Origin of the sequence: Ferrimonas sediminicola, from assembly GCF_005116715.1 — a bacterium.
In the GTDB taxonomy this organism is placed as follows: Bacteria; Pseudomonadota; Gammaproteobacteria; order Enterobacterales; family Shewanellaceae; genus Ferrimonas; species Ferrimonas sediminicola.
The window spans coordinates 1-56,900 of record NZ_SWCI01000015.1; the positions used below are offsets into that span (position 1 = coordinate 1).

Sequence of the window (56,900 nt, forward strand, 5' to 3'; positions counted from 1 at the left end):
TCCCCCAGCACGGTCACTCCGGCGTACGCCGGAGCCCAGTGGCTTTTGGGTTGCCTCAGACAACCGTCACCTTGGCTCACTCTAAAGACACTGGCCCCTGGCGTTCGCCAGGGAGACGAGGGGCGCGTAAGCTAGCGAAGTGCTCTGATGCAAAGCCAGCGAGAGGAAGACTCTGGATCCCGGCCTTCGCCGGGAAGACGAGGGTGCGATGAAGCAAGCCTAGTGCTTTGTAACAAAAGCTCACATTTGGCTGCAGATTCACACGGAAAGACTTCAGGGCGCTGCTGCTTCCCCCAGCACGGTCACTCCGGCGTACGCCGGAGCCCAGCGGCTTTTGGGTTGCCTCAGACAACCGTCACCTTGGCTCACTCTAAAGACACTGGCCCCTGGCGTTCGCCAGGGAGACGAGAGTGCGATGAGGAAAGCCTAGTGCTTTGCAGCAAAAGCTCACATTTGGCTGCAGATTCACACGGAAAGACTTCAGGGCGCTGCTGCTTCCCCCAGCACGGTCACTCCGGCGTACGCCGGAGCCCAGCGGCTTTTGGGTTGCCTCAGACAACCGTCACCTTGACTCACTCTAAAGACACTGGCCCCTGGCGTTCGCCAGGGAGACGAGCGTGCGATGAGGAAAGCCTAGTGCTTTGCAGCAAAAGCTCACATTTGGCTGCAGATTCGCATTGAAAGACTTCAGGGCGCTGCTCCCTCCCCCAGCACGGTCACTCCGGCGTACGCCGGAGCCCAGTGGCTTAATGGTAAATCGGCACAAAAAAGCGGAGCCAGGGCTCCGCTTTCGGGTTCGATATGTTCGCCGTTAGGACTTGGGGGCCTTGTGCAGGGTCACCAGCAGCTGGGCCTCCGCCATGGGGATCTCGCACTCCTTGACGATCTCCTCGACGCCGGCGCCCAGCTCCACCATCTTCATGGCGCGGCTGTAGAGACGGGCATCGGGGTCATTATGGGACATCTCGTCCTGTCGGGCCTGGGTGTGTGCCAGCTGTTCCTCCAGGCCCTTGACCTTACGGCCAACGCCCAAAGCGCCGCTGCGCAGCTCATTGAGTTCCCGGCGCAGTCCCTCTCTCTGCCGCTCCGCTTCCTTGAGAAGCAACGACAGGGCGTCCTGCTTGCGTTCAACCCCTTTGATCCTGCGATGACACGTCCAGGCGTACAGCAGGGCAACCAGAGAAACGGCAGCCGCTGCTGCAGCGAGGATCAACTCGATCACAGGCCTGCGATCTCCTGCCACTCTTCGTCGGTCAGCAGCTTGTTGAGATCCACCAGGATCAGCAGCTCATCATCTCGGTGGCTCACACCCTGGATGAACTTGGCGCTCTCCTCGGTGCCGACGTTCGGCGCAGTGTCGATCTCGGAGGACTTGAGGTACACCACCTCGGCCACGCTGTCCACCAGGATGCCGACCACCTGGCTCTCGGTCTCGATGATCACGATGCGGGTGGTATCGGTCACCTCGGCCTGGGGCAGGGCGAAGCGGGCGCGGGTGTCGATCACGGTAACGACGTTGCCACGCAGGTTGATGATCCCCAGAACGTAGTGAGGCGCACCGGGAACGGGGGCGATGTCGCTAAAACGCAGCACCTCACGCACCTGCATCACGTTCACACCATAGGTTTCGTTATCCAGGCGGAAGGTGACCCATTGCAGCACCTTGTCTTCACTTTCGGTGGGCTCTCCCACCGCTGCGCGTAATTCACTCATCCTATCAGGACTCCTTTACGGTAATATCCAAACCAGCATCCAGCATGCAGATCAGCTCAGGAACATCAAGCACCACACACTTCTTATCCCGCACGATACCGGCAAGCCATGGACGCTTGGGCGAGGACTGCCAATTCACTTCGGACTTGTGCAGCGGCTCCGCATCCAGCAGCGACTCGCAGGCCAGCGACCAGGGGCTGTCGCCCAGACGCACCACGAACCTGAAGTCACACTCTTCGGTATCAGTCTGTGGCCGATCAGCCAGGAACCATCGCCCGCTGTCCACCACATTCAGCTTGCCATCCTGGGCATCCAGCTGCACCCCCAGCACCCAGTTGGGGCTGCCGGGAAGATGACTCAGTTTGCCCAGCCTTTTGATTCCGCCCAGTGTAAGCAATGGGACCGCAATCACCAAACCGGCCACCTGGAAATAGAGGCACTGAAACTCCTCCTCCAGCTCCTGGCGCCAGCTCTGCGCCGGGGCCGGGGCACTCTCGGCGACCAGCTCCGATTCTATCTCGGGTTCGGCCACCGGGATCGGTTGTTCTGCTTCAATCGTCTCTTCAACCCGGGTTGAGGCGATCTCGGCGTTGGTGCTGTCGGGCTCTGGCTGAGCCGCCTGCTCCAGCAACCGGCTGACATTGGCCTTCTGCACCTCGTCCAGCGCCTCCCGGGGAGGCGTGAGCATCACCTCGAAGTACTCCATCAACGCCTGTTCAGCGACCTTAGACATGGGCTCCCCCCTGTGGATCCAGCAGGGCATCCAGCAACTGATCGTAGGCCTGCACGCCGCGGGCGCCGGCGTCGAAGTGGGACGGTGGCAGGTGCGCCTGACTGGCGTCCCGAAAACGGGTGTCCACCGGGATCACCGAATGCCACAGCTCCCTGGGATACTTCTGGGTCAGGGCAGTCAACGCCTGCAGTGACGCCCGGGTCCGTTTGTCAAACATGGTAGGCACTATGGTAAAGGGATAGCGGATCCCCTTGGAGCGGCCCACCATATCCAGTGTCCGCACCATTCTATCCAGTCCCTTCAGGGCCAGGAACTCCGTTTGTACCGGAACCACGATGCGATCACAGGCCGCCAGGGCGTTGATCATCAACACCCCAAGCACCGGCGGGCAATCGATCAGCACCGCATCGTACCTGTGGGCGACCATGGCCAGCACCCGTTTGAGGATCAGGCCCATGCCGTCCTGGGTGCCCAGGGTGCGGTCCAACGTCGCCAGGGCGGTGCTGGCCGGCAGCAGATCCAACTGCGGGGTCCCGGTCGGCACGATCACCGACTCCACCTGGGCCAGGTCCAGCCGGTCGTGGCCGCGAAACAGGTCGAACAGGGAGCCGGGCAGTTCGTCCGGGTCCACCCCCAGGTAATAACCGAGGGAGGCCTGGGGATCGGTGTCCACCGCCAGCACCCGGTAGCCGCGCTTCACCAGAAGCCCGGCCAGGGTCACGACTGTGGTGGTTTTACCGACACCACCCTTTTGATTGGAAACGGTCCAGACCTGCAAAGGGGCTCCCCACTGTTACCGGGCGCTGGGCGTCCGGGTGATCTTCACCCCACCATGGGGCTGGGCGAAGGTGGTCACCCCTTCGCCGTTGTTCTCCAGCACCACCGACTTGCCGCTGTCGCGGGCCTCCTGGTAGCGGCGCCGGATCTCCCGCCGCTGCTCCTCCAGCTCACGCCACTGGCGCAGTTCCTCGGCCAGGCTCTCCAGCTGCTGTTGCTGCTGGTCACTCCTGGCCTGCTCATTCACCAGCTGCTGCTGCAGTTCGGCGGCACGGTGGTGCTTGTCTACCGCCCACACCAGGCTGACCAGAGTCACGCTGGCGAGCAGCGCCAGCAGGTACCCCTTGAGTCTGCAGCCGGGGCTGCAGCTCATCGCCTTCCGACCTCTTTGAGGATGCAGTCGGCCATCTTATCCAGAGGAATGGAGTACAGGGAGATCTGCTCGGCGGCCACCGCCTGGGGCATGCCGTAGACCACGCAGCTGGCCTCATCCTGGGCCCAGATATGGGCACCTTCACGCTTGAGCATCCGCGACCCTTCCCGGCCGTCGGCGCCCATGCCGGTGAGGATCACCCCCAGCACATCACCGCGGAATATCCGCGCCGCCGAGCCGAAGGTCACGTCCACCGAGGGTTTATAGTTGAGCTGCTCCCCACCCTCGCGGATGGTGAGCTTGGCGGCCCGGTTGCTGCCATCGATCAGCATCTGCTTGCCCCCCGGGGCCAGGTAGGCACAACCGGGTTTGAGGATCTCGCCACCCTGTGCTTCCTTGACATTGATCTTGCACAGGCTGTCCAACCGCTGGGCGAAGGCCGGGGTAAAGGCGGCGGGCATGTGCTGCACCAGCACGATGGGCAGCGGGAAGTCCGCCGGAAGCTGGGTGAGAATCTTCTGCAGCGCCACCGGCCCGCCGGTGGAGGTGCCGATGGCCAACAGCTTATAGCCCTTGCCCGATGGCCGGCTCGGCAGGCGCGGCGCCCCCACCTCGCTGACGGCCGGCTTGGCGACCGGACGGGCGGAAGCGAACTGAGTGCTGGGCTGGGTGATGGTGCGGCCGGCGCCGGCCGTGCTGCGAGGCACCGGGCTCGGGGTTGGCCTTGGGGTGGCCAGGCAGCGGCGGGAGGCGATCGCCTTCACCCGCTGCTGCAACAGGGCGATGGCGTTGGCCCGGTCGTTGGCAATGTCTTCAAACCGCTTGGGCAGGAAGTCGGCTGCACCGGCCTCCAACGCCTCCAGGGTGGAGCGGGCGCCCTCATAGGTCAACGAGGAGAACATCAGCACCGGCACCGGGTTGGTGCGCATGATCTCGCGCACCGCCTCGATGCCGTTCATCTGCGGCATCTCAATGTCCATGGTCACTACCTGCGGGCGCAGGCGGCGCACCTGATCCACCGCTTCCCTGCCGTTGGAGGCGGTACCGACCACCTCCAGCATGGGATCGGCGTTGATGATCTCTGACACGCGGCGACGAAAGAAACTGGAATCGTCCACCACCAATACTTTAATCGACATACCTATCCTTCAATCTTTCCTTCGACTACTGACGCTTGGCGTACTGTTTCAGCAGTCCAGGTACATCGAGAATCAGGGCACAGCCACCGTCGGAGGTGATGGTGGCGCCAGCCATGCCAGGCGTGCCGTGCAGCAGGGAGCCCAGGGGTTTGATCACCACCTCCTCCTGGCCAATCAGGCCGTCCACCACGAAGCCCACCTGGATGGTGCCGATGTGGACTATCACCACATGGCCCTCGTCTTCACGCTCGGCCCTGCCCGGACCGCGGCACAGCCACTTGTCCAGATAGAACAGGGGAATCGCCTTGTCCCGCACGGTCACCGACAGCTGGCCATCCACCACATTGGTCTTGCTCAGATCCAGGTGGAAGATCTCGTTGATGCAGGAGAGCGGCAGGGCAAAGATCTGCTTGCCGACTTCCACCATCAGGGTGGGCATGATCGCCAGGGTCAGCGGCACCTTGATCTCGAGGATGGTGCCCTTGCCCTTGTTGGAATCGATGTGCACCGACCCGTTCAGCTGGGTAATGCGGGTCTTCACTACGTCCATCCCCACGCCGCGGCCGGAGATGTCGGAAATTTCGGTCTTGGTGGAGAAGCCCGGGGCGAAGATCAGGTTGTAGGCCTCCTGATCACTCATGCGGGCGGCGCCGTCCTCATCGAGGATGCCGCGGTTGATGGCGATCCCCTTGAGCTTCTCCGCGTCCATGCCGGCACCGTCGTCGCGGATGCACAGCAGGATGTGGTCCCCCTCCTGGGAGGCGGACAGACGGATGTTACCCTGACGCGGCTTGCCGGCGGCTACCCGGTCGTCGGGCATCTCGATGCCGTGATCCACGGCGTTGCGCACCAGGTGCACCAAGGGATCGGAGAGGGCCTCGACCAGGTTCTTATCCAGGTCGGTCTCCTCCCCCTCCATGGTCAGGGAGATCTCCTTGTTGAGGCTGCGGGCCAGATCCCGCACCACCCGGGGGAAGCGGCCGAACACCTTCTTGATCGGCTGCATCCGGGTCTTCATCACCGACCCCTGCAGGTCGGCGGTGACCAAATCCAGGTTGGCCAGGGCCTTGCTCATCTCCTCGTCTTCACGCTCCACCCCCAGGTTCACCAGGCGGTTACGCACCAGCACCAGTTCACCGACCATGTTCATGATCTCATCCAGGCGGGCAGTATCGACCCGGACCGTGGTCTCACCGCTGGAGGCGGCGGCCTTGGTCTTGGCAGCGGGTTTGACTTCCGCCTTGGGCGCAGGAGCGGCCGGCTTGACGGCAGGCGCGGCCGCAACGGCGGCCGGCTCCGCCGTGGTCGGCGCATTGCCCTTGCCGTGAAGCTGGTCGAGCAGGGCTTCGAACTCGTCGTCGGTGATCTCGTCGGACTCGGGCGGCTGGGGCGCGGCCGCCTCGGCCTTGCCCGGGGCCCCACCCTTGCCGTGGAGCTGGTCCAGCAGCGTCTCGAACTCATCGTCGCTGATCTGGTCACCATCAGCCGAGGGGGACTGCGCCTCGGCTTTTTGGACCACCTCGCCGTTGAACTGGCCCTTGCCGTGCAGTTCATCCAGCAGCTTTTCAAACTCGTCGTCGGTGATCTCGTCGGCAACGGGGGCCGCCTCGGTAGCGGCCTGCGGCAGAGGCGCGGCTTCGCCGTCCAGGCCGGACATGATGTGGTCAAACTCGGACTGGGTCATGCTGTCGATGCCGCCACCGCTGAGGGCGACGGGCTCGGCGTCGACTGCGGGCTCCGCAATGGGCTCGGGCTCGGCGGGAGACTCAAACGACGATGGGGTGTTGGGATCGGTGATGGCGTGCAGGGTGGCCAGCAACCCAGGGTCCGCCGGCTCCAGCTCCTCGCCGTTCTGCACACAGCCAAACATCTCGTTGACGGTATCCAGGGCCTGGAGGATCACATCCATCAGATCCGAAGACATAGTCAGCTGGCCATTGCGCAGCATGTCGAACAGGTTTTCGGCACCGTGACAGGCGTCAACCAGGTGGGTCAGGCTGAGAAAGCCTGCGCCCCCCTTCACGGTGTGGAACCCCCGGAAGATGGCATTGAGCAGGTCGCTGTCGGTGGGGTTGTTTTCCAGCTCCACCAGTTGCTCCTGCAACTGCTCCAGAATTTCGCCTGCTTCGACTAAAAAGTCCTGCAGAATCTCGTCATCTATGTCAAAACCCATCGCCTAACTCCTAGAACCCGAGGCTGGAAAGCAGATCGTCGACCTCATCCTGGCCGTTGACCACTTCTGCTTTATTTTCCGAGCTCACAACCGGACCTTCCGCCGCCGCCGTGTCCACGGCCTGACGGTTGACGTCCGCTTTTTCACCAAATACGGTCAACATGGACACCAGGTTCTCCTCCACCTCGCGCACCAGGTCGATTACCCGGCGGATCACCTGACCGGTGAGGTCCTGAAAGTCCTGGGCCATCATCACCTGGTTGAGGTGATTCTTGATGGACTCGGCGTCGGCGGCAGAGGTGGTCATCATGGCGTTCATCTCGTGACACAGAGTCTTGAACTCGCCGAGCTCAATCTGCTTCTGCATCAGCTTCTCCCAACCCGGTTGCAGACTCTGAATGCGGCCCTGCAGGTCGGAGATCTTGGGCATGCTCTCGTCCAGAGCATCCATGGTACGATTGGCGGCTTGCTCCGTCATCTCAATAACGTAGTTAAGCCGCTCTTTTGCATCTGGAATTTCGTGCTTGGCCAGATCGGAGATTCGATCATCCAAGTGAAAGTCCTGCAGCGCACTGTGCAGCTGCCGAGTCAACTTACCCACTTCGTCAAACAGCTGCTGATTCAGCGGTGCAGAGACCATCTGAATCAGTTGATTTGCTTGTTCTACCTGCCCCTGCTCCAGCATTGTCACCAGTTCACGGGCATCATCCAACGAGATCAATGCGTCCTGTTGCATAACTGCTCCCAGTGACTATCAGTTGAGGCGTTCAAAGATCTTTTCGAGTTTCTCTTTGAGGGTGGCGGCGGTAAAGGGTTTCACCACATAACCGTTGACGCCGGCTTCGGCGGCCATCACGATCTGCTCGCGCTTGGCTTCGGCGGTCACCATCAGCACAGGCAGATGCTTGAGGTTGGCGTCTGCACGGATGGCGCGCAGCAGATCGATTCCCTGCATGCCGGGCATGTTCCAGTCGGTTACGACGAAATCGAAGTCGCCCTCTTTCAGCATCGGCAGAGCCGTGTTGCCGTCGTCCGCTTCGAAGGTGTTATTAAACCCCAAGTCACGCAGCAAGTTTTTGATGATCCGACGCATTGTTGAAAAGTCATCAACGATCAGAATCTTCATGTTAGTGTTCAAAACATCCTCCAACCGGGGTTTTCCCATAGAGCTACTGTTGCAGCGAGCATTATTAAACTAAAAGTTATTGTTGCCAACTTGATAAGCGACTTTTCAGTCGCATCATTGCCTGACTATTGATCTGGCTCACTCGTGATTCACTGACACCGATCACCTGACCGATCTCTTTCAGGTTGAGCTCCTCGTCATAGTAGAGCGACAACACCAGGGCCTCTCTTTCCGGAAGGCTCTTGATGGCGGCCGACAGGGCCTGTTGAAACCGCTCCTGGGCCACCTGCTCGAAGTTGCGCTTCGGGGCATCCTCATCAACAAAGCTATCGACCGATACGCCGAGATCTTCAATGCCAACCATCCGGCCCATGCTGGCTTCATTGAGCATCTGATGGTACTCGTCGATTGGAATATCCAGATAATCAGCAACTTCATTGTCACGGGGATCTCGGCCCAGGCGCTTTTCCAGCTCCTTGATGGCGTCGGTGACCTGACGGTAGTTCCGATGCACCGAGCGCGGCACCCAGTCTCCGCGGCGGATCTCATCGAGCATGGCGCCGCGAATGCGGATGCCGGCAAAGGTCTCGAAACTGGCCCCCTTGGTGGCGTCGAAGTTTCGCGAGGCCTCCAGCAGGCCGACCATCCCCGACTGGAGCAGGTCATCCAACTGGACACTGGCAGGCAAGCGGGCCATCAGGTGGTGGGCGATGCGCTTGACCAGGGGGGCGTAGCGCTCCACCAGGGAGGCCCGGTTGTCGAACTGGGTGTAGGCCGCCGCCTTATTCACCAACCGCTTCTCCATACATGTTGCGGCGGACCAGGCGCTCTACGAAGAACTCCAGGTGCCCGCCGGGGTTATCCGGTGTCGGCCAGCTCATCACCTTGTTGGACAGCCCCTGGTAGGCGATGGCCGCCGGGGAGCGAGGGAAGGTTTCCACCACCACCCGCTGCTTGCGCACCGACTTGCGGACGTTCTCGTCGAAGGGGATGGTGGCCACCAGCTCCAGCGCCACATCGAGGAAGCGGTCCGTCACCTTGGAGAGCTTGGCGAACAGCTCCATCCCTTCCCGGAGGCTACGCACCATGTTGGCCACGATGCGGAAGCGGAACACACCATGCTCCCGCGAGAGAATCTTGATCAGGGCGTAGGCGTCGGTAATGGAGGTGGGCTCGTCGCACACCACCACCACCACCTCCTGGGCCGCCCTGGCGTAGCTGAGGACCATCTCGGAGATGCCGGCGGCGGTATCGACGATCAGCACGTCGAACTCGTCCTCCAGCTCACTGAAGGCCCGAATCAAGCCGGCATGCTGGGCCGGGGTCAGCTCCACCATCGCCTGGGTACCGGATGCCGCGGGAACGATGAACACCCCCTGGGGCCCCTCCACCAGCACCTCGGACAGTTTGCACTCCCCGGAGAGTACGTGAGACAGGTTGTATTTCACCCGCAGCCCCAGCAACACGTCCACATTGGCCAGTCCCAGGTCCGCATCCAGCACCAGCACCTTCTGCCCCTTCTGGGCCAGGGAGGTTGCCAGGTTAATGGAGACATTGGTTTTGCCGACACCGCCTTTGCCACCGGTTACCGCGATGACCTTTACCATCTTTTGCTTTTGCTGTGCCATCTTTCTAAGTCCGCTTGCCTGATCCTGCAAAAACCATCTATTCATAACTGCCCGCCACACTCTGTCGTTGTACGGACTCATCCCACGCCTGCGTCTCCTCCAGCACCACGGCACGACGCGCCAGGTACTCGGGTTCGGCTGTCCTCAGATCCTCGGGAACACGCTGTCCGTCGGTCAGGTAACTGATAGGCAAATCATTTTGAATCAACACGCTGAGCGCCTCGCCGATGCTGTGAGCCTCGTCGAGCTTGGTGAAAATGCATCCGGCCAGGGCAATTCTGCGGAACTGCTCGACCGTCTCCTTCAGCACCCGGAACTGGGCGGTGGAGGAGAGCACCAGGTAGGGGCGGATCGGCAGGCGGGTGGCGGCAACCAGGTTATCCAGCTGCTCGACCAGGCGCATGTCTCTCTGTCCCATGCCTGCGGTGTCGATCAGAATCAAACGACGACTGCGCAGCTGGTACAACACGTTTTCCAGCTCTTTCACGTTACTGGCGCTGCGCACCGGACACCCCATGATCTTGCCATAGGTGGCCAGCTGCTCCTTGGCGCCAATACGGTAGTTATCGGTCGTGATCAGCGCAACTTGATCCACACCGTAGCGAGCGGCAAACCGGGCGGCCAGTTTGGCGACAGTAGTGGTTTTGCCGACGCCGGTTGGACCGACCAGAGCGATAACGCCGCCCCGGCTCAGGGAATCTTCAGAAGTTTGAGTCAGTTCCGCAGCAATTAGCCGGGGCAGTTGGCCCAGCGCCTCATGCAGGGAGAGGTGTTCCGGCACCAGGGAGGCGAAGTGATCGGCGACGCTGCGGTGAAAACCGTTCTCGCGAAGTTTTTCCGCCAGCATGGCGCGCACCGGCTCGCGGCGGGCCAGGTCCTGATCCATCAGACCGGCGACCTGGTGCTCCAGCAGCTGGCGGATGGAGGCCATCTCTTCCCGCACCGCCTTGAGCTCCTGGGCACCCTGGCTGGGGCGGGCGGCGGCGGGGCGGGCCCGGCCACCGGAGGGCTGGGGCTTCTGCGGCGGCTCCTTGCGGCCGAAGGCCTCTTTGGCCCACTCGGGCAGCGCCTCGCTGCGGCCGCCAAGCTGGCGGGGCGGCTCCTCCTCGAAGCTGCGCTGCTTCAGCCTTTGCTGCTGACGCTCCAGCAGGCCGCGGAGACTGTCCCCCGAACCCGGATCGGCCGGTGCCGGGCTACGCACTTCGCTGCGCAGGGGCTGGGCCGCCGGTCGGCTGGGGCGCTGACCCAGGGTCACCCGGTCTTCGGCCAGGTCGTCAGTCGGCTTGGGGGCGCTGATACCGGGTGTCGGAATACTGGCGCCACCCTGGTCATCGAAATCGACCGCCGCCACGATTTCGACACCACCGTTGACCTTCTTGTTGGACATGATGACCGCGTCGGTGCCGAGTGTCTCCTTCACCTCCGCTAGGGCAGTACGCATATCCTTGGCAAAAAAACGCTTAATTTTCACTTTGGTTTACTCCCCACTCCAACCGCTTACTGGCCCACGGAATGGACGATTCGAATCTGTTTGTCATCCGGTATCTCCTGATAGGACAGCACCCTCAGGGACGGGATGGTGTGTTTGACGAAACGGCTCAGGGTGGTGCGCAGCACGCCTGAGGTCAGCAGGACGGCGGGTTCACCCACCATCTCCTGCTTCTGGGCCATCTCCGACAGGGAGCGCTGAAGACGCTCTGCCAAACCCGGCTCCAGCCCGGTGTTGTCACCGTTGCTGGACTGCAGGGACTGATGCAATATCTGTTCCAGCTCAGGCGACAAAGTAATGACGGGGATCTCCGGTTCGGCGCCGTTTATCTCCTGGACGATCAACCGCTTCAGTGCGATACGCACCGCCGCGGTCAGCACGTCCGGATCCTGGCTCTTGGGCCCATACTCCACCAGGGTTTGGACCAGGGTGCGGATGTCGCGCACCGGCACCCCTTCGTTGAGCATGTTCTGCAGCACCTTGACGATGACCCCCAGCGAGAGGGTCTCCGGCACCAGGCCCTCGACCAGCTTAGGCGACTCCTTGGCCAGGATATCCAGCAGCTGCTGCACCTCCTCGTAACCCAGCAGCTGCGAGGCGTTGTTGGTGAGCAGTTGACTGAGGTGAGTGGCCACCACGGTGGCCGCGTCCACCACGGTGTACCCCAGGGTCTGGGCGTGATCGCGCCGGTCCGGAGCGATCCACACCGCCTCCAGGCCGAAGGCGGGGTCGGTGGTAGTCTGCCCCTCGAGCTGACCAAACACCTGGCCGGGATTGATCGCCAGTTCGCAGTCGTGGCGGATCTCCGCCTCGCCCACCACTACCCCCATCAGGCTGATGCGGTAGGCGTTGGGCGCCAGGTCCAGGTTGTCACGGATGTGCACTGGCGGCACCAGGAAGCCCAGCTCCTGGGAGAGTTTCTTGCGCACCCCCTTGATGCGGGCCAACAACTCGCCTCTTTGGGCCTTGTCCACCAGGGGGATAAGGCGATAGCCCACCTCCAGGCCAACGGTGTCCACCTGGTTGACGTCCTCCCAGGAGAGCTCCTTGCTGTCGGACTCGATGCGCTCGGCGACGGCGGTCTCCTCCGCCGCCTTGACCGCCTCGGCGGCCTCCCGCTGGCGCCGTCTGTAGGTCCACCAGGTGAGGCCGGCACCGGTCAGGCCAAAGCCGAGGAAGGCCAGCTTGGGCATCCCCGGTACCAGGCCCATCACCACCAGCACCCCGGAGGTGACCATCATCACCTTGGGGTCGTCGAACATCTGGGTCATCACCGTTTCGCCCATCTTCTGGGCCTCATTCTGACGGGTGATGATGATGGCGGCGGCGATGGAGAGCAGCAGACCGGGGATCTGCGCCACCAGGCCGTCACCGATGGTGAGCATGGTGTAGATCTCCACCGCTTCACCGAAGGCCAGCTGGTGCTGGGCCATACCGATGACAAAGCCGCCGAGGATGTTGATAAACAAGATCAGGATGCCGGCAATGGCATCCCCTTTGACGAATTTGGAAGCACCGTCCATCGCCCCGTAGAAGTCCGCCTCCTTGGCCACCTCCTCGCGGCGCAGCTTGGCCTGCTCCTGGTTGATGAGGCCGGCATTAAGATCGGCATCGATGGCCATCTGCTTACCGGGCATGGCGTCCAGGGTAAAGCGGGCGGTCACTTCGGAGATCCGCCCAGCCCCCTTGGTCACCACCACGAAATTGATGATCACCAGGATGGTGAAGACCACCAGGCCCACCGCGTAGTTACCGCCGATCACCACCGAGCCGAACGCCTCGATCACCTTACCGGCGGCGTCACCGCCGTTGTGGCCCTCCAGCAGCACCAAGCGGGTGGAGGCCACGTTCAGGGCCAGCCGCAACAGGGTGGCGATCAGCAGGACAGTGGGAAAGGCGGCAAAATCCAGCGGCCGCAGGGTGTAGATGGAGACCAGCAGCACCACCAGGGCCAGGGCGATATTAAAGGAGAACAGCATATCCAGCAGCAACGCCGGCATGGGCAGGGTGACCATCGCCAGAGTGGCCAACACCATCACCGGGGTGCCCACCCCTTTCAGGTAGATGCCATATTTTTGGAATAGGTTGTTTGCGCTGGCCTGTAGATTCATCATCCGTCTTATTATTGACGCCTTGGGGGGCATGCTACCCAATAAGCAAGGAGTATACCAGCCGCCATAATCAGAACCGCCGCATGGGTAATTTTAACGAAGAAAAAAAGCGCTATTTCAACCTCTCATCACATGAATTGTTTGCTTTTTTAGCCTGACTCAGCGACGGGATGACGGCCTGAGGTGTCGAAAAATGGTGGCTTTAAGGGGATTGTCCCGGATGGCTGCAGAAATCCCCGCTCGCCCCCCTTTGGTTGGTCAGTGGTGACTCCGCTGCCTCCCGCTCACCCTCGTCTCCCTGGCGCACGCCAGGGTCCAGTGGCTTTATCCCTCGGCGATCACCCGCAACGCGTCGGCATAGGTGACAGCGGTGCGAGCCAAGACACTGGGCTCCGGCATTCGCCGGAGTGACTGTGCGAACGGCAACGGCTGCAGAATGAACCGACTCCTTGCCAACACTCAGACATCGGCGGGGCAACCTGGCGGCTCAGCCCCACCCTCGTCTCCCTGGCGCACGCCAGGGTCCAGTGGCTTTACACACCGGCGGACGTCCGCGGCTGGTTGGCCGAGTCTCAGGCCGGATGATCCAAGACACTGGGCTCCGGCATTCACCGGAGTGACTGTGCGAACGGCAACGGCTGCAGAATGAAACGACTCCTTGCCAACACTCAGACAACGGCGGGGCAACCTGGCGGCTCAGCCTCACCCTCGTCTCCCTGGCGCACGCCAGGGGCCAGTGGCTTTACACACCGGCGGACGTCCGCGGCTGGTTGACCGAGGCTGAGGCTTGAGGAGAAAAAGACGCTAGGCTCCGGCATTCGCCGGAGTGACTGTGCGAACGGCAACGGCTGCAGAATGAACCGACTCCTTGCCAACACTCAGACAACGGCGGGGCAACCTGGCGGCTCAGCCCCACCCTCGTCTCCCTGGCGCACCCCAGGGTCCAGTGGCTTTATCCCTCGGCGATCACCCGCAACGCGTCGGCATAGGTGACAGCGGTGCGAGCCAAGACACTGGGCTCCGGCATTCGCCGGAGTGACTGTGCGAACGGCAACGACTGCAGAATGAACCGACTCCTTGCCAACACTCAGACAACGGCGGGCAACCTGACGGCTCAGCCCCACCCTCGTCTCCCTGGCGCACGCCAGGGTCCAGTGGCTTTACACACCGGCGGACGTCCGCGGCTGGTTGGCCGAGTCTCAGGCCGGATGATCCAAGACACTGGGCTCCAGCATTCACCGGAGTGACTGTGCGAACGGCAACGGCTGCAGAATGAACCGACTCCTTGCCAACACTCAGACAACGGCGGGGCAACCTGGCGGCTCAGCCCCATCCTCGTCTCCCTGGCGCACGCCCGGGGCCAGTGGCTTTACACACCGGCGGACGTCCGCAACGCGTCGGCATAGGTGACAGCGGTGCGAGCCAAGACGCTGGGCTCCGGCATTCGCCGGAGTGACTGTGCGAACGGCAACGGCTGCAGAATGAACCGACTCCTTGCCAACACTCAGACAACGGCGGGCAACCTGGCGGCTCAGCCCCACCCTCGTCTCCCTGGCGCACGCCAGGGGCCAGTGGCTTTATCCCTCCGCGGACGTCCGCGGCTGGTTGACCGAGGCTGAGGCTTGAGGAGAAAAAGACGCTGGGCTCCGGCGTTCGCCGGAGTGACTGTGCGAACGGCAACGGCTGCAGAATGAACCGACTCCTTGCCAACACTCAGACAACGGCGGGCAACCTGGCGGCTCAGCCCCACCCTCGTCTCCCTGGCGCACGCCAGGGTCCAGTGGCTTTATCCCTCGGCGATCACCCGCAACGCGTCGGCATAGGTGACAGCGGTGCGAGCCAAGACACTGGGCTCCGGCATTCGCCGGAGTGACTGTGCGAACGGCAACGGCTGCAGAATGAACCGACTCCTTGCCAACACTCAGACATCGGCGGGGCAACCTGGCGGCTCAGCCCCACCCTCGTCTCCCTGGCGCACGCCAGGGTCCAGTGGCTTTGCACACCGGCGGACGTCCGCGGCTGGTTGGCCGAGTCTCAGGCCGGATGATCCAAGACACTGGGCTCCGGCGTTCGCCGGAGTGACTGTGCAAACCGGGGCCACAACAGGTTGAGCCGAATTGTGGGGCCGCTACTCCCGGGTCAGAGGGTTGCCGTCGCTGTCCACCTGGAGGTCGTCAGGGATCGGCATCCGGTCGGGCAGCGGGATGGGCCGGCGGCCCCTGCCCTTCTGGAACTGCTTGAGCTGATAGACATAGGCCAGCACCTGGGCCACGGCGGTAAACAGGCCATCGGGGATCTGTTTCTTCAACTTGGTGGAGTAGTAGATGGCCCGGGCCAGCTGGGGGGAGCTGATCACCGGCACCTCGTACTCCCGGGCAATCTCCCTGATCTTCATCGCCACCTCATCGGTGCCCTTGGCCACCAGCAGGGGCGCCCGGGCCTGCTCCTTGTCGTACTTCAATGCCACCGAGTAGTGGGTGGGGTTGACCACCACCACGTCGGCATTGGGGATCTCACTCATCATCCGCCGCTGAGCCATCTCCCGCTGCAGCGAGCGGATCCGCCCCTTCACCTCGGGACGGCCTTCGCTGTCCTTGTGCTCATCCTTGATCTCCTGCTTGGTCATCTTCAGCTGCTTGTTGTGGTTCCACACCTGGTAGGGGGCATCGATGATCACAATCAACAGCAGCGAACAGCAGAGCAGGGTAAACAGCTTGTTGAGCAGGGACACCGAGCCGGCGATGGCGCCGAAGGGGGTGCCGGTGGAGATCGCCATGATGTCGTCGAAATAGAGGCTCAGCAGCATCCAGGCCACCAGGGCCACCACCGAGAACTTGGCGATCGCCTTGATCAGCTCCACCACCGCCTGCAGGCCGAACATCCGCTTAAAGCCATTCAGCGGGTTGAATTTGTTCATCTTGGGTGCCGCCGCCTGCCAGCTGAAGCTCATACCACCGAGCAGGATGTTGCCGACAAAGGCGGCGACCGCCAGGAACACCACAAACCCCAGCACCGGCAGGCCCACCTCGCCGAGGATACGGCCAAACACCATGGACATCTCACCGACATCGAACACCTGCTTGCGGCTGAGGCTGAACAGGGAGGTGGCCACCGAGGCCAGGCTGTTGGCCAGGGACTGGCCGAAGATCATCATGGCGATGGCGGCGCCCACCAGCACGAACGCCGTACCCAGCTCCTTGGAGCGGGGCACCTGGCCCTTGTCGCGGGCCTGCTGCAATCGTTTCGCCGTGGGTTCTTCGGTCTTTTCCTGATCGCTGCTGTTTTCCGCCATCAGCGCGCCTCACACTGAAGCTTGAGCAGGGAGCAGAGGGTCTGCTGGCCGTTGCCCCAGGCCGCCTCGAAGTGGGGCATGAACCCCGACAGCGACAGCCACAGGATCAGCAGGCCGGACAGCATGGTGATGGGAAAGCCGATGGCGAAGATGTTCAGCTGCGGGGCGGCCCGGGTCATCACCCCGAAGGAAAAGTTGATCAGCAGCAGGGCGGTAGCGGCCGACAGGGCCAGGGTCAGCGCCCCGGCAAACATCAGGCTGCCCCAGTTGGCCAACTCCATAAAGCTGGCGGGCAGCAGCCCCTGCCCCACCGGCAGGGTGGAGAAGCTGGCGACCATCATGCGGATCATCAGCAGGTGACCGTCCACCAGGAAGAAGATCAAGGTGGAGAGCAGCAGGAACAGCTGGCCCACCAGCGGGACCTGCTGGCCGTTGCTAGGGTCCACCATGGAGGCAAACCCCAGGGAGGTCTGCATGCCGATGATCTGTCCCGCCAGGATGAAGGTGTTGAGCACCAGCAGGGAGACGAACCCAGCCGCCACCCCGATCAGTACCTCCTGGGCGGTCACCAGTACCGCCTGGGCGGACACCAGCTCAATGGCCGGGGGCGGGGGCAGTACCGGTGCCACCGCGGCGGTGATCGCCACCGACAGCGCCATGCGCACCCGTGTCGGGGTGGAGGAGCCGCCGATGGTGACCATCACCATCAGCATGGCGCTGATGCGGATCAGCGGCCACAGCAGCGCCCTGAGCCAATCGAAGATCACCTCCAGCGGCAGCTCCATCAGCCGATCACCGAGGGTATCCTGTCCACCAGTTCGAAGGTGAACTCCATCAGGGTGCGCACCAGCCAGTGGCCCAGGAAGGCCAGGGTCAACAGGGTTACCAGCAGGCGAGGCAGGAAGGAGAGGGTCTGTTCGTTGATTGAGGTGGCCGCCTGGAATACCGCCACCACCAGGCCGATCAGCAGGCCGGGGACGATGATGGCGGAGACCATCATCAGGATCACATAGAGGGCGTGACGAAACAGGTCGACGAAGGCTTCCGGGGTCATGTGCCCACTCCGAAACTGGTGGCCAGAGTCCCCATCACCAGGCTCCAGCCGTCCACCAGCACGAACAGCATGATCTTAAACGGCAGGGAGACGATCATCGGCGACAGCATCATCATCCCCATGGCCATCAGCACCGAGGCCACCACCAGATCGATCACCAGGAAGGGCAGGAACAGCATGAAGCCTATCTGGAAGGCGGTCTTGAGCTCGGAGGTGACGAACGCCGGGATCAGCACCCGCAGCGGGGTCTCCTCAGGGGAGGCCAAGCCGGTGACCCCGCTGATCTCGATGAAGGTGTTGAGATCGGAGATTCGGGTCTGGGAGAGCATAAACGCCTTGACCGGCACGCTGGCACGCTCCAACGCCACCACCGCCGTCACCTGCTCCTCCATGTAGGGCACCACCGCGTCCTCATATACCCGGTCCATCACCGGGGTCATCACGAACAGGGAGAGAAACAGCGCCATTCCCAGCAGCACCTGGTTCGAGGGGGTCTGTTGCAACCCCAGTGCCTGGCGCAGGATCGCCAGCACCACGATGATGCGGGTGAAGCTGGACATCAGCACCACCATGGCGGGCAGGAAAGTGAGAATGGTCATCAGTCCGAGGATCTGCAGCGACACACTGTAGTCCTGGCTGCCGTCCGGGTTGGTGGTCATGGTCACCGCCGGAATGCCGGTGTTGGCCAGGGCCAGAGCCGGCATCAGCAGGGGCAGCAGCAGCGCCACCCAGGTCAGCGGCCGCCTCATGACTTGGGCTCCCGGCCCACCTTGGCCAGCACCTTGGCAAACTCGCCGCCCTGGGGACCCTCGATGGGCGACTCCAGCTTGTCCAGCAGCTGAATGCCGCCGCCGCTGACGCCGATCAGGTACTGCTGCTCGCCCACCTGGATCACCGCCACCCGCTCCTTGGTCCCGAGGGGCAGGCTGGCGATAAGACGAATCTTGCCCACCAGCTTGGTGGGCAAATTCATTTTTCGAGCCGCCAGCGCAAGCACCAGGATCAGGGCCACCACCCCGACCAGGGTGGCGATGGTGGTGGCCAACTGTTCTCCCGAGGAGATCGGCTCGGCGGCCAGGGGCAGGCTCAGCCACAGCAGGGGCAATAGGGTGTATCGCATCTTATTTGAGTTTCTTGATTCGTTCGGTCTGGCTGATCACGTCGGTCAGGCGGATGCCGAACTTTTCGTTGACCACCACCACCTCGCCGTGGGCGATCAGGGTGCCGTTCACCATCACATCCAGGGGCTCGCCGGCCACCCGGTCCAGCTCCACCACCGAGCCCTGGTTCAGCTGCAGCAGGTTGCGGATGCTGATGCTGCTGCGCCCCACCTCCATGGAGATGGTGACCGGGATATCCAGGATGGAGTCCAGTTTCTTGCGCTCATCCTCGCTGATGCCGCTGCCAGGCTTGGGCTCGTTGAAGTCTTCAAGCTCAACCTGCTGTACCGCATCCTCCTGCTCCGCCAGGGCCGAAGCCCACTCGTCCGCCAGGTCATCCTGGTTAAACAGATCGTCGTCGTTACTCATCGCTTGAGCTCTCTTTCAGTTTTTCCAACATGGTGTGGGCCAGGTCATCGGCCGCCACTTTATTCTGTACCAGCTGCAGTTCGGACTTGAAGCTCTCCGGCCGCGGAATGCGCTCGGTGATCTGGATCGCCTTATGATCGCCGGAGCGTCCCAGGCGGCCACGGAAGGTGGGCAGCTCCTCCACCTTAACCAGCATCTTCTCCGGCATCTCCACCGGGATGATGTCTCCGGCCTTCAGCTCCATCACATCGTTGAGGGTCATCTCGGTCTCCAGCAGGGTCCCGGAGAACTCCACCGGCACATCCAGAATCTCCTCCTGCAGCGCCTTGGCCCAACGCTGGTCGGTATCCTGCTTGTCCGACTGAACACCAGCATCCAGCAGCTCCCGGATGGGTTCAATCATCGAGTAGGGCAGGGTAATGTGGAAGTCACCGCCGCCGCCATCGAGCTCGATGTGGAAGGAGGAGACCACCACCACCTCGGTGGGGCTGACGATGTTGGCCATGGCCGGATTCACCTCGGAGTCCAGATACTCGAACTCCACATCCATCACCGGGGACCAGGCCTCTTTGTAATCTTCGAACACCGTCTTCAGCAGCAGCTGGATGATGCGGCGCTCGGTCGGGGTAAATTCACGACCCTCGATCTTGGCCTGGAAGCGGCCATCGCCACCGAAGAAGTTGTCCACCAGGATGAACACCAGGCGCGCCTCCATGGTGATCAGGCCGGTGCCCTTCAGGGGACGGAACCGCACCATGTTCAGGCTGGTGGGGACAAACAGGGTGTGCACGTACTCGCCGAACTTGATCATCTGTACGCCGTTGATGGAGATCTCGGCGGAACGGCGCATCAGGTTGAACAGGCTGATCCGAAGGTGGCGGGCAAAACGCTCGTTCACCAGCTCCAGCGTGGGCATGCGCCCGCGAACGATGCGGTCCTGGGAGGAGAAGTCATAGGTTTTGGCGTCTGAAGAAACGCCCTCTTCTACCTCATCATCGACCTCATCGACACCGTGCAACAGGGCATCAATTTCGTCTTGGCTAAGCAGATCGCTCATTCGACTCTCTTATTGCATTACAAAGCCGGTAAACAGAACCCGTTCGACCACCGGCTTGCCGGTGATCCCCTGCAGGGTGGTCTGTACGTTAATCAGTGCCTGGGTGCGCAACTCCTCCTTGCCCTCGCGGGTGGACAGCTGCTTGGCATCGGCGGCACTGAAGGTGGAGAGCAGTGAATCCTCGATCAGCGGGATGTGCTTTTTCGCTATCTCCTGATCGCCAAAGCCGCGCACCTGCACCTGCACCTTGATCTGCACCAGGTAACTGCGCTTCTCTCCGGGCAGGTTGAACAGGAAGGGCCTGGGCATCCCCACGTAGAGGGCGTCGCCCGGGGTCAGCGGGGTGGAGATCTCCACCTGCTCTGCCCCCTGCCGGTCATCACCACTGCTGAGCAAGATCACCACGCCGGCCACTATTGCCGCCAACAGGACGCCCGCCCCGGCAATGATGGCCACCATCAACCATTTGGGACGCTTGGCGGGCTCTTTCACTTCCAGTTGTAGGGACTCTTCTTCTGCCATCTTGTCAGTCCGTCTTCTCTAAAACTCGCTCAGGGTAACATACCGTGAATTACGCATAATAATCGATACCGCCCTCGGCGTTGCGGCCGGTCATTTGCTGGACAGTGACCAGGGCCTCATCGCTGGCCTCGACCATGGCGTCGCCGGCAACGCCGCCATCACCACCGGGCTCCCCGCCCTGGGTATCCGCCTGGCCGTGGTCGCCCTGGCTGACCTGGGTGTCCGCCAGGGTGATCCCCTGCTGAGCCAGCATCTCCCGCAGCCTGGGAAGTGCCTGCTCCACCATCTCCCGGGTCTGGGGCTGCTGGGCATGCAGCTGAACCTGGGCCTGATCGCCGTTCATCTGGATCTTCACCTGCAGGGCGCCCAGCTCTGGCGGGTCCAGGCGAATCTCCGCCTGGTTGGTGCGGCTGTTGATCATCATCATCATCCGCTCTCTCAACTCCGGCGCCATCCGCTCGGCCGCCACCGGCTGGCGCAGGGCGGCCTGGGTGTCAGCCTGGGCATGGGCCCGAGCGTCCGCCGTCCGCACCTGGTGCAGCCGGCTGGCGCTATCCAGCTCGAGGCCTTCACCATGTTCCGTAACGGTCGGCTGCCCCCCGCCCTCCTGGGGCTGGGGCTGCAGACCAGGTTCTGCGGCCGGCATACCGGATCTCAGTCCGGGCTCCGCCTTAACCGCTCGGGACTGCAGCGCGGCGACCTCCCTGGCAAGCTCGGGATCCAGCTTTTCGCCTCCCCCGGTCCGGGCGGTCACGCTCCCCCTGGCCTCGGCAGCCGTCTCGGGCTCCACGCCCGCGGCGGCTGACGCTGGTACCTGGGGCTTGGCTTTGCCCTCCTCCAGCTTGTTCTGCACCTGGCGACTGCCCTGCAGCTGAGCCAGCAGCTCAGTGCCGCTCTCCGCCTTGGGCCCACCATGGATAGGTTCCTTAGCCTGGGGCCGAGCCGTCTCCGCCCCCTGGCCATTGGCGACTTTGGCGGCGTCACCCGTTGCCGTCTCAGAACTTGCGAGCGGTTCCACTGCCGCGCCCCTGGCCCGGTTCGTCACTGTCGAACCGGCCTCGGTCACTCCGGCCTGATCGCTGGGGGCATCGGCGCCGTCACCCTCTAGCCGGGCAAACGGCGACCCCGCAGCGCCCTGCCCCTGGCCCCCTTCGGTTTTCGCCGCTCCGCCGTCGGTCGAGGACGTCTCATTGAGGGAGGAGGAGTTCAACCCGGGGGCCGCAGACGCCCCCTTGTGCTGGCTCGGCCCCGCCTCCGGTGGACCCCGTCGGCCGGTGGCCTCACTGGCTACCTTTAGGCCTGGTGCAGCGCTGTTGGGATGGCCGCTGTCACCTGAGGGGTGCGGAACCACTGGCGGCCTTCCCTCCGGTCCCCGGGATCCGGTGGCGGCCTCTTCATTCGGTTTGCGACTCTCCTGTGCGGCCATAACCGGCTGCTGTTGGGGGGCAGATCTGCCGTCGGTGACCCCGTCGCCGGCCTTGCCGGGGGCAGATTGTTGCCGCTCTCCCGTTGCCACCTGTTGAAGCGCGCCCTGGGCCACTTCAGCCTCCCCCTCCTGCTTGGCGAGCAACGCCTGAGGCAGTGCGTCTTCGGCGTCGATCGGTTCGAATTCAGGGGACAGCCCGCCATCGGCCTCTTCCGGCTTCAGCTGGTCACTGGTCGCCTCCTGGGCGCCGCCCCCTTCCTCCCCCTCGCTGGAGGGCAGGGGTTGAGGAGCCTCACCACCTTCAGGTGTGGCCGGGGCCTGGCTTGCCCCCTTGGCCTGCGCCTGAGAACTGGACGCTGTGGCGCTGGCCAGGGCCGCTTCGAAACCCTCGGCCGCGTCCCCGTCGGCGGGGGGCGCGGTACCGATCACCGAGCGTATCGGCGTTACCTGCAATCGTGCTTCCATAGGTCTCTACAACTCCCGGCTAACGAAGCTCAAGTCTGGTTTCCACGCCGACTCCGTCCGGCAACGAATGGGGAGCGCCAACCGATGACCTCCCCGGACAGCAGAATCTTGAGCAATCTTCGTGCCACAACTTTAGGGCTGACGCCTTAGGAACTGCTGCAGGGCAAACTCATCCAGTTCCGCCTGCTCCCGCTTCTCCGCCCTGGCCCGCCGTCTGCCCATCTCCTTGTCGATCAGCAGGGAGAGGGCCTTCTGTTTCTGCTGGACCTGCTGCCACCGCTGCTGGAACTGGGTCACCGCCTGGTCGGCGGCCTGGATCTGCTGATGCTGCTGGTCGATGGCGCCATCGAGGCGGGCGACGAAGTGGTAGTACTGCTGATAGTGGTTGGCCGCCAGCTTGTCGCCGGTTTTCTCCGCCGCCTGGCGCACGTAATCCATGCGGAAGGATTCCAGACTCTTAAGCTGCTCCCTGAGCGCATCGGCCTGCGAGCGGGCGCTGCGAAGCTGCAGTTGGGCGGCCTCCAGCTCCTTGTCCGCCAGTTCCAGTACCTTGACCAGTTGCCGGGGATCGGCCATGGCTCAGCCCTACAGCTTGCAGTTGGCGGCCAGTCGCGCCAACTGCTCCAGGCTGTCGGTATAGGAGGCGGAGCGTTTCATCTCCTGGCGCAGGAAGGCGTTGAATGCCGGCTGCATGGCGATCGCCTTGTCCACCATGGGATCGGAGCCCTTGGAGTAGGCACCGATGGCGATCAGATCCTGATTCTGCCGATAGGCGGACCACAGCTGCTTGACCATCTGAGCGGCGGTCTGGTGGAGCTGCTCGGTCACCATCGGCATCACCCGGCTGATGGAGGCTTCGATGTCGATGGCGGGGTAGTGGCCGCTCTCCGCCAACTGGCGGGAGAGGACGATGTGGCCGTCGAGGATCGCCCGCGACGCGTCGGCGATGGGGTCCTGCTGATCGTCCCCCTCGGTCAGCACCGTATAGAAGGCGGTGATGCTGCCCTGACCCGGGCCACCATTGCCGGCCCGCTCCACCAACTTGGGCAGTTTGGCGAACACCGACGGCGGATACCCTTTGGTGGCCGGCGGCTCACCGATGGCCAGGGCGATCTCGCGCTGGGCCTGGGCATACCGGGTCAGGGAGTCCATCAGCAGCAGGGTGTTCTTGCCGCAGTCGCGGAAATACTCGGCGATGCGGGTGGCGGTTTCACAGGCGCGCAGCCGCATCATCGGACTGTTATCCGCCGGGGCGGCCACCACCACCGAGCGTGCCCGGCCCTCGGGACCAAGGATCTCCTCGATGAACTCCTTGACCTCACGACCACGCTCGCCCACCAGGCCCACCACGATGACGTCGGCGTTGGTGCCGCGGGTCATCATCCCCAGCAGCACCGATTTACCCACCCCGGAACCGGCGAACAGTCCCATCCGCTGCCCCTGCCCCACGGTCAGCAGGGCGTTGATGGTACGCACCCCGGTATCGATCGGCTGACTGATGGCACGGCGGGCCATGGGGTTGAGCAACGGGGCGCTGTGGGCGGCGCGGTGCCGGGTCTTTAGGGGGCCGAGGCCATCGATGGGTTCGCCGTTGCCGTCGATCACCCGGCCCAGCAGGGCATCGCCGACGGCCAGTCCCCGCCGTCCGCCGATGGGAGTGACCCGGGCGCCCGGCAGCACGCCGGCCATCTCCTCGATGGGCATCAGGTAGAGCAGCTGATCATCGAATCCCACCACTTCGGCCAGGATCTCTCCGGAGAGGGTATCGATGGCGCACAGGGAGCCCACCGGCGCCCGGCAGCCCACTGCCTCCAGAGTCAGGCCCACCACCCGCAGCAGCTGGCCGGACGCCACCGGCTTGCTGCCGGCGACATTATGGTGCCAGGCCTTCAGGCGCTGGGTCAGCCGTTGGCTACGCTGCTCCATGACCAGGAGCCTCCTGGGCGGCAGCGGCGTTCGGGGCATCGGTGTCGGCGGTGGCGGTTTGCGACGTCATCCCGTCACTCTCCCCCTGGCCGGCCTCCTGATCGGGGGCACTGTGGAACCGGGGATAGTCGGGTTCATCCACCGCGGGGCGCGGCTGGTTGATGAACTGACTGAAGATGGTGTCGATGCGCTCCGCCAGGGGCATGGCCACCTCGGAGCGCTGGGTCAGCACCTTCAGGCTTCCCCGGCTCAGGCTGGGCTCCAGTTCCAGATGCCAGTTGCGGCGGGCCAGTTCGTCATCGCCATAGCTGTCCCGGACCAGTTGCATGTCCTCGCCGCTCAGTTGGATGGTGACCCTCTGCTCACGGCTGGGCAGGGCGTCGATGGCCTGGCGCAGGGCCAGCAGCAACGGCTCGGACTGGGTTTTCACCTCGCAGCCAATCACCGCCCGGGCCAGGTGCTGACTCAGCTCCACCAGTTCCTGCTCCACTTGGTTATCGATCGCCTGCAGCGGCTCAACCAGCTGATTTAGAAGGCTGTCCAGTTGGGCCAGCTGGGCCTGGATGCGGGCCCGGCCCTCCTCCAGCCCCTGCTCCAGTCCCTGTTCATAACCCTGGCTGTGGCCCTCCTCCAGCCCCTTGAGGCGGCCCTCCTCCAGCCCCTTGCGGGTCCCTTCGGTCAGCCCCTCATCGAACCCCTCCTGGCGGGCATCTTCGCGGATCGACTCGATCTCCGCCAGGGTCGGCGGGGCCGGAGTCTCCTCCTCCTGCGCTGGCGGCTCCGGCTCACCACTGCTGATATTCAGTGCCAGGGGCGAGGGCTGGGAGAGGCCCTCCCCGACATCGGGCAGTTGCCACTGTTGCGCCTCGTCGCCATCCAGTTGGCTGGCGAGGCGTCGATTGAACTGGGCTCGGGTCTCCTGGCTCATGGATTAGAGGAACTCTTCGCCACCGGCGCCACCCAGCATGATCTCGCCGGCATCGGCCAGGCGTCTGGCCACCGCCAGCACCTCCTTCTGAGCCGCCTCCACTTCGGAGACTCGAACCGGTCCCATCGCTTCCAGGTCGTCGCGAACCAGTTCCGCCTGGCGCTTGGACATGTTGCCGAGGATCTTCTCCTTGAGCTGATCGTCGGCCCCCTTGAGGGCGCGGATCAGCACCTCCTGCTGCAGGTCGCGCAGGACCACCTGCATCGCCCGGTCGTCCATGTCCGCCAGGTTCTCGAACACGAACATCAGGTCCTGAATCTGCTGCCCCAGCTCCTCGTCGGAGTCGCGGATCGATTCCATCAGCTGGCCTTCGATGCCGGTATCCAGGTAGTTCATAATGTTGGCGGCCGCCTTCAGGCCACCCATCTTGGCGGCCTGGGCCCCGGCCTGGCCGGCAAACTGCTTCTCCATGATGTCGTTCAGTTCCTGCAGGGCCGCCGGTTGCACCTCCTCCAGGTTGGCGATACGCAGCATCAGGTCCAGCCGCACCCGTTCGGTGAACTGACTCATGATCTGGGCGGCCTGATCCGGCTCCAGGTAGGAGAGGACGATGGTCTGGATCTGCGGGTGCTCGTTCTGGATGATGTTGGCCACCTGGCGCGCATCCATCCACTTGAGGGAGTCGAGGCCGGTGGCCCCGTGGCCCATGACAATCTGATCGATCAGGTTGCCCGCCTTGTCCTCGCCCAGGGCCTGAGTCAGGGCCTTGCGGACAAACTCCTGGCTGTTGAGGCCGATGGAGGAGAACTTCTTGATCTGCTCCAGGAACAACCGGTGTACCGCGGTCACCTTGTCCTGGCTGAAGTTGTTGATCCCCGCCATCACCATGCCCACCTTCTGTACATGCTTGGGCTCCAGGTTCTTCAGGATCTGGGCGGCGTCGGACTCCGACAGGCTGAGCAGCAGGATGGCGGTTCGCTCGATCCCGGTCAGGTTGTTGACATCAAAGTCACCGCCGGCGGCCACCTGGCCCCCTGTGGTCTGTGGCAGATCAGGCATCTTCTTCCAACCAATGTTTAACTACCTGGGTCGACAGCTCCGGCTCATTGGCCACCAGGGCACGGATGGCCCGCAGCATGTCATCGTCTTTGTGGAGATCCGGCAACAGGATGGACCCATCCTCGGCGTAGCTGTAGTCCCCTTCGGTCTGGGCCAGTACCCCCAGGGTGTCGGTGGCGTACTGATCCTCGATCTCCGCCAACTCATCGCCAGGCTCCAGGGCCTTGGTCTTATCCCCTTCAGGGTTGAGCAGGCGGTTGATCAGCGGACGCACCACCACCAGCAGCATCACCAGGATGATGAGGAGACCACCGGCCAGTTTCATGCTGCGCCAGAACCAGGGCTGTTCCCACATCGGCAACTCCGGCTCCTCCAGGGAGACGCCCTCGGCGAAGGGGATGGAGATCACCTCCACCAGGTCACCACGCTGATTGTTGAAACCGATGCTGCCCTCGAGCAGGCGCTTCAGGCTGGCCAGCTCCTGGGCGGATCGCGGCTGGGGCCTGGCGGGTTCGCCTTCGGCACCGGGCATCATGGCGTAATCCACCGCCAGCGAGACGGTCACCCGGCTGACCACCCCGACCTGCTGACGCACATGGCTGATGGTGGAGTCCAGTTCATAGTTTCGGGTCGCCTCGGAGCGGTTGCGGCGGTTGCCCTGAATCGAGGTTTCATTGGTGTTGGCCCCGGTCTCCTGAGGGATCGCCGATTCCATGGGGGGCTGGTTGGTCAGGGCACCGGGGATCCCCAGGGAGCCCTGACCGTTCTGGCTGTCGGTGACCACCATCTCGCTGCGCAGCGACGGCAGGTCCGGGTTGAACCGTTTGGAGGTCTCCTCCACGGCGGAGAAGTCCATGGTCACGTCGACCTGGGCGGTGTAGTTGCCCAGGCCCAGCACCGGGATCAGGATGGAGTCGATCTTCTTCAGCAGCGCCTGCTCCTGCTGAGACTCCACCTCGAGCTCGCGGCGGGCGCGGCTGGAGATGGCATCCTGGCTGCCGGAGTTCAGCAGCCGGCCATGCTGGTCGGTAACGGTCACCCGGCTGGGGGAAAGGTTGTGCACCGCCGAGGCCACGATGTCGACGATGGCGTCCACCTCGGTCTGACGCAGCTCGGTATGGCGGGTCAGCCCCACCACCACGGTGGCCGAGGGCTGAGCCTGCTGGCGGGCAAACACATTGGCCTTGGGCAGGGCCAGGATCACCCGGGCACGGTTGACACTGCGCAGCTCCTCGATGGCCCGCGCCAGAGCCTGCTCCTGGGTGTGTTTCAGACGGGCGCTCTCCAGTCGCTGGCTGACACCGAAGCCACTCTCCTGGTTAAGAAAATCCTGCTCGTTGCTGCTCTTGCCCTGGAGGCCGGCCCGGGTCATCTGCAGCCGAATGTCGGCGTACTGATCCTCAGGCACCGAGATCACATTGCCTTGCACCTCATACTGGATCTTCTGCTGATCCAGGAAGTCCAGGGTTTGCACCAGTTCGCCGGTATCCATCTTGCCCAGAGGGCGATAGTCGGGCTCCTGGGCCCAGAGGAAAATAAACACCGCCATCAACAGGAAGACCGTCAATGCCAGGATCAGCGACACCTGGCGAAGGGTGTCGGAGTTGCCCAGAGCCCCCAAAGGACTGGCCCTGTTCTCCTCAACGGCACCGCTGCTCTCACCGCCGATGGCGGGTAGGGGCGCGTCATTACCGCCCAGCGCCAATTGTGTTGACTGATTCGCCTCTGCCACCGCTACACCTTAGGCCCGTTACACGGGCATACTCATGATCTCTTTGTAAGCTTCTACAATCTTGTTGCGCACCTGGATGGTGGCTTCAAACGCCACGCCCGCCTTCTCTTTGGCGATCATGGTGTCGGACAGGGTGACACTGGTGTCCCCCAGCTCCATGCGGGTCGCCAGTTCCGACGCCGTCTGCTGCAACCCGTTTACGTGATTGATGGCGTCCCCCAACAGCGACTCGAAGTCGCCGGCGGGTGCCGCGGTAGGCTTGAGAGCCGTGGGGTCTGCCTCCAGCGACATCTGCTGCATCTCGCTGATAAGCGAATTAGAGCCGATCTCCATTGTGCGCTACTCCTGATTAAACCCAATCTATCTACCCGGCGGGGTGGGAAGTGTGCAGCCTTCAGGCTGGCAATTCAATCCCCATCTCGCGCATCTTAGCCAATTTGTATCTCAAGGTCCTGGGACTGATCCCCAGTTGCTCTGCCACCGCCTTACGGCTGCCGCCGTTCTGCGACAGAGCATCCACAATAATCTGATGTTCCTGTATTTTCAGTTCATCACCCAGGCTGTCACTCCGGGGTTCCTCCACCGTCACCGAGGGCGCGGCCATGGGCAACTCCAGGGTGTCGATAAACAGGTCGTCGGCACCGATGGTATCACCGACGCAGAGGATCAGGGCCCGCTGCACCACGTTTTCCAGCTCGCGGACGTTGCCCGGCCAGCCGTGACCCTCCAGCTTGTCCCGGGCGGCGGCACTGAGCTGGGGCACCGCCCCCCTGCCCCGCTGGTGGCGGGCGATCAGGTGCTCCGCCAGGGGCACGATATCCCCGGGGCGCTGATTCAGCGGCAACCAGTTCAGGGGAAACACATTGAGCCTGTAGAAGAGATCTTCGCGAAAGCCCCCCTGGGCCACCGCCTCTTTCAGATCCCGGTTGGAGGTGGCCAGTACCCGCACATCCAGGCGCAGGGTCTTGCGGCTGCCCAGGCGCTCCACCTCCCGCTCCTGCAGTACCCGCAGCAACTTGGACTGAAGCCCGAGGTCCATTTCGGTGATCTCGTCCAGCAGGATGGTGCCCCCCTGGGCCTGCTCAAACTTGCCGGCGCAAGCGGAAACCGCGCCGGTAAAGGCCCCCTTCTCATAGCCGAACAGGGTGGCTTCCAGCATGTTCTCCGGGATGGCGGCACAGTTGATGGCGACGAAGGGTGCCTCGGCGCGGCCGGAACATTGATGCAGGTAGCGGGCCAACACCTCCTTGCCGGAGCCGCTGGGGCCGGTGATCATCACCGAAGCGTCGGACTGGGCCACCCGCTCCGCCAGGGCCAGCAGCCTCAGGCTGGCGGGATCGGCCACCACCGGCTGAGGCACCTCGGCGGCCGGAGCCAGCAGGTAGCGCTCCACCTGATGCAGCAGCACCTCGGGGGCGAAGGGTTTGGCCAGGTAATCGTTGGCTCCGCAGCGCATCGCCTCGACGGCGGCATCGATGGTGCCGTAGGCGGTCATGAGCAGCACGGGAATATTCAGATCCTTGGTCCGAATCGCCTTGAGCAGGGCCAGGCCGTCCATGCCGGCCATCTGAATGTCGGAGATCACCATGGCGGGCTTGTGCTGGCCCAGCTGGATCAGGGCCTCGGCGCCATCACTGGCCTCCAGGCAGCGGTATCCCCCCAGTAGCAGGGTATCCACCAAGGCTTCTCTGAGTCCCAGGTCATCTTCAACAACCAAGATGGTGGGCTTACTCATGCGGTCATTTCCTCTTGCTGTTCGAGTTGGGGAAAGGTCAGGGTGAACTGGCTGCCCTGGCCGGGCAGGGAGGCCAGGCTGACGGTACCGTCATGGGCCCGGCAGATGGAGTGAAGCACCGCCAGCCCCAGTCCCGTGCCGTTGGCCTTGGTGGTGTAGAAAGGGGTCATCGCCTGGCGCTGCTGATCTGGGGTCATCCCCCGGCCGTTGTCCGCCACCTGGATCACCACCCTGCCCTTGAGCTCCTCGGTGCTGATGCGCACGGCGGTCGCCTCCGCCTCCAGGGCGTTGTTCACCAGGTTTTGCAGAGCCCCCTGCAGGGCGTTGGCGTTGGCCTGGATGCAGGCATCGACGCCGAACACCAGGCTGAGTTCGGCGCGACGCTGCGACAGCACCGCTTCGCAGCTTCCCTTGAGGTCCTCCAGCAGGTTGGACACCCGCACCGGTTCACTCTTCTGGGTGTGACCGCCACGGGCGAACAGCAGCAGATCATTCACCCGCTGCTCCAATTCACCCAGCCTGGCCATCAGCTTCTGCTGGAAGCGACTGCGGCCGGCGTCATCCAGCCGGGGGCTGGAGAGGTTGGCGCCATAGAGCAGGGCGGCGGACAGCGGGGTGCGAATCTGGTGGGCCAGCGAGGCGGCCATCTTCCCCAGGGCCGACAGCCGCTGCATGTGGGACACATTCTGCTGCAGGGCCCGGGTTTCGGTGAGGTCGGTCAGCATCAGCAGCTGACCGGACTCCGGGGTCAGAGAGCGGGTGGTCAGGCTGATGCGGCGGCCATTTTTCAGGGAGACCTCATGACCGTCGTCCGCCTGGGGGGCGAACACCGAGTCAATGATTTGACGCCAGGGGCGCCCCTCAAGCTCCTCGCCAAGCAACTCCACGGCGGCGGGGTTCGCCTGCTCGACTACGCCCATATCATCCAGCAGCAGGACACCGGCGGGCAGACACTGCATCAGATGGTGCAAACGGCTCTGTGCCTGGTTGTCGGTGGTGCCGGTGGAGTGTGGGCTGGTTTGGCTCAACGCCATGTAGTCGTCCTGTCAAAAAATCGTAAATGGTCATGCAACGCACTGAAGTTTGCAGATTCCATGCCAAATCTTGGAGGGTAGGTTGGGCTCAGGATACAAAAAAAGGCTTCCCGATCGAGACCGGAAAGCCTTTTTCTGTGATCTGGCTTCAGGACTTGCCCAGTCCGTACTTGCGCATCTTCTCAACCAGGGTGGTGCGGCGCATCCCCAGCATCTCGGCGGCCTTGGCCACCACATTGTTCTGCTGTTCCAGGGCCTGGCGAATCATCTCCACCTCCAGTTCCGCCAGCATATCCTTGAGGTTGACGCCATCTTCAGGCAGTTCGGAGGAGAAGCGCTGCTCCGGCAGCTCCACCGGTTCCTCCCCGGAGAACAGGGCCGCCAGCGCGTCGCGCTCCTGCAGCTCCTCCGGGTACTCCGGGGAGAACTGGGGCACATCCACATGGCGATACTTCATCGGCAGGTCATTCACGTCCACCAGCCCGTTGGGATAGAGGATCACCATCCGCTCCACCAGGTTGGAGAGCTCCCGAACGTTGCCGGACCAGGGGTGGGCGGTCAGGGACTCCACGGCACGCATGGTGAAGCGCACCGCCCCCTTGCCCTCGCCCTCGAGACGGCTGACCAGCTCCTGCAGCAGCAGCGGGATATCCTCCTTGCGCTCGGACAGGGAGGGCATCTCGATGGGGAACACATTGAGACGATAAAACAGGTCCTCACGGAAGCGGCCCTTGTCGATCATCTGTTCCAGATTCTGGTGGGTGGCGGCCACGATGCGCACGTCCGCCTGCAGAGGCTTGGTGCCACCGACCCGCTCAAAGGTCTTCTCCTGCAGGACCCGCAATAGCTTGACCTGCATGTGGGCGGGCATGTCGCCGATCTCATCCAGGAACAGGGTGCCGCCCTCGGCCATCTCGAACCGGCCCTTGCGGGTGCCGATAGCGCCGGTGAACGCCCCCTTCTCGTGGCCGAACAGCTCACTCTCCAGCAATTCGGCGGGAATGGCGCCGCAGTTGACCGGGATGAAGGGGCCATTGCGGCGCTTGGAGAGATAGTGCACGTTACGGGCCACCACCTCCTTGCCGGTGCCGGACTGGCCGGTGACCAGGACGGTCGCCTCGGTCTCGGCCACCTGAGCCATCAGGTGACGGACTTCGGCAATGGCTTCGCTGCGCCCGACCAGGCTGCGAAACAGCTTGGTCTGATTGGGGCTGGTCGGCGCCACCTCATGCCGGGTGCGGTTGTACACCTGGCAATAGTGCAGCATCTCTGTCAGCTGGGCATAGCTGAACGGCAGGGCAATCTCACCGACCAGGTTGGCCAGTTCCTGGGGACGGGCGTCCAGGGAGAGGAAGGGCTGGTGGGGAAAATCCCGCAGCGCCTGGATGGCGGTTTCTCTATCCCGGTCACTGTTGTGACCGAAGATCACACTTCGATAACGTTCGGCGTCCGAAAGCCGCTTGGGGAGATCCCCCATCTCAACGGATTCAACGGTTTCACCCAGGAAGTTAAGCAAAAAGTTTAGTTGGTGGAGCCTGTCGGCGTTCCAATCCACTAATAATATGCTTTGTTCTGTCTGCATTACTTATCTTCCGACCACAGCTGCATCGTGGAAAATTAAAACAACCTGCTGTTTAACAACAGTCTTTGTATGAGCTCCCCGAGGCCATAGCACCACAGTCGGCCAACACAGGGAGTCCGGTTATTGTAATGAGAACCTTGGCTTTAGCAAGCAACCCATCCCCTTGACCACTAATAAGCGGACAAAGATCAGGGTTGCTTAACTGTGATCAGGCGGGGTGCTTAAGATTGTGATGTTCGGCCGGGATCGCATCCCAGCCCTCTTTTACGGTTTTGAGCAGGTCGATCACCTCGTCGATGATGGTGCTGTCGGCAGCGGCATTGGCCTCGGCGATGCGACGCAGCAAGTAGTCATAAAGGGATGCCAGGTTGCCGGCGATCTCGCCGCCCTTGTCATGATCCAGGGAGGCCTTGAGATGGGTGATGATCTCCATGGTGCGCCCCAGCAGCTCACCCTTCTTGGCAACCTGGTTGGAGTCGATGGCCATCTTGGCCTGCAGCAACTTGTCGATGCTGCCGCCGAGCAGCAACTGCACCACCTTGTGGGGTGAGGCTTCCGCCTTCTGACTTTCGACGTTCACCTGGCGATAGGCTTTCAGGGATCCACGCATGTTACTTTCCTAATTCCACATTCTGATAGACAGAGACTTGCTGACGCCCTTTGCGGTATCCGCCGAGGGCGTCCCGTTGTTTGTCGAGTTGCGCCTTGCCCTGTCTGGCAAGGGCCCGTGAGATGTCCAGTTGCCGCTTGAGCCACTCCCGATCCTGAGCCAGCTCGGTGTCCAGCAGCGCCCCCAGGCAGACTCGGCGCTCCTCGATACGCTGGTTCAGCTGCGGCAGCAGCTCGTCCCGGCCCTCCACGTCCGCCCCGGCAATCTGCTCAAGCAGCGACGAGATGGACTGGGTGATCGCATCCAGTTGCCGCTGACTCATGAGGTTTTCCTGGTAAATCCGGGCAGGGCGTCAAATCTGGAGGCCAGATCCGCGCTCTGGGAGTTCAACGAGGCGACCGCCATGTCCATGGCATTGAACTGAGCATAGAGGCGGTTCTCATAGGCCAGCATCCGGGCATTGAGATCGTCACGATCCTTCTCGATACGTTTGAGCTGCCGGTCCATGGAGTCCTCACGGCCATCGATCAGCCCCCCGGTGCCCGCGTAGGTATCGACGGCCTCATCGAAGCGCGCCGCCAGACCGGTACCCTCGGTGGCAAAGAGATCGGTCAAGCCACCAATATCGTTGCCAACCGCCTCTTTCAGCTTGTCCTTATCGATCTCCATCTTGCCGTAACGATCGGTGGAGATGCCAAACATGGAGAGGGACTTCTGACCATCACGGGTGTCAAACAGGCTGCCAACGATACCGCGCATCTGATTTTGAATTCCCCTGGGCAGTGAATCCCCCTGCAGGGTCGAGGACTTTTCGGTTTCGGCATTGTAGGCGGTGAGATCCGCCAGGGTGGTCATCATCTCGTTGTAGGCGTCGACGAAGGACTCGATGTTGTCGATGATCTTGTCGTCGTCATTGGCAATGGTCACCCGGGTGGTTTCACCCAGGTCCGCCTTGGTCAGATCCAGGGTGACCCCGTCGATGGCGCCGTCGACGCTGTTGCTGGACGAGGTAACCCTGAGTCCGTCAATATGGATGATGGCGTCCTTGGCCGGCTGCAGCTCGGTGGTGGAGGCAAAGATCCCCGTCAGGGCCGCGTCACCGGTGGCGGCAACGCCTATGGTGTTTTCGGTACCGCTCTCCTCGGAGCTGAGGATGAGACGACTGCCGGTGTCATCGGTGACTATGGTGGCATTGACCCCGACGTTATTTTCATCCTCGTTGATCTTCTTCATGATGTCCTGCAGAGAGTCCTCCGCATCGACCGTCACGCTGAAGCTGTTGCCGTTCACCGTCAGGTCCAGGCTGCCGGCGCCGATGGCCGCCTGGGGATCCGCCACCACACCGGTGCCCAGTTTCTGGCTTTCCGCCAGCTGTTCCACCTGGATGTTGTAGCTGCCAGCCACCGCCTCCGAGGTCGCGCTGGCACTGAGGTAATCCTTCTGGCTCAGCGTCACGCTGCGCGGGGCGAAGGTGGTGGCATCACTCAGGGCTTTCAGTGTGTCCTGGAAGGCGGTCAGGGAGCTCTTGATGCTGCCGAATGCCGAGATCTGCCCCTGAATGGTGGCTTCCCGGGAGTCCAGCACCGCCTGTTTCGGCACCTTCTCGGCGTCCACCAGCACCTTTACGATGTTGTTGATATCCAGGCCTGAACCCAGGCCCACAGCTGTTAAGCCCATGCTTTCACCTCTGCCAAACTTCAGTTAGGAAGCGGGATCAGATCTTGTCCTTCATCAGAAGCCCGCTGGCTTCGGACATGCGGGCGGCAAGTTCCAGCACCTCCTCGGAGGGAATTTGCCGGATCACGTCGCCACTGCTCACCTCGATCACCTTGACCACGCTGCGGTTAGTCTCCTCATCGATATGGAAACGGATATCCTTATCGATGGAATCAAAAAACTCGTTCATACCCCGCGTGGCCTCGGCCACACGCTCGCCCAGCGCCTCCTTGCCGGACTCCCTGTCTGCCTCGCCAGCCTGGGCGGCGGCAGTGACCGCATCGGCCGCCACCACTTCGCTCTGGGCGGCTTTGGCCGCCTGCCGTTCGCCGGCAAGCTCAGGTTTTACCGAGGAAGTAGCAACTGTTGTGCCAACAGTACTGATGATGGTGCTATCCATGGTCCCAGTTTCCTCTTCAGATAGCCTTTGGATTAACGGCCGAAACCGTCCCTAGATTCACGCTTCCCGTCAAGGGATTGACGCCCCACGGGAAGGTTCTCCCGCTGTCCCTATGGTTATCGGCCTGGATAGCACAAGCTTTAATCTTTTTTGTTCGCCAGAGTCGGCAGATAAAAAAAGCCCGGCAGTGCCGGGCTTCTTTCTGGGGTCGCTTGCTGTTACAGCAGGGACAGGGCTGCGGAGGGCAGCTGGTTGGCCTGGGCCAGCATCGCGGAGGAGGACTGTGACAGCACCTGCTGCTTGGACAGCTCGGCGGTCTCCTTGGCAAAATCCACGTCCTGGATACGGCTGCGAGAGTCGGTCACGTTGGTCTGGATGTTGCCCAGGTTGTTGATGGTGTGGCTCAGACGGTTCTGAGTCGCACCCAGGTTGGCACGCTGATCGTCGATCTGGGTGATGGCCTGGTCGATAACGCTTACCGCGGCCTGCGCACCACCTGTGGTGGAGATGTCGATCTTGGACATGTCGTAGCTGCCATCGGCACCGACGGTAACCGCGCCAACGGCGTTAGTCGCATCAGTGGCGGTGAAGGCCAGAGTTGCTGGCGCACCAGCACCGGCGTTGGCCACGGAGCCGGTCAGTTCAACGTCGCCGGCATCGTTCACCTGAGCCGCGATACCCACATCACCCAGCTGGTCGTTGATGGACTTTGCCAGGCTGCCGGCATCGGTCACGTTGCTCAGATCCATGGTGTAGGTGGTGGCGGTACCGGCGCCGCCACCGTCGGCGTCATAAGCCAGGGTGAAGGCGGTTACGGTGCCATCGGTGTATTCGGCGATATCAGCAGCGGCAATGGCACCGCCGGACACGGAGGCGCGCTCGGCCAGGGCATCGGCGGAGATGTCTTCCAGGGTGATGCCGATGGTTTCATTGGCGTTGGCACCAATCTGGAAGGACTGGGTACCGTAGGAACCGTCCAGCAGAGACTGACCACCGAATTTGGTGGTTTCGGCGATACGGGTCAGCTCGGACTGAAGCTCGACCACCTCCTTCTGCATGGAGGCACGGTCTTCGGCGGAGTTGGAGCCGTTGGCGGACTGCAGGGACAGGTCGCGCATACGCTGCAGGATGTTGGTGGACTCCTGCATGGCGCCTTCGGCGGTCTGGGCGATGGAGATACCGTCGTTGGCGTTACGCATGGCCACATCCAGGCCGTTGATCTGGCTGGTCATACGGTTGGAGATCTGCAGGCCGGCGGCATCGTCCTTGGCGGAGTTGATGCGCATGCCGGAAGCCAGACGCTCCATAGAGGTCTGAGTGGCATTGGTTGCCTTGTTCAGGTTGCTCTGAGCCTGCATGGAAGTGACGTTGGTGTTTACACTTAAGGCCATGATGTCTTCCTCAATTAACTCGGGCGTTATTGCCTAGTTGTCGCGCCGAGTCGTGTGGCGCGTCCTGGTTTCAATAAGGGTATCGGCGGGAGATTTCAGTCCTTTAGCCTTTTTTACCGATTTTTAAAAAAATCCAAAATAAGTAATAAAGCACCACATTTCAACAACTTAACCATGGCGCAGTAAAAAACCACTGCCCCTGGGCAAAATCGCCGATGATTTTGTGATCCAGGTAACAGTGGCTTTTTTAGGTAAAATCAGATGAAGTCGAACAACGAGGTGCTGTTGACGGTACCAAAGGTCTTGGTCAGGGCGTTCATCGCCAGGGTCTGGCGCTCATACTCGGAGATGGCGGCGGCGTAATCGAGATCCTCCAGGTTGGATTTCACCCCCTCCGACACCAGCTTCATGTCGGAGTGCTGCTTCTCGAAGGTGTCCAGGGCCTTCATGCGGTTGCCCACCTCGGCACGAATCCCAGTGGCATGGTTGAACACCTCGGTAAGATCCCCCAACAGCTGGGCGTACTCCGCCTGGGCATTGGGCCCCTCCAGCCCCTGCTCCGACTCCAGCATCTCGATGGCCCGATTGGCAATGCTGAACACGTCCCGGCTTGGTTGCTCACCAATGGCGAGGGAGTCGCCAATCTGGGGCTCGCCGCTAAAGGAGACCTCGATGCCGTCGAAGGCCAGGGGCTGAGAAGGGTCGAAGGCGGTGGGGCCGGTCACCAGGGTGCCGCCGTTGTCGTACACCTCGTAGGCGACATTACCGGCCCCATCGTCGACGAAGTCGAACCGGTAACCCGGCGCCTGAGCCACGGCCGGGTTGACGATCTCGGCACTGTCCATGAAGAACGACCCGCTCATGGTCGCGCCCGCGTAGTCGGCCTGGTAGTCGCCGGCGGCAATGGGCACGTTGAAGAACACCTCATCCCCGGGGTCGTTGACCGGAAGAGTCACACCGTCACCGACGCTGGCGGTGCGCTGACCGGAGTTGCCGGCATAGGTGATCACTCCGCCGGCATCGACAAAGGGCTGGGTGTCACTGGCGGTGCCGGCAAACAGGTAGTTACCGGACTCATCCTGGCTGTTGGCCAGGGAGACCAGGGCATCCAGATTGCTTTTCAGCTCACTGGCGTACACCTTGCGGCTGTCCCAGGAGAGGGAGCCATCGTTGCCCTCCAGCAACACGTCCTTCATGCTCATCACCATGGTCTCGTAGGAGGCCAGGTAGGGCTCCTCCTGGGACAGGCGGTTGTTTGCCAGGTTGATGTTGGCCTCGTACTGGGCCAGCACCGCAGACTGCTGCTTCAGGTTCTCGATGGCGATGTTGGCCACGGGATCGTCGGCGGCGGTGCTGATCTCCTTACCGCTGGAGAGCTTCTGCAGCGTCTTGTTGGTCTGCGACTGCAGGTTGGTCAGGTTGTTGGTGTTCAGGTTATAAAACTGAAAGGTGGAAACGCGCATTCCCGCCCCCTATCGCAATGAACTGAAGAGTGTGTCAAAGGTTTCCTTGGCCACGGTCATGATTCGGGCCGAGGCCTGGTAGGCCTGCTGGAAGCGGATCAGGTTGGCCGCCTCCTCATCCAGGTTGACCCCGGACTCCGACTCCACCCGGTTCTGGGCCTGGGCAAACACCGCCTGGGCGGAGGTCATCGCCACCTCCTGAGCGGCCGCCTGGCTGCCCACCTCGGTGATGATCCCCTGGAAGGTGTCGGCCAGGGTGGACTTGCCCCCGTCCTGCAGCTTCTGGGTGGGGATCTTGCCCATGGCCACCGCATTGCTGTTGTCCCCCACGGCAAAGTCCAGAGTCAGCTTGAAGCTGCTGGTGGCGGTGGTGTTGTCCTCCACCTTGACCGAAAAGCCCAGGGCACTGATGGTGTCGCCGGTATAGACGCCGGTGGCCAGCGGATTGCCGTCGGCATCGGTCATGGTGTAGGTGTTCTGGCCCGGGGGCGCGGAGAGCGGGTCATTGGGGGTGATGGACAGGTTGACCTCGCCGGCGGGCAGCGCCGGGTTGTTCCTGTCTACGGAGGCCAGGGTGGCCTCGCCGTCGCCGGCGGTGGTCTCCTTGGTGTAGCCGGCCGCCGCCAACGCCCGGGGATCGTCGACGATCAGGTTGAGTCCCTTGGCGGCACTGGCCGTCGGCATGAGCGCCCACTTGTCGCCGGCAACCGGCGCCCCGCCACTGGTGTCCTGGATGATGCTGAAACCGTCGGCAGAGACAAACCGGTTGGGATCGGCAGGGTCCACCGTCAGGGTGGAGGTGGTGCCATACTCGTCGGTCAGTTGGTAGTTGGCGCCATCCCACTGCAGGGTATACTTGCCGCCGGTCAATCGGTTGGTGTCGTCGATGTTAACCACCATCTCGGTGCCGCCGGCGTTGCTGCCGGAGGTGGCGCTGCGGCCGATGGACATCTCCGGGCTGTTGATGTCGGCAAACAGGTTCTGGCCCACCTTGCCGTCCAGATCGAACCCGTTGGCCTGGGCGGTATTGACGGCATCGGCGATCCCCAGGGCCATCTTACCCAGTTGGCGCTCGGCCGGCAGCAACACGTTATCCCGGTAGTCCATCAGCGCCTGAAGCTGTCCGCCCACATCGCGGCCATCCAGGGTGATCTTGTTCTGGCCGGTGTCGACGGTGTAGCGCAGCTCATGTCGCACCGGATCCCCGTCGGTGGTGCCCAGCTCCAGCTGGTTCGGACCGGACACCAGCATGGCGGCGCCGCCCATCATCACGCTCTTGACCCCGTAGTCCTGCTCGATGACGTTCACCTGGACATAGTCGCTCAGTTCGGTAATCAGGCTGTTCTGATAGTCCAGCAGCTGCAGGTCCTGCCCCCCCACCTTCATCAGCTGGCCGTTGATGTCCGCCAGCTCGGCGGTGATGGCGTTGACCCGGTCCACGGTCACCTGAACCTGCTCATTGGTCTGACGCAACTGGGAGGTGAGTCCTTCAGACACGGTGTCGAAGGATCCGGCCAGCTGCCCCAGGGCCACCAGCACGTTGTCCCGGGCACTGAGATCATTAGGGATGTCGGCCATGTTGTTGATCGCCTTGAAGGCGTTGTTCATGGACTCGGGGATGGCATCGCCGGAGACGGAGAACACCTGGTTGAGCTCGTCCGCCTTTCGCCAGGACATGTTGGCGTAGGAGACCTGGCTGGTCGCCAGGTGCAGTTCGCGCATGGCGTAGCTGTTGTAGATCCGCTTAACGTCGGCCACATAGGAGCCGGTGCCGACGAAACTGCCGGCAATAAACAGCGACTCGGAGGTGCGCTGCTCAACCACCTGGCGGGAGTAGCCCGGGGTACCGACGTTGGCGATGTTGTTCGAGGTCACCTGCAGCTGCTTCTGGGCGCTCATCACACCGGAGCGGCCAATGTTCATCAAGTCTGCCATTATTTACTCCCCTGGGAAGAGGTGATCGCCTCCCCCATCAACCGCTTCATCACCTGCAGCACCTTGTCGGCATAGTGAGGGTCGGTGGCATAACCGGCCTGCTGCAATCCGCGGATAAACCCTTCGTCATTCCCCGCATCCAGCGCGTCCTGGTAACGCGGCCGGCGAACGAACTCGACGAAATCCTGAAAACTCTGTTCGATGCTGTCATACACCCGGAACTCGGAGCGGCGCCGCACCGGCACCCCCTGCTCCACCTCGAGGGCATTGACCCGGACTCTGTCGCCCTGCCAGTTGCTGCCACTCTTGATGTTGAACAGGTTGTGGCTGCTGCCCCCCTGGGAGGGCAACACCTTGCGTCCCCAGCCTGTCTCCAGGGCCGACTGGGCCACCAGCAGTTCCGGGCTCACCCCCAGTTGCCGGGCCGCCTTGCGGGCTTCGGGCATCAGACTGTTGACGAAGCTCTGCGGGCTGGAGAAGTCCACCGGGTTGGCTGCGGCCGCCAATGGCGGCCTGGGGGGAGCCACCGGCTCGACGCCCTCGCTGGCCGCCTCCGGCGCCGGCGAATTGATCGCCGAGGCCAGGGGGACATGGGGGGCGATGGCGCTGGCCGCGCCCCGCAGCACCGAGGCGGGAGTCAGGTGTTGATCCCCGCCGAGCTGGGCCACCATCAGCTCCGCCAGTCCCAGGGTCCCCTTGCCCGCCAGTTCGCTCACCAGTTGCTGGTCCTGCATCTCCCGGTAGAACTTGGTGGTCTGGCTATTGAAGGGGGAGTCGCTCTCGAACGCCGCATTGGCGCTGCGCATCTCCTTGAGCATCATCCCCAGGAAGATCCCTTCGAACTGCAGGGCCACCTCCTCCAGGGAGGCATCGGGATCGGCCTGGGCTTTCTGCCTCAGGTCGTCCATGGCCGCCAGGTCCAGGTAGTGCTGATTGTGCTGCTTCAGAGGATCCATGTTGCCGCCTAGATGATGATCAACTCGCCGCGCAGGGCGCCGGCCTGGGACAGGGCCTCGAGGATGGCCATCAGATCCGAGGGGGCCGCCCCCACCTGGTTCACCGCCCGCACCAGCTCATCCAGGGTGACGCCGGGATCGAACTTGAACATGCGCCGGGCCGACTCGTTGACACCGATGCTGCTCACCGGGTTGTTCACCGTGTTGCCGCCGGCAAAGGCCCCCGGCTGGGAGGTGGAGAAGGACTCGCTGATGGTCACCGTCAGGCCACCGTGGGTGATGGCCGCCGGCAACAGGCGCACTTCGCTGCCGACCACTATGGTGCCGGTGCGGCTGTTGACGATCACTTTGGCGGACTCCTGGGCCGGGTCCACGTTCAGGTTCTCCAGGGTCGCCAGGTAGGCCACCCGCTGGGAGCGATCCCGGGGCGCAGACACCTGGATGGAGGTGGCGTCCTGGGCGCGGGCCACGCCGGGGCCCAGCAGGCCGTTGATGGTGTCCGCCACCCGCTTGGCGGTGGAGAAATCGGGCCGGTGCAGGTTGAAGGTCAGGAAGTCGCCGTTGGCGAAGGGGCTGGGCACGCTGCGCTCGACGATGGCCCCGTTGGGGATGCGGCCGACGGTGGGGGTGTTCTGAATCACCTTGGAGCCATCGGCCCCCTCGGCGGAGAAGCCGGAGACCACCAGGCTGCCCTGGGCCAGGGCATAGACCTTGCCATCGGCCCCCTTGAGGAAGGTCTGAATCAGGGTGCCACCACGCAGGCTCTTGGCGCTGCCGACCGAGGAGACGGTGACGTCGATCTGCTGACCCGGCTTGATGAAGGGTGGCAGGGTGGCATGCACCGCCACCGCCGCCACGTTTTTCATCTTGGGGCGGGTGCCCGGCGGCAGGGTGATGCCGAAGTTGGAGAGCATGGTGGCAAAACTCTGCTCGGTAAACTGGCCCTTTTCACCGGTGCCGGGCAGACCCACCACCAGGCCATAGCCGACCAGTTGGTTGTCGCGGACACCCTGGACATCGGTGATATCCTTGAGGCGCATCGCCTGAACCGGCAGCGCCAGGACCAGGGTCATCAGGGCGGCAAAGAGTCTCATCCTAACCTCCTAGAAGGGCCACAGGGGGCCGTTGAAGAAGGCGGCCAGCCAGCCGGTCTTCTGGGATTCGGCGAAGGTGCCGGTGCCGCTGTACTGAATGCGGGCATTGGCCACCCGGGTGGACTCCACGGTGTTGTCCGGCTTGATGTCACGGGGACGGATCAGTCCGGTCAGGCGGATGTACTCTTCACCGTCGTTGATGGTGATCCACTTCTCGCCCCGAATCACCAGGTTGCCATTGGCCAGCACCTGCAGCACGTTGACCGAGATGGAGCCGTTGAGGCTGTTGCTCTGGTCCGCGTCCGCCTCCTTGGAGAGATCCAGCTTCTCCTTGTAGTTGAGATCCAGGGTCTTGCCGTTGATGGTGACCGGACTGCCGGCGGCGGAGATGGGGTCCAGCGACATGGCGTTGTCCTTCTTCATCTCGTTGGTGGCACTCTTCTTGGCCTTGGTCGCCTCCACCAGCTCGACGGTGATCACGTCCCCAACCCGGTGCGCCTTGATGTCCGAGTAGAGCTCGTTGGCGTAGGCATCCTGGAAGATGGATCCGGTGTTGACCACCTGGGTCGGCGGCAGCTCGGGGTAGACCGGCGCGTAGTAGGGATCATCCGGGATGGGGGAACCGGGGGTGGTGCACCCCACCAGGGTGGCCAGGCTCAGGACGGCAATCCAGTGTCTCATCTCGATCTCCTTAGAGCTGCTGGTTCAGGTTGGCCAGCATCTGGTCGACGGTGGAGATCACCTTGGAGTTCATCTCGTACACCCGCTGCGCTTCGATCATGTTCACCAGCTCTTCGGTCACGTTGACGTTGGAGGTCTCCAGGGCGCCCTGGCGGATGGCGCCCAGGCCGTCCAGGCTGGGGACGCCGGCAATGGGCGCACCACTGGCACCGGTCTCCAGGAACAGGTTCTGGCCGATGGGTTCCAGGCCGCTGGCGTTGACGAAGTTGGAGATCTCAATCTGGCCGACCACCACGTTGGCCGCCTGACCTGGCACCCGCACCGACACCTCCCCCTCGGAGGAGACGGTGATCGACTGGGCGTCCTCGGGGATGGTGATGCCCGGATCCAGCACATAGCCGGAGCCTGGGGTCACCAGCTGCCCCTCCTCGTCCAGGGTAAACTGGCCATTGCGGGAGTAGGCCTGGGTACCGTCGGGCATCTGAATCTGGAAAAATCCGGGACCGTCGATCATCAGGTCCAGGCTGTTGTTGGTGGTTTCCATGTTGCCCTGGGAGAAGATGCGCTGGGTGGCGGCCACCTTGGTGCCGGCCCCCAGGGTCAGGCCGTTGGGCAGCTCGGTGTTCTGGGCGCTGATCCCCCCCGCCTGGTTGATGGTCTGGTAGAGCAGGTCCTCGAACACGGCGCGGCTCTTCTTGAAGCCGACGGTGCTGGCGTTGGCCAGGTTGTTGGAGATGTTCGCAATCTCAGTCTGCTGGGCGTCCAGGCCTGTTTTACTGATCCAAAGTGCCGGTTGCATACGCTTTTACCCTTTCGTTTCGGTTACACCCGCAACAGTTTTGCGGCTGACCTGTCATTCTCTTCGGCGGATTTCATCATCTTCAGCTGCATGTCGAACTGACGCTGCATCTCGATCATTCCCACCAGTTCATTGACCGGACTGACGTTGCTGCCCTCGACGGCCCCTGCCACCAGCTCCACCTCGACATCGGCCAGGTAGGCCTCACCACCGAAGGCGCGGAACAGGCCGTCCTCCCCCTTGGTCAGGGACTCGATGGGCGGGTTGACCAGTTGCAGCTGATCCACCTCCTCCATGGCGTTGGCCGGCGCCCCCTGGGGACGAACGCTGATGATGCCGTTGGCGGCGATCTCCACCTTTTCGATGGGCAGAGGCAGGAAGATGGGGCCAGACTCGCCCATGATGGGGCGGCCCTGGGCGTTGGTCAGCATGCCGCCCTCGTCGATGGTCAGGGAGCCGGCCCGGGTCAGAGCCTCATTGCCCTGGGCATCTTCGACCACAAACCACCCTTCCCCCTTGATGGCCACATCCAGGCTTCGGCCGGTGGTTTTCAGAGAGCCGGCGTCGAAGTTGCTGGCGGGTCGCTCGGTCATGGCGAACACCCGGGAGGGCAGGCCTTCACCGAACGCCTGCATGCTGCGCGCCTGGTGCAGATCCGCCTTGAAACCGTCGGTGCGGGCATTGGCCAGGTTGTTGGCATGGACGCCGAGGGCGGACATATTCTGGCTGGCGCCGGACGCGGCGATATAAAGCATCTTGTCCAAAGGTGACTCCCAACAGTCGGCAATGACGTTCTCTTGACCAATGAAAATGCAATAGCCGTGCCAACAAATTAGAGGGCTGGACGCCGCGGTTCAGCGAGGATTCAGCCAGTGAGGGAGGAGCCGGAGGGGAAAGGGGTTGCCGCCCCCGGCAGGGGCGGCAATCCAGACTTAGCGGATCTGCAGGATGTTCTGCTGCAGCTGGTTGGCGATGTCCAGGGCCCGGGAGTTGGCCTGGAAGTTGCGCTGGGCGCTGATGAGATCCACCAGCTCGGTGGTCAGGTCGGTGTTGGACTGCTCCAGCGCCGCAGAGTTGATGGTGCCGAAGGTGCCGGTGTTGGGCTCGCCCAGCAGCGCCTCACCGGAGGATTGACTCTGTTTCCAAGAGGTATTGCCCTGCTGGGTCAGTCCCTGTTCGTTGGCAAAGCGGGCCAGGGCCACCTTGCCCAGGGGTACCTCTGTGCCGTTGGAGTAGGTGGCACTGATCAGGCCATCGGCGGCCACCTCCACGTTGGTCAGCCGGCCGACGGTGGAGCCGTCCTGCTGCAGCTTGGTCACCTCAAACTTGGAGGCGTACTGGGTAGGGTTGTCCAGGCGGAACTCCACTCGCTGAGTGCCGTCGGCGCCGGGGCCAATCACACCCGCGCCACCGGCCACGGTCCCCAGAGCCACCGTCTGGATCATGGTGGGGTTGGAACCGATGAAGTTACCGGTGTCATCAAAGGTCATCACCGCCGCGGTATGGCCAGCGGCATTCTGGGCGGCCACCCCAGGGTTGTCGGCGGTACCATCACCATTGGTATCCTGATCCCAGGTACCAGAGATCGCGCCACCGGCGGCATCGCCGATGTTCACCGGCTTGTCGTCCATGGTGAAGAAGGTCAGCCACTGGTTGTTGCCGGTCACGGCGCCACCCGGGGGCTTGACGAAGTACTGGGTCATGATGTGCGGCTCACCCAGGGAGTCGTACACGGTCACCGAGGTGGCATTGTTGTAGGTGGTGGGATCGGTGGGATCGAAAGTGGCCGGGTCGTGAGTCACATCGCCGGCGTTGACGTTCACCGACACCTCGACCAGGGAGGTCTTCTGAGGCTGGCCGGCGGTCTGGGGGATCTGCACCGGCTCGGTGGTGGACAGGCTGACGGACTTGACCGAGCCGTCGTTCTTGTTCACCGGCAGGGCCATCAGGTAGTTGCCCTGGGAGTCCACCATGAAGTTGTCGTCGTTCAGCTTGAAGGCGCCGGCGCGGGTGTAGTTGTAGTCCTGGGAACCGAACTCGGAGATGGTCACGAACATGCCGTTGCCATTGATGGCCAGATCCAGGGCGTTGTTGGTGAACTGCAGGGAGCCCTGATGGAACTGCTGGGCCACCTGGGAGGTCGCCACACCGCTGCCCACGTTGGTCTTGCTGTTGGTAAACAGGGAGTTGGAGTAGACGTCGGCAAATTCGGCACGAGACTCTTTAAAGCCAATGGTGTTGACGTTGGCGATGTTGTTCGACGTGGTATCCAGGTCCTTCTGCGCGGCATTCAGGCCGCTGAGTGAGATATTAAATGACATACTCGTTCCTCGTTAAGAGCCTTCTGCGACCGACAGGACATCAGACAGCTTGACGCCGCCGACACCGCGCAGGTTCAGGACTGTATCGTAGTTGGCGCCCCCCAGGGTCACGCTGCTGACGTGGCCGTAGGTGAACACCGGGAGTGTATCGGTCTTACCGCCCACCAGGGCTTCGGCGGTAAAGCTGTAGGTCCCCTCCGGCATCGCCTCGCCGTCGGCGTTTTTGCCGTCCCAGCTGAAGTCGACGTTGCCGCCGTCACCGGCAGACACCTCGAAGGTGCGGACGATCTGCCCTGCCCCATCCTTCACCTTGACCACCATGTTGTCGGCACCTGCCGGGGTGGAGATCACCCCGGTGACCGGATTGACGCCGTCGGACGCCGCCTTGTCGGACGGAATCAACACCTTCTGCCCCACCAGGCTGCTGGCCTGCAGCGCCTGACTGGAGTTCATCACGGTGTTCATGTTCTTGATCTCGTCGTTCAAGGAGTTGATCCCATCTACGGTGGCAAAGGAGGACATCTGGGAGATCATCTGATCGTTGTCCACCGGCTTGAAGGGATCCTGCATGGACAACTGCTGGGACAGCAGGGAGAAGAAATCTTCCTGGGTCAGAGCCTGGTTGTTGTCCTTGGCGGTAGGCGTCGCTTCTTGCTGCCACTTAAGGGAGTTCAAGTAACTGTTGTCGATGGTATTACTCATCCAGTCCCCCTTTACTTACCAAGTCTGAGAGTTTGTTTGGCCAGATTCTTGGCGGCATCCGCCACCTCGACATTGGCCTGATAGCTGCGAGAGGCGGAGATCATGTTGGCCATCTCCTCCACCACATTGACATTGGGCTTGAAGATGTAGCCCTCCTCGTTCGCCATGGGATGGTTGGGGGCGTACTCCTGGATAAGCGGCTTGTTGCTCTCCACGATACCGGCCACCCGCACCCCTCCCAGGGCTTCGAGATCCTTGTTGATGCCTGCGCCCAGGGGGCCGTGCTGATGGGTGACCTGCTGCTGCAACTGAGCGGCAAACACCGGCTCACGGGCCCGGTAGGTGTCGCCGGCACTGCTGGTGACGCTGTTGGCGTTGGCCACGTTACTGGCGGTGGTGTTCAGGCGGACGTTCTGCGCCATCATGCCGCTGCCGGCGATATCAAGAATATTGAACAGGCTCATGATCATTCACCCCGAAGCGCTTTGCGCATCCCCTGGAACTTGCCGCCGAGAAACTCGAGGGTCATCTGCTGCTCCAGGTTGTTCTGCATGAAGTTGTTGCGTTCGATGTTGAGGTCCACGGTGTTGCCGTCACCGGTATCCGGCTGCAGGGGCACCCGGTAGGCCAAACCGGCCGCCGGCTCCAGACCCAGCTTGAAGTGATTCTGGTGGGTCTTGGCCATGGAGAGCCCGCCCTGGGCGGTCTTGGCCTGGCTTAGCGCCTGATCGAAGTCCACATCCTGGGCCTTGTACCCGGGAGTGTCGGCATTGGCGATGTTGTTCGCCAGCACTTCGGCCCGCTGGGAACGGATCCCCAGGGTGTGTTGGTGAATGCCCAGTGCCTTGTCGAACGAGATGGCCATCTTTGCCTCCTAAACGCAGTCTTGCCCTAGAAAAGCAAAAGGCGTGCCATTGGCACGCCCTTGTTGGAAGAAACTGTGGCTATCGCTTCCTATGTATGATTCCAGCGGGGAATCGCAGCATCTCGAACTGATCGGTGAGGCCCGCCAGGGACTCGGATGCCCCCAGCACCAGATAGCCCCCGGGGTTGAGGGCGGCAGCAAATTGCCGCAGGATCTTGCCCTTGTCCTCCGCCGAGAAGTAGATCAGCACATTGCGGCAGAAGATCACGTCGAACTTGCCCAGCAGGGCGTAGCTGTCCAGCAGGTTCAGTTGGCGGAAGTTAACCATGCGGCGCACCTCGTCCCGGACCTTCATCCCCTTGACGGACGGCAGGAAGAAGAGGCGCCGGCGCTCGGGGGACAACCCCCGGGTCAGGGCCAGCTCGTCATATTCCCCGGACTTGGCCTGATCGAGGATCTGGGTGGAGAGATCGGTGGCGACGATGTCCACCCCGTTCATCAACATGCCGGGGCGCCGCTGCCGGGTCTCCTGGACCACCATGGCCATGGAGTAGGGCTCCTGCCCCGAGGAGCAGGCGCTGGACCAGATGCGAATGGAGCGGCCCAGCTTGGCCAGCTCCGGCAACAGTTCATCGGCCAGCAGTTGATAGGGGTAGTTATCACGAAACCAGAAGGTTTCGTTGGTGGTCATCGCTTCAATGACGGCGGTCCTGAGCCGGCTCTGCTCGGGGCGCATGGAGTGTTTCACCAGGTCGGACAGGTTGTCCAGACCAAAGGATTTCATCAGCGGACTTAGGCGGCTACGTACCAGGTACTGCTTGTTGTCCCCCAGGACAATGCCACACTGCTTCTGCAGGAAGGCGGCAAACGCCTGGTACTCGGTAGGAGCTAAGGTTTTGGTTGGCACCGAATCAGGCCTCTTTCAGGTAGCGATCGATCGCTCCTGCCAATTCATCAGGATTAAATTTGGCGATAAAGTCGTCAGCGCCTACTTTTTTCACCATGGCTTGGTTGAACACCCCGCTCAAGGAGGTGTGCAGGATCACCTTCAGGGAGGTGAGCTTGGGGTTATCGCGGATGGAGGCGGTCAGGGTGTACCCGTCCATCTCCGGCATCTCGATGTCGGAGATGATACCACCAAACACCTCACCGATGTCCTCTTTATCCTTGACCATCTCCTCCAGCTTGCGCAGGGCCTCGAGACCGTCTTTGGCCAGCTCGATCTCCAGTCCCAGCGGCTCGAGCGCGCGCACCACCTGCTTGCGGGCGACGGAGGAGTCGTCCACCACCATGATGCGACGCTTGCGCTCGGAGATGGGGCTGAGGCTGGCCGCCACATCATCGCTGATGTCGGTCCTGGCCGGAGTGATCTCGTCCAGGATCTTCTCCACGTCCAGGATCTCCACCAGCTCCTCATTGATCTCGGTAACGGCGGTGAGGTAGTTGCCGCGGCCACTGCCCTGCGGCGGCGGCATCACCGAATCCCAGTTCAGGTTGACGATACGCTCCACGCCGGACACCAGGAACCCCTGGACCGAGCGGTTGTATTCGCTGATGATGATGAAGCTGTTTTCCACATCCTGGGTGGGACGGCCGCCAATGGCTGCAGACATGTCGATGACGGAGATGGTCTGCCCCCGAATATGGGCCACACCACGAACCAGGCTATTCAGCCTCGGCAGGTTGGTCAGCTTGGGGCACTGCAGCACCTCCCTAACCTTAAACACGTTGATGCCGAATGTCTGACGGCCGTTGAGCCGGAACAGGAGGAGTTCGAGGCGGTTCTGCCCGACCAGCTGGGTGCGCTGGTTCACCGAATCTAAGATGCTAGCCATTGGTGGAGTCCTTATAAAAGCAAAAACAAAGGCACAGATATTGCTGCACACCCAACCGACAAATTGTTGGCACCGGAACTTTTGATATGATGCTGCTGCGTTGTATCAATTTCCCCAAGCGCATTCAAGTAAAGGTTACCTGGTCGGCGGTTAATTTCCATGAAGCTGTATATATTCATTTTCTCCCTACTCTTAAGTGTTTCGGCACTGGGAGACACATCTTTAGACAGGATCGAGGCCGCCGCAGAGCAGTATGCCCAGGGCGTGCTCGAGGTACCGGAGGGCGCCCGGCTGCTGGTAAGTGCCAGCGAGCTGGATAGGCGTCGACACTTTGACTCCTGCGATACCCCCCTGCAGGCCCAGGCCCCGTCGACCAGGGAGGGGGCCCGCTATATGACGGTGAAGATCAGCTGCGACACCCCCAAACCCTGGCTGGTTTACGTGCCGGTGCAGATTGCCGTCGAGTACCCGGTGATGGTCGCCAAGATGACTCTGGGGCCGGACACCCTGCTGGACGAGTCGATGGTGGCGCTGCGCTACGTCAACAACAGCAGCCTCAGGGGAAACTATTTCAGTTCCCCTGATGAGCTTAATGGTGCACGGCTAAAGAGGCGAGCCTCGGCCGGCCAGGTGATCACCAGACGCAATGTCTGCCTGGTGTGCAAGGGAAACCCGGTGACCATCGAAGCCAACAACGACCATCTGTCGATCCGAACCTCCGGGACCGCCATGGGCAGCGGTTCCCAGGGCGACCCCATCCGGGTACAGAACAACCGCTCCAAACGGATGGTGGACGCCTATGTCATCGGCATTGGCCAAGTGCGGGTGAAAATGTAAAAATTACCCTAAAGCTTCTGGCCGTGCGGCCGATAGCAGTGTCAGAAGAGACCCAATTACACAGCGATGGAGCCACACTATGGCTATCGACATCAACAAACTGAGCAGCGGAACCGCTGGCCTGCAGCCGAGCCGCCGGGCCGTCAGCCAGCAGAGTCAACCTCAAGGCAAGGGCCCCCAAGCCGCCGCCAAGGGGGATGAAGTGCTGCTGACCCAGGAAGCCCAGCAGTTGCAGCGGGCAGAGAAGGTGATGCAGGAGACTCCCGAGGTGAACAGCGCCAAGGTGGAGGCCCTGAAACAGGCGATCGCCCAAGGCCGCTATCACGTGGACCCCGACAAGCTGGCCGCCAACCTCTCCCGTTTTGAGAGTGAACTAACCGGTGAGTAACGGCGCGCTGAGCCCGCTGATTGACGCCCAACTGGGGCGTCTTCAGGCGCTGCAGGATCTGCTGGAGCAGGAGACCCAGGCGTTGCTCGAGCGCGATGCCGAGACCATTGAGTCCCTGCTGAAGCAGAAATTGCGTGCCCTGGAGGAGCTCAATCAGGCGGACCAGGCGCTGGCCAACCATCCTGAGCTGACAACCCTCAAGGCCGACGAGGCGGCGATGGCCGGCGTCGACCGGTGCCGGCAACGGCTGACTCTCTGCAAAGAGCGCAACCAGCACAACAGCCAGCTGGCGGAGCAGTACCTGGCGAGCCTGGGGCGGTTGCAGCAGATCCTCAATGCCACCCGCAATCCCAACGCCATGACCTACAACCAGGAGGGGACCACCACCACGGGTGGTCGCCTGGGCAAGGCCATCAAGGCCTGAGGGCGTAGGGTTCACTGCGGAAAAAGCCGGCACAGAGCCGGCTTTTTTATCGTCCCCGCGAATGGGCCCGCACCATGTCCATGGGCTGCCAGCGGGTGTAGCTGGAGCCCGGTTCCAGCACGCCGATCGCCTGTTCCAGCTGAACCTGACGAATGACCAAGGTATCATCCGACTGGGCATCGCGGTTCCACCACCCCAGCTCCCCCTGCTGACGGTTTTGCAAAGAGAGCCGGTCGCCCACCCGGACGCCGTGGCGGCTGCCCAGGCTGATGGTCACCCGCTCGCCGTCCACCCCGAGGACACGACCATGCAGCGGCCGGCAATGGAGGGTGGTGTCGATGTCCTGGGCCATGGCCACCACCTGCTGGCGGATCTGCTGGCCATATTCGCTGTTCCAGAAGTAGCTGGATCCCAGCTCGATCGCGTCGCTGCGCTTAAAGGGCCAGTCCCCCTGGGTGCGGTAACGTTTGTGCCAGATCATCTGACCGGTGAGGCCATCGTAGATGTTGAGGTCGGCGCCGAAATAACGGTTACGGTCGTCCTCAAACCACCCCAGGGTGGTTTGGTGAGGGTCCAGGGTCAGATCATCGATGGAGAGGGCCACCACATACTGGCTGTTGTCGTCGCGGCTCAGGTCCCTGGCCCACTGGTCGCCGTATTCGCGGTTCAACTGTCGATAATCGAGGCTGATGTCATCGCGATCATGGGCAAACAGAGAGGTGGCCTCACCATTGATGGTGTTGGACAACAGCCTGGTCAGGGCGGCATCAAACTCGTAGAGGCTGCCGGGCACCAGGTGCTCTCGGTGCACCACCTGTGCCCTGGGCAGCGTCAGCGCCACCCGGAAGCCCGCCCCCTCACAACGGTTGCCCACGGCACGCACGTCGGCGCGCAGGGTCACCTCCAGGGTATCGTCGCTGATGGTCTCAGACAGCAGCTGGTACTCGCCAATCTGGGTGACCTCCATCGCCTGTGCCAGCACGCCATTGACCAGTGTTTCCCCCTGCGCCGACCTGGCCAGGGCGTTATGGATCGCTTGCTGGCGCGCCTGCTCCAGTCCATCGTTGCCAATGGGCGCCCTGCCACTCAGGGTCAACCACTGGGCAGACAGCGGGGCCGACAGCAGGCAGGCGCTGATCAGGGTCAGGGGTAAGGGGTTCAACATCGCTATCCATCCTCATTGCAGTTGGCGTAGATAATGCAATGAGTGTGCCTACATTTGCCACTAAAGGGCTGGGCGCCGCGGCCGATAGAGTACAGAGGAGCGTGAATGCCCAAACCACACTGGAGATAGCGATGAAAAAGGCCATAGGCGCCCTTTGCCTGTTTTTGTGGGGCTGCGCCACACCGCCGCCCGAGCCGCCGCCGGAGTATGGGGTAAGCGGCAAAGGTTTGCCGCAAAGCAGTGCCGTTATCCACTTGGCACAGCGCATTGCCGAAGATCTGGAGCGCCACCATGACCTGCCGGATAAGACCAAGCTGATTGCAGTCACCACCCCGGTATGGCTGGATGAGATCGACAGCAGCGGCCGGTTGGCCCTCCAGTTGGGCGACGGCCTGGTCAGCGCCCTGCATCAGAGGGGATTTAATCTGATCGAGCTGAACAGCAGCCGGCAGATCCGGGTCTCGGACAGGGGCAACCTGATTCTCAGCCGCGACTACGAGCGACTGCAGGGGAGCCTGCCGGTCAGCCAGGTGCTGGTCGCCACCCTGAGCCGGGACAGCCATGGGGTGATCATCAATAGCCGTCTGGTGGATATCGCCAGCAACCGGGTGGCCTCCACCTCCCAGGCATTTCTCCCCTGGCAGGACTCCTCAGGCTACCTGGAGCAGAGTAACAGCGTCACCGAGCAGGGAGGCCTGCTCTACCGGCAGGAGGAGCCGGGACGAACACCGGTACGGGAGGTCACCCCATGAAGCGATTCGCCGCCGCGGCCCTACTCTTTCTGGTTGGCTGCCAGAACAGTGCCTTTGTCGAGTATGAGTCGGTACCGCCGGAGGATTTTCCTATCCTCACTGCCAAGGGGATCGCCCCCATCTCCGCCCAGCTTGGGGAGAATCGGGAGTTGAAGGTTCAGCAGGCGATGCGTGCCGCCAAGCTGGACGCCTACCGTGAGCTGGCCGAACAGATCTATGGTGTCCGGGTGTCGGGCACCGGCCGCATGGATCAGCAGCTGCTGCAGAGTGACCGGTTCCAGACCCAGGTGGATGGCCTGGTACGGGGGGCGGAGGTGGTGCGTCTCTACCCTGTGGGTGACAACTATGTTGCCGAGTTGAAGCTGGACTATAGGAAGGTGTGGCTGCTGTATCAGCAGGTGCCGAGGCAAAGGATCAAAAACGTGATCTATTACTGATAAATAGCCACACATGTGGTTATTTGTGAGAAAAAGTGAAAAGCGGAGGCTGGGGCCTCCGCTTTTTCGTGATCAGGATCCCGGCCAGGTTCAGGGACGATCCAACCTGTGCCACTCTCCCTGATCCAGTTTGTTAAAAACTCGTCGGAGCAGTTGGGCCATATTCAGATATCGGGCCCTGGCCCCCAAGGGCGCCACCTGCTCTCCCGCTTCCAACATTCGATGACGCAGATCGTCGCACCAGGCTAACAGCGGCCTGGGCAGCAGCTGCTGCGAGCGCCAACCCAGCCAGTACAGGCCCTGCAGCGGCAGACTCAACAGGAACAGGGTGCTGGCCACCATCTGAGGCAGGCTCTCCTGCCCGAGCCACTGAAGCTGAATCCAGAGACAAAAAACCGCCACCGGTGGCATCATCCGGATGGCCAGTTCGGTGGCCTTGATCACCCGGTACTCAGGAAACAGCGGGGCCAGTTGCACCGCCCTGGGCCACTGTTTCATGTAGTGATTGCCACATCTCAGCGTTTCAAAAAAGGTCATGCTTCACTCTCCTTTATACAACGGGAGACGGATCACAGATTTGTTAAGTGTATCACGTCCTGATTCCGCTTCTGCAGAAAAGTATGGGTAAAATGGTCATACCTTTCTAGGAAGATGGTTGAATTTCGGCCCGTTAGGGGACCTGAAAATGCGACACAGGTCGCAATTGTCGCGGGTCTATACTGTAACTTCTTACCATCTTCGGTCGTTATCGACTTCACCGCCCCAGGGCGCAGTCGGTTGTACGCAAGTAAATCACTTAGGTGTATGAATAATGAGCAAACTTGTTCTCGTTCTAAACTGCGGTAGCTCCTCCCTGAAATTCGCCGTAATCGACGCAACCAATGGTGACGAGCATCTGTCCGGTCTGGCTGAATGCTTTAACCTCGAAGATGCCCGTATCAAGTGGAAGCTGGATGGCAACAAGGGCGAAGCGTCCCTGGGTGCCGGTGCCGCCCACTCCGAGGCTCTGGACTACATCGTTGGTACCATCCTGGCCAGCAAGCCTGAAATGGCGGACCAGCTGGTTGCCGTAGGTCACCGCATCGTTCATGGTGGCGAGAAGTACACCAAGTCCATGCTGATCACCGACGACGTCCTGGCCGGCATCGAAGAGTGCGCTTCCCTGGCCCCGCTGCACAACCCCGCTCACCTGATCGGTATCCGTGCTGCCCAGGCCGCCTTCGCCGCTCTGCCTCAGGTTGCCGTGTTCGACACCGCCTTCCACCAGAGCATGCCCAAGGTTGCCTACAGCTACGCCATTCCGCAGAAGCTGTACCGCGAGCACGGCATCCGCCGTTACGGCATGCACGGCACCAGCCACCTGTTCGTTTCCCAGGAAGCGGCCAAGGTTCTGGGCCAAGAGGTGGCCGAGACCAACGTCATCACCTGCCACCTGGGCAACGGCGGCTCTGTTACCGCGGTTCGCAACGGTCAGAGTGTCGACACCTCCATGGGTCTGACCCCGCTGGAAGGCCTGGTGATGGGTACCCGTTCCGGTGACCTGGACCCCGCCATCATCTTCCACCTGGTGAACAACCTGGGTTATACCCTGGACCAGGTCAACAACATGCTGAACAAAGAGTCCGGCCTGCTGGGTCTGTCCGAGAAGACCAACGACTGCCGCGGCATCGAAGAGGGTCACGCCGCTGGCGACGCCGGCTGTACCCTGGCTCTGGAGGTATTCTGCTACCGCCTGGCCAAGTACGTGGCGTCCTACACCGTGCCTCTGAAGCGCGTTGACGCCATTGTGTTCACCGGCGGCATCGGCGAGAACTCCATGCTGATCCGTGAGACCGTGCTCAACAACCTGGCCATCTTCGGTTACGAGGTAGATGCCGAGAAGAACGCCGCTGCCCGCTTCGGCAACGACGGCATCATCACCAAGGACGGCTCCCCCGTTGCGATGGTTATCCCCACCAACGAAGAGTTTGTCATCGCCAGCGATTCTCTGGCTCTGATCTCCTGATCCATTGAGGTACACTGAGCCACGCAAGTGGCTCAGTGCTTTTTAAGAGGTATTTTATGTCTCGCTCTATCATGTTGATTCCGGTAGGCACAGGCGTTGGCCTGACCTCCATCAGCCTGGGCATGGTCCGCGCTCTCGAACGTCAGGGTGTCAGGGTCAACTTCTTCAAGCCTGTAGCCCAGCAGCGCCCCGGCGACACAGGTCCGGAACGTTCCTCCACCATTCTCTCCACCTCCCCCACCATCAATCCACCCGAGCCCTTCTCCATGGAGCACGCCCAACAGCGTATCAGCACCGGTGAAACCGATGTGCTCCTGGAAGAGATCGTCGCCCGGGTGAAGTCCGGTGATGAGGGTACAGAGGTACTGATTGTCGAAGGTCTGGTGCCCACTCGCAGCCACCCCTTCGCCAACACCCTGAACAGCAAGACCGCCAAGACCCTGGATTCCGACATCGTGTTCGTGATCAACCCAGGTGCCGACAGCGCGGCCCAGGTGCAGAAGCGCCTGGAGATCATCGTCGACGAGTTCGGCGGCAAGAAGAACAAACGCATCCTGGGCGCCATCATCAACAAGATCGGTGCACCGGTGGATGAGCGTGGTCGTGCCCGCCCTGACCTGTCCGAGGTGTTCGAGCATGACCAGGTGGTTCGCGGTGACCACGCCGACATCTTCCAGCTGTCCGCCAACTCACCGATTCCGATCCTGGGTGCGGTCCCCTACAACCTGGATCTGGTGTCACCCCGCGCCTCCGATCTGGCCAAGCACCTGGGTGCTCGTCTGATCAACGCCGGTGAGATGCACTCACGCCGCCTGCGTCGCGTCAGCTTCTGCACCCGTGCCATCCCCAACATGGTAAACCACCTGCAGGCAGACACCCTGCTGGTGACCTCAGGCGACCGTTCCGACATCGTGGTATCAGCCTGTCTGGCGGCCATGAACGGCACCAAGATCGGCGCCCTGATGCTGACCGGTGGCTATGAGCTGGAGCAGCAGGTCCAGGAGCTGTGCGCCCAGGCGTTCGACACCGGCCTGCCGGTGATGATGGTGGACACCAACACCTGGCAGACCGCCCTGAACATCCAGAACTTCAACCACGAAGTACCCGTGGATGATTCCGCCCGCATCGAACTGCTGCAGGACTACGTGGCCGGCCACATCGATCGCAAGTTCATCGAGAACATGGCCAGCGACTCCAAGCGTGAGAACCTGCTGTCCCCAGCAGCCTTCCGCTACCAGCTGACCGAGTTTGCCCGCCGCGCCAACAAGCGCGTCGTGCTGCCAGAAGGTGACGAGCCCCGTACCGTCAAGGCGGCGGCCATCTGTGCCGAGCGTGGCATCGCCAAGTGCGTGCTGCTGGGTAACCCCGACGAGATCCGCCGCGTCGCCGCACAGCAGGGTGTCACCCTGGGCGACGGCGTCGAGCTGGTGGATCCGGATTCCGCCCGCGAGCGCTACGTTGCCCCCATGTGCGAGCTGCGTAAGAGCAAGGGCCTGACCGAAGTGGTCGCCCGCGAGCAGC

58 protein-coding genes (1 of these 58 running past the window's edge) are annotated in these 56,900 nt (G+C 62.4%); 7 read left to right on the forward strand and 51 right to left on the reverse strand.

Translation table 11 applies throughout. From position 1 onward, the window contains the following. Positions 1-811: 811 nt before the first annotated feature. From FCL40_RS16065 to FCL40_RS16305, 49 genes are all read right to left on the reverse strand, one after another. Positions 812-1,222, reverse strand: a complete 411-nt coding sequence (locus tag FCL40_RS16065) for a DUF2802 domain-containing protein (RefSeq protein ID WP_136854322.1) — start codon at positions 1,220-1,222, stop codon at positions 812-814. Further along, complete coding sequence (locus FCL40_RS16070; RefSeq protein ID WP_136854323.1) at positions 1,219-1,713, reverse strand: chemotaxis protein CheW; 495 nt, start codon at positions 1,711-1,713, stop codon at positions 1,219-1,221. Before FCL40_RS16070 ends, FCL40_RS16065 begins: the two co-directional genes overlap by 4 nt. 4 nt (positions 1,714-1,717) lie before the next feature. Then, complete coding sequence (locus FCL40_RS16075; protein ID WP_169307162.1) at positions 1,718-2,446, reverse strand: chemotaxis protein CheW; 729 nt, start codon at positions 2,444-2,446, stop codon at positions 1,718-1,720. Further along, positions 2,439-3,224, reverse strand: a complete 786-nt coding sequence (locus FCL40_RS16080) for a ParA family protein (RefSeq protein WP_136854325.1) — start codon at positions 3,222-3,224, stop codon at positions 2,439-2,441. Before FCL40_RS16080 ends, FCL40_RS16075 begins: the two co-directional genes overlap by 8 nt. 15 nt (positions 3,225-3,239) lie before the next feature. Beyond that, on the reverse strand, positions 3,240-3,596 hold the full coding sequence (locus FCL40_RS16085) for a hypothetical protein (RefSeq protein ID WP_136854326.1): 357 nt from the start codon (positions 3,594-3,596) through the stop codon (positions 3,240-3,242). Beyond that, entirely contained in the window at positions 3,593-4,735 is a 1,143-nt protein-coding gene (locus FCL40_RS16090; protein WP_136854327.1) for a protein-glutamate methylesterase/protein-glutamine glutaminase, read from the reverse strand. The genes FCL40_RS16085 and FCL40_RS16090 overlap by 4 nt, the downstream gene beginning before the upstream one ends. Before the next feature lie 25 nt (positions 4,736-4,760). Then, the gene (locus tag FCL40_RS16095; RefSeq protein WP_136854328.1) at positions 4,761-6,908 is read right to left on the reverse strand and encodes a chemotaxis protein CheA; all 2,148 of its coding nucleotides are present in this window, start codon (positions 6,906-6,908) and stop codon (positions 4,761-4,763) included. Positions 6,909-6,918: 10 nt separating this feature from the next. Beyond that, entirely contained in the window at positions 6,919-7,644 is a 726-nt protein-coding gene (locus tag FCL40_RS16100) for a protein phosphatase CheZ (protein ID WP_136854329.1), read from the reverse strand. A gap of 18 nt (positions 7,645-7,662) precedes the next feature. Continuing rightward, the gene (cheY, locus tag FCL40_RS16105; RefSeq protein WP_028110171.1) at positions 7,663-8,046 is read right to left on the reverse strand and encodes a chemotaxis response regulator CheY; all 384 of its coding nucleotides are present in this window, start codon (positions 8,044-8,046) and stop codon (positions 7,663-7,665) included. Positions 8,047-8,110: 64 nt separating this feature from the next. Then, positions 8,111-8,824: an RNA polymerase sigma factor FliA gene (locus FCL40_RS16110; protein WP_136854330.1), complete on the reverse strand. Its 714-nt coding sequence runs from the start codon at positions 8,822-8,824 to the stop codon at positions 8,111-8,113. After that, positions 8,817-9,707 carry a MinD/ParA family protein gene (locus tag FCL40_RS16115; protein ID WP_136854331.1) on the reverse strand — a complete coding sequence of 297 codons (891 nt, stop codon included), beginning with the start codon at positions 9,705-9,707 and terminating at the stop codon, positions 8,817-8,819. The genes FCL40_RS16110 and FCL40_RS16115 overlap by 8 nt, the downstream gene beginning before the upstream one ends. Next, a complete protein-coding gene (flhF, locus tag FCL40_RS16120) occupies positions 9,700-11,133 on the reverse strand; it encodes a flagellar biosynthesis protein FlhF (protein WP_136854332.1) in 1,434 nt (477 codons plus the stop codon). Before flhF ends, FCL40_RS16115 begins: the two co-directional genes overlap by 8 nt. A gap of 26 nt (positions 11,134-11,159) precedes the next feature. After that, positions 11,160-13,262, reverse strand: a complete 2,103-nt coding sequence (gene flhA / locus FCL40_RS16125) for a flagellar biosynthesis protein FlhA (protein WP_136854392.1) — start codon at positions 13,260-13,262, stop codon at positions 11,160-11,162. Between the two features lie 2,128 nt (positions 13,263-15,390). Next, positions 15,391-16,554 carry a flagellar biosynthesis protein FlhB gene (gene flhB / locus FCL40_RS16130; RefSeq protein ID WP_136854333.1) on the reverse strand — a complete coding sequence of 388 codons (1,164 nt, stop codon included), beginning with the start codon at positions 16,552-16,554 and terminating at the stop codon, positions 15,391-15,393. Continuing rightward, the gene (gene fliR, locus FCL40_RS16135; RefSeq protein WP_136854334.1) at positions 16,554-17,339 is read right to left on the reverse strand and encodes a flagellar biosynthetic protein FliR; all 786 of its coding nucleotides are present in this window, start codon (positions 17,337-17,339) and stop codon (positions 16,554-16,556) included. Before fliR ends, flhB begins: the two co-directional genes overlap by 1 nt. Then, a complete protein-coding gene (fliQ, locus tag FCL40_RS16140; protein ID WP_136854335.1) occupies positions 17,339-17,608 on the reverse strand; it encodes a flagellar biosynthesis protein FliQ in 270 nt (89 codons plus the stop codon). Before fliQ ends, fliR begins: the two co-directional genes overlap by 1 nt. Then, positions 17,605-18,357, reverse strand: a complete 753-nt coding sequence (gene fliP, locus FCL40_RS16145; RefSeq protein ID WP_136854336.1) for a flagellar type III secretion system pore protein FliP — start codon at positions 18,355-18,357, stop codon at positions 17,605-17,607. The genes fliQ and fliP overlap by 4 nt, the downstream gene beginning before the upstream one ends. Further along, positions 18,354-18,728, reverse strand: coding sequence for a flagellar biosynthetic protein FliO (gene fliO, locus FCL40_RS16150; protein WP_136854337.1), 375 nt, complete (start codon positions 18,726-18,728; stop codon positions 18,354-18,356). The genes fliP and fliO overlap by 4 nt, the downstream gene beginning before the upstream one ends. 1 nt (position 18,729) lies before the next feature. Further along, entirely contained in the window at positions 18,730-19,137 is a 408-nt protein-coding gene (gene fliN, locus FCL40_RS16155; RefSeq protein WP_136854338.1) for a flagellar motor switch protein FliN, read from the reverse strand. After that, complete coding sequence (fliM, locus tag FCL40_RS16160; RefSeq protein ID WP_136854339.1) at positions 19,130-20,194, reverse strand: flagellar motor switch protein FliM; 1,065 nt, start codon at positions 20,192-20,194, stop codon at positions 19,130-19,132. Before fliM ends, fliN begins: the two co-directional genes overlap by 8 nt. A 9-nt stretch (positions 20,195-20,203) precedes the next feature. Further along, entirely contained in the window at positions 20,204-20,716 is a 513-nt protein-coding gene (gene fliL, locus FCL40_RS16165; protein WP_136854340.1) for a flagellar basal body-associated protein FliL, read from the reverse strand. A gap of 49 nt (positions 20,717-20,765) precedes the next feature. Then, positions 20,766-22,607, reverse strand: a complete 1,842-nt coding sequence (locus tag FCL40_RS16170) for a flagellar hook-length control protein FliK (protein WP_136854341.1) — start codon at positions 22,605-22,607, stop codon at positions 20,766-20,768. 132 nt (positions 22,608-22,739) lie between these two features. After that, positions 22,740-23,183 carry a flagellar export protein FliJ gene (fliJ, locus tag FCL40_RS16175; protein WP_136854342.1) on the reverse strand — a complete coding sequence of 148 codons (444 nt, stop codon included), beginning with the start codon at positions 23,181-23,183 and terminating at the stop codon, positions 22,740-22,742. A gap of 9 nt (positions 23,184-23,192) precedes the next feature. Next, the gene (fliI, locus tag FCL40_RS16180) at positions 23,193-24,533 is read right to left on the reverse strand and encodes a flagellar protein export ATPase FliI (RefSeq protein WP_136854343.1); all 1,341 of its coding nucleotides are present in this window, start codon (positions 24,531-24,533) and stop codon (positions 23,193-23,195) included. After that, complete coding sequence (gene fliH / locus FCL40_RS16185) at positions 24,520-25,461, reverse strand: flagellar assembly protein FliH (RefSeq protein WP_136854344.1); 942 nt, start codon at positions 25,459-25,461, stop codon at positions 24,520-24,522. Before fliH ends, fliI begins: the two co-directional genes overlap by 14 nt. A gap of 3 nt (positions 25,462-25,464) precedes the next feature. Then, positions 25,465-26,520 (reverse strand): flagellar motor switch protein FliG, encoded by a 1,056-nt coding sequence (gene fliG, locus FCL40_RS16190; RefSeq protein ID WP_136854345.1) that lies wholly within the window; start codon positions 26,518-26,520, stop codon positions 25,465-25,467. Beyond that, entirely contained in the window at positions 26,513-28,252 is a 1,740-nt protein-coding gene (fliF, locus tag FCL40_RS16195; RefSeq protein ID WP_136854346.1) for a flagellar basal-body MS-ring/collar protein FliF, read from the reverse strand. The genes fliG and fliF overlap by 8 nt, the downstream gene beginning before the upstream one ends. 18 nt (positions 28,253-28,270) lie before the next feature. Next, the gene (gene fliE, locus FCL40_RS16200) at positions 28,271-28,585 is read right to left on the reverse strand and encodes a flagellar hook-basal body complex protein FliE (protein WP_136854347.1); all 315 of its coding nucleotides are present in this window, start codon (positions 28,583-28,585) and stop codon (positions 28,271-28,273) included. A gap of 61 nt (positions 28,586-28,646) precedes the next feature. Beyond that, positions 28,647-29,987, reverse strand: coding sequence for a sigma-54-dependent transcriptional regulator (locus FCL40_RS16205; RefSeq protein WP_136854348.1), 1,341 nt, complete (start codon positions 29,985-29,987; stop codon positions 28,647-28,649). Then, on the reverse strand, positions 29,984-31,021 hold the full coding sequence (locus tag FCL40_RS16210) for a sensor histidine kinase (RefSeq protein WP_136854349.1): 1,038 nt from the start codon (positions 31,019-31,021) through the stop codon (positions 29,984-29,986). The genes FCL40_RS16205 and FCL40_RS16210 overlap by 4 nt, the downstream gene beginning before the upstream one ends. Positions 31,022-31,169: 148 nt before the next feature. Then, the gene (locus FCL40_RS16215; RefSeq protein ID WP_136854350.1) at positions 31,170-32,603 is read right to left on the reverse strand and encodes a sigma-54 dependent transcriptional regulator; all 1,434 of its coding nucleotides are present in this window, start codon (positions 32,601-32,603) and stop codon (positions 31,170-31,172) included. 208 nt (positions 32,604-32,811) lie between these two features. After that, positions 32,812-33,213: a flagellar export chaperone FliS gene (gene fliS, locus FCL40_RS16220; protein ID WP_136854351.1), complete on the reverse strand. Its 402-nt coding sequence runs from the start codon at positions 33,211-33,213 to the stop codon at positions 32,812-32,814. Position 33,214: 1 nt separating this feature from the next. Then, on the reverse strand, positions 33,215-33,535 hold the full coding sequence (locus FCL40_RS16225) for a polysaccharide deacetylase family protein (protein WP_136854352.1): 321 nt from the start codon (positions 33,533-33,535) through the stop codon (positions 33,215-33,217). Continuing rightward, positions 33,532-34,890 carry a flagellar filament capping protein FliD gene (gene fliD / locus FCL40_RS16230; protein ID WP_136854353.1) on the reverse strand — a complete coding sequence of 453 codons (1,359 nt, stop codon included), beginning with the start codon at positions 34,888-34,890 and terminating at the stop codon, positions 33,532-33,534. The genes FCL40_RS16225 and fliD overlap by 4 nt, the downstream gene beginning before the upstream one ends. A 37-nt stretch (positions 34,891-34,927) precedes the next feature. Beyond that, positions 34,928-35,329, reverse strand: a complete 402-nt coding sequence (locus tag FCL40_RS16235) for a flagellar protein FlaG (protein ID WP_136854354.1) — start codon at positions 35,327-35,329, stop codon at positions 34,928-34,930. A gap of 218 nt (positions 35,330-35,547) precedes the next feature. Then, the gene (locus tag FCL40_RS16240) at positions 35,548-36,720 is read right to left on the reverse strand and encodes a flagellin (protein ID WP_136854355.1); all 1,173 of its coding nucleotides are present in this window, start codon (positions 36,718-36,720) and stop codon (positions 35,548-35,550) included. A 257-nt stretch (positions 36,721-36,977) separates the two neighbouring features. Then, a complete protein-coding gene (gene flgL, locus FCL40_RS16245) occupies positions 36,978-38,183 on the reverse strand; it encodes a flagellar hook-associated protein FlgL (protein ID WP_136854356.1) in 1,206 nt (401 codons plus the stop codon). A 9-nt stretch (positions 38,184-38,192) separates the two neighbouring features. Further along, entirely contained in the window at positions 38,193-40,118 is a 1,926-nt protein-coding gene (gene flgK, locus FCL40_RS16250; protein WP_136854357.1) for a flagellar hook-associated protein FlgK, read from the reverse strand. Then, entirely contained in the window at positions 40,118-41,074 is a 957-nt protein-coding gene (gene flgJ / locus FCL40_RS16255; RefSeq protein ID WP_136854358.1) for a flagellar assembly peptidoglycan hydrolase FlgJ, read from the reverse strand. Before flgJ ends, flgK begins: the two co-directional genes overlap by 1 nt. An 8-nt stretch (positions 41,075-41,082) precedes the next feature. Then, positions 41,083-42,168 carry a flagellar basal body P-ring protein FlgI gene (locus tag FCL40_RS16260; RefSeq protein ID WP_136854359.1) on the reverse strand — a complete coding sequence of 362 codons (1,086 nt, stop codon included), beginning with the start codon at positions 42,166-42,168 and terminating at the stop codon, positions 41,083-41,085. A gap of 9 nt (positions 42,169-42,177) precedes the next feature. After that, the gene (gene flgH, locus FCL40_RS16265; protein ID WP_136854360.1) at positions 42,178-42,849 is read right to left on the reverse strand and encodes a flagellar basal body L-ring protein FlgH; all 672 of its coding nucleotides are present in this window, start codon (positions 42,847-42,849) and stop codon (positions 42,178-42,180) included. 10 nt (positions 42,850-42,859) lie between these two features. Then, complete coding sequence (gene flgG / locus FCL40_RS16270; RefSeq protein WP_136854361.1) at positions 42,860-43,648, reverse strand: flagellar basal-body rod protein FlgG; 789 nt, start codon at positions 43,646-43,648, stop codon at positions 42,860-42,862. A gap of 23 nt (positions 43,649-43,671) precedes the next feature. Further along, complete coding sequence (flgF, locus tag FCL40_RS16275) at positions 43,672-44,412, reverse strand: flagellar basal-body rod protein FlgF (protein ID WP_136854362.1); 741 nt, start codon at positions 44,410-44,412, stop codon at positions 43,672-43,674. Between the two features lie 168 nt (positions 44,413-44,580). Further along, on the reverse strand, positions 44,581-45,969 hold the full coding sequence (flgE, locus tag FCL40_RS16280) for a flagellar hook protein FlgE (RefSeq protein WP_136854363.1): 1,389 nt from the start codon (positions 45,967-45,969) through the stop codon (positions 44,581-44,583). A 12-nt stretch (positions 45,970-45,981) separates the two neighbouring features. Beyond that, positions 45,982-46,671, reverse strand: a complete 690-nt coding sequence (locus tag FCL40_RS16285) for a flagellar hook assembly protein FlgD (RefSeq protein WP_136854364.1) — start codon at positions 46,669-46,671, stop codon at positions 45,982-45,984. Positions 46,672-46,682: 11 nt separating this feature from the next. Continuing rightward, positions 46,683-47,135, reverse strand: a complete 453-nt coding sequence (flgC, locus tag FCL40_RS16290) for a flagellar basal body rod protein FlgC (RefSeq protein WP_136854365.1) — start codon at positions 47,133-47,135, stop codon at positions 46,683-46,685. A 2-nt stretch (positions 47,136-47,137) separates the two neighbouring features. After that, positions 47,138-47,536: a flagellar basal body rod protein FlgB gene (gene flgB, locus FCL40_RS16295; RefSeq protein WP_136854366.1), complete on the reverse strand. Its 399-nt coding sequence runs from the start codon at positions 47,534-47,536 to the stop codon at positions 47,138-47,140. Between the two features lie 79 nt (positions 47,537-47,615). Then, entirely contained in the window at positions 47,616-48,443 is an 828-nt protein-coding gene (locus FCL40_RS16300) for a CheR family methyltransferase (protein WP_136854367.1), read from the reverse strand. A 4-nt stretch (positions 48,444-48,447) separates the two neighbouring features. Beyond that, on the reverse strand, positions 48,448-49,371 hold the full coding sequence (locus FCL40_RS16305; protein WP_136854368.1) for a chemotaxis protein CheV: 924 nt from the start codon (positions 49,369-49,371) through the stop codon (positions 48,448-48,450). Positions 49,372-49,530: 159 nt separating this feature from the next. On the opposite strand from FCL40_RS16305, the gene flgA reads away from it, so the two are divergent. From flgA to flgN, 3 genes are all read left to right on the forward strand, one after another. After that, positions 49,531-50,208, forward strand: a complete 678-nt coding sequence (gene flgA / locus FCL40_RS16310; protein WP_136854369.1) for a flagellar basal body P-ring formation chaperone FlgA — start codon at positions 49,531-49,533, stop codon at positions 50,206-50,208. Positions 50,209-50,287: 79 nt separating this feature from the next. Further along, a complete protein-coding gene (flgM, locus tag FCL40_RS16315; protein WP_136854370.1) occupies positions 50,288-50,596 on the forward strand; it encodes a flagellar biosynthesis anti-sigma factor FlgM in 309 nt (102 codons plus the stop codon). Beyond that, entirely contained in the window at positions 50,589-51,020 is a 432-nt protein-coding gene (gene flgN, locus FCL40_RS16320) for a flagellar protein FlgN (RefSeq protein WP_136854371.1), read from the forward strand. Before flgM ends, flgN begins: the two co-directional genes overlap by 8 nt. Before the next feature lie 46 nt (positions 51,021-51,066). On the opposite strand, the gene FCL40_RS16325 is transcribed toward flgN, so the two are convergent. Beyond that, complete coding sequence (locus FCL40_RS16325) at positions 51,067-52,185, reverse strand: flagellar assembly protein T N-terminal domain-containing protein (protein ID WP_136854372.1); 1,119 nt, start codon at positions 52,183-52,185, stop codon at positions 51,067-51,069. A gap of 131 nt (positions 52,186-52,316) precedes the next feature. Between FCL40_RS16325 and FCL40_RS16330 the strand changes: the two genes are divergently transcribed. Then, entirely contained in the window at positions 52,317-52,937 is a 621-nt protein-coding gene (locus FCL40_RS16330; protein ID WP_136854373.1) for a FlgO family outer membrane protein, read from the forward strand. Beyond that, positions 52,934-53,374 carry an LPP20 family lipoprotein gene (locus FCL40_RS16335; protein WP_136854374.1) on the forward strand — a complete coding sequence of 147 codons (441 nt, stop codon included), beginning with the start codon at positions 52,934-52,936 and terminating at the stop codon, positions 53,372-53,374. Before FCL40_RS16330 ends, FCL40_RS16335 begins: the two co-directional genes overlap by 4 nt. Positions 53,375-53,464: 90 nt before the next feature. On the opposite strand, the gene yfbV is transcribed toward FCL40_RS16335, so the two are convergent. Then, complete coding sequence (gene yfbV / locus FCL40_RS16340) at positions 53,465-53,911, reverse strand: terminus macrodomain insulation protein YfbV (RefSeq protein ID WP_136854375.1); 447 nt, start codon at positions 53,909-53,911, stop codon at positions 53,465-53,467. Positions 53,912-54,182: 271 nt separating this feature from the next. Between yfbV and FCL40_RS16345 the strand changes: the two genes are divergently transcribed. Both FCL40_RS16345 and pta read left to right on the forward strand, forming a co-directional pair. Next, positions 54,183-55,379 carry an acetate kinase gene (locus tag FCL40_RS16345; RefSeq protein ID WP_136854376.1) on the forward strand — a complete coding sequence of 399 codons (1,197 nt, stop codon included), beginning with the start codon at positions 54,183-54,185 and terminating at the stop codon, positions 55,377-55,379. 56 nt (positions 55,380-55,435) lie between these two features. Further along, positions 55,436-56,900: the 5' portion of a phosphate acetyltransferase gene (gene pta, locus FCL40_RS16350; RefSeq protein ID WP_136854377.1), read on the forward strand. 671 nt of this gene lie beyond the right edge of the window; 1,465 of the gene's 2,136 nt are visible here — the first part of the coding sequence; it begins with the start codon at positions 55,436-55,438; the stop codon falls past the right edge of the window.

Bases quoted from the DNA above. Each gene is read 5' to 3' on its own strand.
- FCL40_RS16325 (WP_136854372.1), bottom strand. From the start codon at position 52,185: ATGTTGAACCCCTTACCCCTGACCCTGATCAGCGCCTGCCTGCTGTCG.
- FCL40_RS16225 (WP_136854352.1), bottom strand. From the start codon at position 33,535: ATGAGTCAGCGGCAACTGGATGCGATCACCCAGTCCATCTCGTCGCTG.
- FCL40_RS16090 (WP_136854327.1), bottom strand. From the start codon at position 4,735: ATGTCGATTAAAGTATTGGTGGTGGACGATTCCAGTTTCTTTCGTCGC.
- flgJ (WP_136854358.1), bottom strand. From the start codon at position 41,074: ATGGATCCTCTGAAGCAGCACAATCAGCACTACCTGGACCTGGCGGCC.
- FCL40_RS16075 (WP_169307162.1), bottom strand. From the start codon at position 2,446: ATGTCTAAGGTCGCTGAACAGGCGTTGATGGAGTACTTCGAGGTGATG.
- FCL40_RS16085 (WP_136854326.1), bottom strand. From the start codon at position 3,596: ATGAGCTGCAGCCCCGGCTGCAGACTCAAGGGGTACCTGCTGGCGCTG.
- FCL40_RS16240 (WP_136854355.1), bottom strand. From the start codon at position 36,720: ATGGCCTTAAGTGTAAACACCAACGTCACTTCCATGCAGGCTCAGAGC.
- FCL40_RS16100 (WP_136854329.1), bottom strand. From the start codon at position 7,644: ATGCAACAGGACGCATTGATCTCGTTGGATGATGCCCGTGAACTGGTG.
- fliM (WP_136854339.1), bottom strand. From the start codon at position 20,194: ATGAGCGATCTGCTTAGCCAAGACGAAATTGATGCCCTGTTGCACGGT.
- FCL40_RS16235 (WP_136854354.1), bottom strand. From the start codon at position 35,329: ATGGATAGCACCATCATCAGTACTGTTGGCACAACAGTTGCTACTTCC.
- fliI (WP_136854343.1), bottom strand. From the start codon at position 24,533: ATGGAGCAGCGTAGCCAACGGCTGACCCAGCGCCTGAAGGCCTGGCAC.
- FCL40_RS16115 (WP_136854331.1), bottom strand. From the start codon at position 9,707: ATGAATAGATGGTTTTTGCAGGATCAGGCAAGCGGACTTAGAAAGATG.
- flgL (WP_136854356.1), bottom strand. From the start codon at position 38,183: ATGCGCGTTTCCACCTTTCAGTTTTATAACCTGAACACCAACAACCTG.
- flgA (WP_136854369.1), top strand. From the start codon at position 49,531: ATGAAGCTGTATATATTCATTTTCTCCCTACTCTTAAGTGTTTCGGCA.
- fliP (WP_136854336.1), bottom strand. From the start codon at position 18,357: ATGAGGCGGCCGCTGACCTGGGTGGCGCTGCTGCTGCCCCTGCTGATG.
- FCL40_RS16095 (WP_136854328.1), bottom strand. From the start codon at position 6,908: ATGGGTTTTGACATAGATGACGAGATTCTGCAGGACTTTTTAGTCGAA.
- flhA (WP_136854392.1), bottom strand. From the start codon at position 13,262: ATGAATCTACAGGCCAGCGCAAACAACCTATTCCAAAAATATGGCATC.
- flgG (WP_136854361.1), bottom strand. From the start codon at position 43,648: ATGCAACCGGCACTTTGGATCAGTAAAACAGGCCTGGACGCCCAGCAG.
- FCL40_RS16285 (WP_136854364.1), bottom strand. From the start codon at position 46,671: ATGAGTAATACCATCGACAACAGTTACTTGAACTCCCTTAAGTGGCAG.
- flgM (WP_136854370.1), top strand. From the start codon at position 50,288: ATGGCTATCGACATCAACAAACTGAGCAGCGGAACCGCTGGCCTGCAG.
- FCL40_RS16170 (WP_136854341.1), bottom strand. From the start codon at position 22,607: ATGGAAGCACGATTGCAGGTAACGCCGATACGCTCGGTGATCGGTACC.
- fliH (WP_136854344.1), bottom strand. From the start codon at position 25,461: ATGAGCCAGGAGACCCGAGCCCAGTTCAATCGACGCCTCGCCAGCCAA.
- flgK (WP_136854357.1), bottom strand. From the start codon at position 40,118: ATGGCAGACTTGATGAACATTGGCCGCTCCGGTGTGATGAGCGCCCAG.
- fliL (WP_136854340.1), bottom strand. From the start codon at position 20,716: ATGGCAGAAGAAGAGTCCCTACAACTGGAAGTGAAAGAGCCCGCCAAG.
- fliN (WP_136854338.1), bottom strand. From the start codon at position 19,137: ATGAGTAACGACGACGATCTGTTTAACCAGGATGACCTGGCGGACGAG.
- yfbV (WP_136854375.1), bottom strand. From the start codon at position 53,911: ATGACCTTTTTTGAAACGCTGAGATGTGGCAATCACTACATGAAACAG.
- fliD (WP_136854353.1), bottom strand. From the start codon at position 34,890: ATGGGCTTAACAGCTGTGGGCCTGGGTTCAGGCCTGGATATCAACAAC.
- flgC (WP_136854365.1), bottom strand. From the start codon at position 47,135: ATGAGCCTGTTCAATATTCTTGATATCGCCGGCAGCGGCATGATGGCG.
- FCL40_RS16070 (WP_136854323.1), bottom strand. From the start codon at position 1,713: ATGAGTGAATTACGCGCAGCGGTGGGAGAGCCCACCGAAAGTGAAGAC.
- fliG (WP_136854345.1), bottom strand. From the start codon at position 26,520: ATGCCTGATCTGCCACAGACCACAGGGGGCCAGGTGGCCGCCGGCGGT.
- flhB (WP_136854333.1), bottom strand. From the start codon at position 16,554: ATGGCGGAAAACAGCAGCGATCAGGAAAAGACCGAAGAACCCACGGCG.
- FCL40_RS16330 (WP_136854373.1), top strand. From the start codon at position 52,317: ATGAAAAAGGCCATAGGCGCCCTTTGCCTGTTTTTGTGGGGCTGCGCC.
- FCL40_RS16335 (WP_136854374.1), top strand. From the start codon at position 52,934: ATGAAGCGATTCGCCGCCGCGGCCCTACTCTTTCTGGTTGGCTGCCAG.
- FCL40_RS16305 (WP_136854368.1), bottom strand. From the start codon at position 49,371: ATGGCTAGCATCTTAGATTCGGTGAACCAGCGCACCCAGCTGGTCGGG.
- flgH (WP_136854360.1), bottom strand. From the start codon at position 42,849: ATGAGACACTGGATTGCCGTCCTGAGCCTGGCCACCCTGGTGGGGTGC.
- fliR (WP_136854334.1), bottom strand. From the start codon at position 17,339: ATGGAGCTGCCGCTGGAGGTGATCTTCGATTGGCTCAGGGCGCTGCTG.
- fliQ (WP_136854335.1), bottom strand. From the start codon at position 17,608: ATGACCCCGGAAGCCTTCGTCGACCTGTTTCGTCACGCCCTCTATGTG.
- fliO (WP_136854337.1), bottom strand. From the start codon at position 18,728: ATGCGATACACCCTATTGCCCCTGCTGTGGCTGAGCCTGCCCCTGGCC.
- fliE (WP_136854347.1), bottom strand. From the start codon at position 28,585: ATGGAGATCGGCTCTAATTCGCTTATCAGCGAGATGCAGCAGATGTCG.
- FCL40_RS16210 (WP_136854349.1), bottom strand. From the start codon at position 31,021: ATGGCGTTGAGCCAAACCAGCCCACACTCCACCGGCACCACCGACAAC.
- FCL40_RS16215 (WP_136854350.1), bottom strand. From the start codon at position 32,603: ATGCAGACAGAACAAAGCATATTATTAGTGGATTGGAACGCCGACAGG.
- fliJ (WP_136854342.1), bottom strand. From the start codon at position 23,183: ATGGCCGATCCCCGGCAACTGGTCAAGGTACTGGAACTGGCGGACAAG.
- flgB (WP_136854366.1), bottom strand. From the start codon at position 47,536: ATGGCCATCTCGTTCGACAAGGCACTGGGCATTCACCAACACACCCTG.
- flgE (WP_136854363.1), bottom strand. From the start codon at position 45,969: ATGTCATTTAATATCTCACTCAGCGGCCTGAATGCCGCGCAGAAGGAC.
- fliS (WP_136854351.1), bottom strand. From the start codon at position 33,213: ATGCGTGGATCCCTGAAAGCCTATCGCCAGGTGAACGTCGAAAGTCAG.
- FCL40_RS16260 (WP_136854359.1), bottom strand. From the start codon at position 42,168: ATGAGACTCTTTGCCGCCCTGATGACCCTGGTCCTGGCGCTGCCGGTT.
- FCL40_RS16205 (WP_136854348.1), bottom strand. From the start codon at position 29,987: ATGAGTAAGCCCACCATCTTGGTTGTTGAAGATGACCTGGGACTCAGA.